The following is a 57,671-nucleotide window of genomic DNA, read 5'->3' as shown; positions in this document are numbered from 1 at the left end:
TACTTCTCGTGGAACTGCTTGAGATAAGCGGAGGGCATGGCGAGAACCAGCGGCTGCGGCGCCGCCAGCTTCTGCAGGAAGTCCGGATTTGGCATCGGCCAGGAGTAGCGCAGCGTGCGCTCGTCGAGGATTTCGAACTTCGCCGCCTCGCCATCCATGACCATCGCCGTCGGCAGGCCCGCAGGCGACAGGTCCTCGTTGAGCAGCACGTCCTCGAAGCAGTAGCGGAAGTCCTCGGTCGTCAGCGGAGTGCCGTCCGACCACTTGTGCCCTTCGCGCAGATGAAAGGTGAAGATCCGGTCCTCGACGGTCTCATAGCGCTCGAGAACGTCCGGGTGGAGGTTGAGCGCCGCATCGTAGCCGACCAGCCGCGCATAGCCGTAGATCGTCATCAGGCGAATGTCCTTGGCGCTGCCGATGAGGCTGCGAATCGTCCCGCCATGCCGGCCGGGTTGTCTCCCCATCGCCGCGACGTTGATCACGCGGGGCGTTTTCGGCAGTCGTTCGCTGAGCGGCGGAAGCTTGCCTTCTGCGACAAGCGGCGCCAGGGCGTCGGCTCCGCCGGCTGCGGCGAGCAGGACCCTCGGCAGGGCGGTTGAAGCGAGAATGGCGAGTGCTGTTCTTCGGGTAATCACGAGCGTAACTCCCTTGCATCTGCCGATTTCCTGGCGAGCACATAGTGACCGCCGCCAAGATCGGCCGGAAAGAGCGCGTTCTCCTCGCCGCCGTCCCAGAATTGCGCTCCCCATTGACTCTGGTCGGAGCACCCGCTCGCCTGGAGCGCGTCGAAATCGAGTTTCCGATCCAGATCGGGATAGGGCACGGCTGCCAGCAGCGATTTCGTATAGGGATGTACCGGATTGCGCATCAGCACCTCGCGCGGTGCGAGCTCGACGATCCGCCCCGAACACATGACGGCGATCCGGTCCGCCATGTAGTCGACCACCGCGAGGTTGTGGGAGATGAACAACATCGTCAGGCCGAGTTCCTTCTGCAGATCCTTGAGGAGGTTGAGGATCTGGGCCTGAACGGAGACATCGAGAGCCGAAACGGGCTCGTCGCAGATCAGCAGCTGCGGCACGAGCGCAAGTGCCCGGGCGATGCCGATGCGCTGCCGCTGACCGCCGGAGAAGCTGTGCGGGTAACGATTGATGAAACGCTGGTCGAGGCCGACCGCCTGCAACAGGGAACGGACGGTTTCGACTCGTGACTTCGGGTTGCCTCGCCCGTGGATCTCGAGCGGTTCGCTGAGGATGTTCTTCACCGTCATGCGCGGCGAAAGCGACGAGACCGGATCCTGGAAGACCATCTGGATCTTGGCGCGCAGAGCCTTGAGCTCGGCGCCATCGAGCTTCAGGACGTCGACGGCGCCCTCCCCGTCGTCGAAGGTGACCGAACCCTGGTCCGGCGTCACCGCGCGCATCAGGATCTTGCTGACGGTCGTCTTGCCGCAGCCGCTCTCGCCGACCAGCCCCAGGCATTCGCCGCGGCGGATGTCGAAGCTCACATCGTCGACGGCGCGGTGACGCGACGTGCTGCCGTTGCCGAACCAGCCCGACGAACGCGTCGAGAACGTCTTGCACAAATTGCGGACCGAGACGAGGACGTCCGGTCCGGCGGCCCTTCTGACTTCCTGGCTTCCGAGAAGCGTCCCTGCCTTGACCGGCACTTCGCGAAGCGCCTTCAGCCTTTCGCCCGGCTTCATGTCGAAATGCGGTACGGCCGCCATCAGCCCCTTGAGATAGGGATGCTGCGGATTGCGGAAGATCGCGTCGACCGGCCCCGCCTCGACGATATCGCCGTGATAGATGACGACGACCTCGTCGGCCATGTTGGCGACGACGCCAAGGTCATGCGTGATCAGCAGCATGGCCATGTTGAGCTTGGACTGGAGTTCGCGGAGCAACTGCAGAATTTGCGCCTGCACCGTCACGTCGAGCGCCGTTGTCGGCTCGTCGGCGATCAGCAGTGCCGGGCGGCAGATCAGCGCCATGGCTATCATCGCCCTTTGCCGCATTCCGCCGGAAAGCTCGAAGGGGTACATGTCATAGGCCCGCTTCGGATTGGCGAAGCCGACATAACCCAGAAGCTCCTCGGTTCGCGCCCGCCGCTCGGCCGCGTCCGCCTCGGTGTGGATCTTCAACACTTCGGAAATCTGGTTGCCGATCGTGTGGAGCGGCGACAGCGAGGTCATCGGCTCCTGGAAGATCTTGCTGATCCTTGCGCCGCGGATGTCCTGAATCTCGCGCCCGTCGGTCTCGAGCGAAAGCAGGTCGACAGGCTTTGCGCCAGCCGCCGGATCGTTGAACAGAACTCGGCCGCTCACGCTCGCGACGGTCGGCAGGATGCCCATGACCGCCTGGCTGATAGCCGACTTGCCCGAACCGGACTCGCCGACGAGCGCCGTGACCTTCCCCGGCAAAATCCTGAAATTGGCTCCCCGGACGGCCTCCACTTCGCCGCCAAGCACGGAAAATGTGATCCGCAGACCCTCAACCCTTAACAGGTCCGCTCCTGATGTCATTGCAACACACTACCCTCATTCCCCTCCTGCATGACCCCCGCCTTCGGCGGAGTACTATGCAAGCAATTTCAAGTGTCACAGCGACCTTGACGAGCCCCGCGGCGCTGTAGCGTCCGCCATTCGAAACAGTAGCTTAGCTTCCGCAGGCTGTCCAGCACGCCACCGGACGGCTGCGAGGAGGGGTTCGGAAGTCGCGGCCGCACCTCAGGGAAAGGGACAAACGCCGTTTGTCAGGACATCGGCGCAGCGCGGTGAGCGGCGGAAGTCGTCGTAGTAGAGCGTCCAGTCGGTGGTGTCGGCGGCGCGATAGGGGCCGAACTTGAAATACTGATTCTCTCCGAGCCCCTTGTCGGCATGGCCGATATGGCCCTTGACCGTTATGACCGGCTTACCGTTGGCAAACAGCTCGATGTGCCCCGTACCGTCCGGCCCGGGCTTGGTGAAGATCGCGAAATCGATCCAGCCGGAATTCGGCTCGGGGAGCGGGTTGCCGTGATCGGTGACCGTCACCGCCTTCGTGCAGGAGTTGAAAAGGCTACTGTCCTGCGGCGTCCAGTTTGGATCCGTGGCAACCAGGATGCGCACCTGATTGACGTCGGGCCTGGCCCAGGCCGGTACCTCACCCGGCCCGCAGCGGGCCGGTGTACCCTCCGGCGCCGTGGAAACCGGCGGCTGGTAATTGGTCTCGATCGTGGCGAAGAGCTTTCCGAGGTCCATGCGCAGCGCCAGAAAGGGGCTGAAATCCCCGTCGGCGCCGGGATCGATCTCGCGCTTCCACTGCGCGATAAGATAACGGTGGTCACCGCTCGGAATGGGGTCTTCGAATTTGACGGCGAAGCCGTACCAGACGCCCCGGTCATAGGGGACGCGGAGCGCCGTCTTTTCCCAGATTTCCGCCCGCTCGCTGCAGCCGTCATTCGAGGTCGGGCAATGCGGCACCACGCTGAGCTTCAGCCCGCCATTGCCCGTCCGTTTGACCGCCCCCTGAAACTCGACGGTGCCGGCGCTCTGCTCGAAGTTCTCGCGGTAATAGAGGCCGCCCTCGGGGGCAAAGTCCTTGCCTTCGAAACCGTCGACCAGCTTCTGCTCCAGAGGCGGTTGTTGCTGCAGTGCTTGAGCATTTGCGATGCTCGGTACGAGAAGAGTGGCGGCCAGCAAAGCTACGCGAAACATTTATCCCTCATTGGAGCATCTTGTCGATCAGGCCGCGCGGCCCCGGCGGCCCGATCTTGTTGCGATAGAGCAGCATGACATGCTCCGCTTCGGAAAGTCCATCCTCTGTCTGATCGTCGGCGCGTTCCTGCGCAATGGCGGTGAGGGCCGCGTCCTTGGGATAGAGAACCGTGAATTTCTGGCGCACGCCGCGCAACCTCTCCTGCCCGAGCGTCAGCCAATCGCCGCCGCAATAATTGACGAAGGCTTCGCTCGCGACGACGTTGTGGCCATACTTCTTCGTCAGGTTCTGCAGCCGCTGCACCTCGTTGACGGCCGAGCCGAAAACCGAAAAGGTGAGCCGGTCCCGCAGTCCGACATTGCCAAACATGACGTTGCCGACGTGAAGGCCGACGCCGTAGCCGATCGGTTCGCGGCCCTGCCTTTTCCGATCAGCGTTGAGTGCGGCGACGCGGGCGCGCGCCATGCCGACCGCGGCGAAGGCTTCGCGGCTGGCAAGTTCCGAGGGTTCCTTGTGCCGGCCGCAGGGATAGACGGCGATGAACCCATCGCCGACGAAGCTCAGGATCTGACCGCCATGGCGGTTGAACGGCGTCGCGATCGCGTCGAAGAAACCGTTCAGCGTTTCGATGTAGGCCTGCCGCCCCTCCTTTTCCGCAAGAACGGTCGAGTCGCGCATGTCGGCCATGACCAGGACGGCGCGAACCGTCTCGCCATCACCCCGGCGGACCTGACCGCTCAGCACCCGTCGCCCGGCATTCGCGCCGAGATAGGTGGTCAACATGTTGTCGGCGAGCTTGCCGAGCACGGCGACCTTGGCAGCGATCGCCAGATGGTTCTGCAGCCGAAGCAAGGCGGCAATGACGTCGTCGCTGAAGCCGCCGTGGCGATCAGTCGTCCAGGAGCCGACCATGCCGTGCTCGGAGACGGCGCCGAGCGGCTGCATGAAAGCGATATAGTCGGTCGCTCCCTGTTCCTTGAGTTCATCGAAGATCGGGAACTCGGAAGGCAGGGCCGGGTCGATCCGTCGCCGCACGTGGTCAAGGTTGTTGCTGAGCAGATAGTAATAGGGACTGCGGAGGAACCGATCGGGATTGAGCGCCAGTTCCTCGTGGCGAAGACCGCTGACCTCTACGCCCCGGCCGCGCCACCAGGTGAAGCCGAGCGCGTCATAAAGCGGATGAAGCATCGAAAAGGACAGGTGGACGCGCATGAGAGGCAGGCCGGCCGCCGCCAGTCGCTCGCAGAAGCCGCGCACGATCGTCTCGAGCGATTCGTCACTGAGCGACGTCCGCATCAACCAATCCGCGACCTTGTCCAGGAGGATTTCGGAAACATTGTCGTTGATCGCACTCATTCCCACGTCCTCATTGTCGCGACGGCGAATGCCGCCCGCACGCCCTGTAGAACTGGCGAACGAGATCGCCTGCCCCGGCAGCATTGGCTGTGGCACCGTCAGTAAAGAAAGGCTCCGGCCGCATCCGGCGGCGGCGGCGCGCAGCGATCCGATCGCCACGACTCTGCCTTGCAGATATTCACCGCCGGGCCAGATTTCCAGTGAGATTCACAATTTTTAATCGTAGGTGAATCCTACACGGAACCGGCTATCCGTTTACACCCTCTAATTGTCGGGGTTGTCGATGGAACGACGCTGCACCTATTCCCTAAATCGTCGCCGGTTTAAAGATAAAACATGCAGCAATTCAAAGTGCTGCAGCGTCCTTTGTGCAAGATGCACGGCGCCGCAGGCCCGCGCTTGACTTGGCGCGGCTTTCTCGCCAACAAAACCGAACCAACTCGCGCGGCCACCCGTCCCCAGAACGGCTTGTTCGCCCACCAAATTGGAAACGACCTTGACCTCCCTTCATCACGACAGGCTTCTCGAATCGATCTCCGCCCGCACGGCCAAGATCGGCATCATTGGCCTCGGCTATGTCGGCCTGCCTCTTGCCATCGCGGTCGCGCGCTCAGGTTTCTCGGTCACCGGCTTCGACATCGACCCGGAAAAAATCATCGCGCTCGACGGCGGACACTCCTATATCGAGGCCGTCTCGGACGAGGCGCTCAGCGGGGAGGCCGCCGCCGGGCGGTTTCGCTCGACGACCGACTTTGCCGAACTCGGCGGTTGCGACGTGATCGTCATCTGCGTGCCGACGCCGCTTACCAGGCATCGCGACCCCGATCTTTCCTTCGTGGAGAGGACGTCGCGCTCGATCGCGGCCTGCCTGCGGCCGGGCCAGCTCGTCGTTCTCGAATCGACCACCTATCCCGGTACGACCGATGGGATCGTCCGGTCGATCTTGGAAGAGACCGGCCTGAAATCGGGCGAGGACTTCTTCCTGGGCTTCTCGCCTGAACGGGAGGACCCCGGCAACCGGAACTTCGAGACGGCGAGCATCCCGAAGGTCGTGGCCGGCGACGGGCCGCTCGCGGCAGCGCTGATGGAGCGCTTCTACGCCGCCGTAGTCGAGACCGTCGTGCCGGTCTCGTCCAATGCGACGGCCGAGGCGGTGAAGCTTACGGAAAACATCTTCCGGGCGGTCAATATCGCGCTCGTCAACGAACTCAAGGTCGTCTACGAGGCAATGGGCATCGATATCTGGGAAGTCATCGAAGCAGCGAAGACGAAACCGTTCGGTTACATGCCCTTCTATCCCGGTCCCGGGCTTGGCGGACATTGCATTCCAATCGACCCCTTCTACCTGACCTGGAAGTCGCGCGAATACGAACTGCCGACGCGCTTCATCGAACTGGCGGGGGAGATCAACTCTGCCATGCCGCGCCACGTGGTAACGCGGCTTGCCGAGGCGCTCGACCTGAGGCAGGGCAAGGCGCTCAGCCGTTCGAACGTGCTGATCATCGGCCTCGCCTACAAGAAGAACGTGCCGGACATTCGCGAAAGCCCCTCGCTTCGGCTAATCGAACTCATCGAGGAACGCGGCGGCAAGGCGGCCTTCTACGATCCGCATGTCGAGGAAATTCCCTCGACCCGGGAGCACATTGCGCTCAAGGGCCGCCGGTCGATCGCATTCGACGAGAAGAACGTGCGCAATTTCGACGCCGTGCTCGTTGCAACGGACCATGACGCCATCGATTACGGCGCTCTTCTCGATTGGGCGCCGCTGATCGTCGATACCCGCAACGTCTTTGCGCGGCGTGGCCTGGCAGCCGATCACATCGTCAAGGCTTGAATACGCGGGCTTGCGGCCCGTGTCCTGCAAGGGCTGCCTTGAGGTTGCGTGCGGCCATGGCGTAACCGCCGGCCGCGCCGTCGATGAAGTGCATGTGATCGCGGCTCATCGGGGACGGCACGATGCAGGTCATCAAAGCGGAATCCTGCCGATGCAGCCCGTAGCGGGAAACGCCCTCCTCCGCGCCCCGCTTCAACCGCTCCTCGATCTGGTTCAGCCGGCCGGCGCTGACATCGATCGTCATCTTCAGGCCGTCGTCGAATTTGCGGAAGTCGGAATTGTTGGCGAGATCGTGCTTGTACTGGGCGACATCAAACCTGCCGATATTGAGCCCGATCCTGAAGCACACGAAAAGAAGGGCGCTCTGCAGCGCTATCCATGGCCAGACCAAAAGGCGCTTGCCCGGTGAGGCGAGGGCGCGCGATTCCATGGCGATCCCAGGCATCGAAAGGCGCGGCTCGGGACCGTTCTCCGGGACGGGATGGCCGCCGCGCTCTTCGCCCTCGGCCAAGGCGACGATGTCGGCGATCAATGCGTGAAATTCGGGACCGTTGCCTCGTTCGCCGGGCACGGCAATGATCGACACAATGAAGCCGTGGTGGGCGACGATCGGATTCCAGCGGCAGGAGAGCCCCGTCAAGTCCGGTCTGGTCCCCGGCGCCGCAGCGTCGATCCGGTAGCGTCCCGCCTTCATCTCCGCTTCCGCCCAGCTTGCGCCACCGCCCGAGAACATCGCGTAGGAAACCTCCTCGCTCGCCTTGAAGCGGGCGACGCGCATGTCGAGACCTTCGGCGCGAATGTCGGCGACCGGGACGAGCGCCGCCCTGAGTTCAAGGCCGAGCTCTTCCGCTACCCACGTCCTGACGGCCGCAAGTGCCGTGCGTGCCTTGGCGGCCAAGGCTGCGGGTATGACGGCGAGCGCCCCGTCGCCACCGAAGACGAAAGGCAGGTTTCTTTCGTCCAGTGCGTTCATGAGGGCCGAGATCACGCTGGCGCCAGCCATGTTGACGCTCTTGTATCGCCCGTCGGCGATCGCCCCGGTCGAATCGACGATGTCGGCAACCGCCAGCGACCACCCCTCAGGCAGAGGCCTGTAATTCGCCTCGTCGGCGACGCCCTCGAACTCTTCGAAAAGAGGCAGGCTCTCGTAAAACTGCATGTCGGCCGGCTGCGCCATGAATGCTGCCCCCTTAACCTTGCGAATGATTGGTTCCGATTCTCAGGGCTCGGGCGGAACTTCTCAATTTTGAACCGGTTAAGACAATACTTAAATCAGGTTAAGCCCGACGACGATAAGCTTTCAAGAAGCCGGCCGGCAAGCATTCCGCGTTCTGGAGTGCCAATGGCATTGCAGGACCCTCATGATTTGTGCTTGTCTAATCAGCGCGCCCGGGCAAAGTGCCCGAGCGAGCAGGATGAAACCGAAACGGAATGCAGGACGACACCTTTCGAGTGAAGTTTTGGGGCGTAAGGGGCAGTTTGCCGGTATCCGGTGAGCAGTTCCTACGCTATGGAGGCAATACGCCCTGCATCGAAGTCCGTTGCGGCGCCGAGGTGCTGATCTTCGACGCCGGCTCGGGATTGCGCGAAGCCGGCCTGTCGCTGATGTCCGAGGGCGTCTCGGAATTCGACGTCTTTTTCACCCACACCCATTACGACCACATTATCGGCCTGCCCTACTTCAAGCCGATCTACCGCTGCAGTTCGGCGGTACGTTTCTGGTCCGGCCATCTGCACGGCAAGATGTCCACGGCGGAAATGATCAACGAGTTCATGCGGCCACCGTGGTTCCCGGTTGGCCCGGGCATCTGTCAGGCAAGCCTCGACACCGTCGATTTCCGTCCGGGCGAGACGCTTTCGCCGCGAAAGGACGTATCGATCCGCACGATGAGCCTCGTCCATCCAGGCGGCTGCGTCGGTTATAGGGTCGACTGGCGCGGCCGCGCCGTCGTTCTCATCTACGACACGGAGCATGAACCGGGAATCCTCGATCCGGAACTTCTCGAGTTCATCGCGGGCGCCGACCTGCTGGTCTACGATTGCACCTATCTGGAATCGGAGATGGCAGCCTACCGCGGCTACGGGCATTCGACCGGGATGCACGGCTCGCGCCTGGCGATGGCCGCCAGCATTCCGCGCCTTGCCATGTTCCACCACGACCCGTCGCGCACCGATGCGGCGCTTGCGGCAATGGAACAGGAAGTACAGGCATTCTTCGGGGGGGCCTTTGCGGCCCGCGACCATCAGGTCATCGACCTATAAGGTCGGATACGTTCCGCCAGCGGCAGGCCGGGTGGGTGGCAGTGGTCTCGAACAGCTTCGACAGAAACACCCACACATTCTCGTCATGGACGAGGTGATGCGTGAGAATGCCGACCGTGCCTCCGCCCTTGGCAACCTGCTCCACTCTCGTGAGAATATCCCGAACGATCTGCACATGATCGCGGCAGCCGCGCGTTCCGTGCCAATCGATGACGTCCACATGGGTGTTGATGATCTGCAGTCCCGGACGAAGAAGAGCGGCGGCTTTGCCGCTCGCCTCCGGCCCGAAGACGGACAGCGCCCGAAACCCGATGCCGCCCAGTCCAGCGGCGATGTCCGTATCGATCCTGTTCCACGGAGGGACGAGCAACGGCACGAAGGAAGCGGGAAAGAGCGCCTTGAGACGGGCATATCCGGCGCGCAGTTCTTCGGAAACCGTGCCGCCGGGACGATGGCCGCCGAGTTCCTGGCGCTTCTCTCCCGGCGGCGCATGGTTTTCGTGCGACCAGCCATGAACCGCGATGCTGATGTCACGGCGGCCGGCGAGGCAGCGCTCGAGGCGCGCGTCGGTATGCGCCGGGATCACCGCCAGGGTCAGCGGCACCGAAAACCGGTCCGTCAAGTCGAGCAATCGATGAAGCGCCGCCGTCGGTTCGATCGCATCGTCGTCGCGCAGCCAGAAATCGGCGCGTTGACCGGCTTCCTGCATTTGGTCGAGCCGGTCGACAAGCGCTTGCCAGATGGGCCCCGTCTTCATTCCGTCTTCCTCACGAAAGCGCCGAAAATAGTCTCAAGCCGCGCGGCCGCGGCAGTCAAGGAGCGCTCCCCGAGTACAAAGCGCCGCGCCCTGGTCCCGAGTTCGGCGCGCAGCCCCTGATCCATGAGTAAGCGCCGGATCGCGCCGGCGAAAAGTTCGACGTCACCTGTCTCCGTCAACAGCCCGGTCTCCCCATTTCTGACGACCTCGGGTACGCCGGCGGTCGCCTGCGCCACAACCGGCAGGCCGGCCGCCTGCGCCTCCAGATAGGAAAGGCCGTAGGCCTCGCCGCATCCAGGCCAGACATAGAGATCGCTACCGAAGAGGAGGCCCGCCACCGTTTCGGGCGCATTCTCGCCGGCCCAGTCCAGCCGCTCCGCCGGCAATCCGGCGAACGCCGACTGCACCTCCGCACGCGATGGGCCATCGCCGACGATCGTCAGCGTCCAGGGAATGTCGACGACCAGTCGCAGAGCAGCCGCGAGCATGTGGTAGCTGTCCATCTTGTCGCCCGGGCGCATCATCGCGACGGCGATCAGGCGGGCCTCGTCCGGTTTCCTCCTCGGCGTTGCCTGAAAACGTCGCACGTCGATGAAAGGCGCCAGCATGGCATAGCGCCCCTCCGGCACGGCCTCTTCGAGCCCTTCGCGATCGCGCTTCGTAAAGCAGATGTTCACCGCCGCCTGCCTTGCGCCAGCCGCGACCGCATCCTGGGCAAGCCTTCTCGCCCCTTCGTTGCGCCGTGACGAATAGGAACTTTCCGCCGTGACGTAGGACATGGCGAATTCGGCGGCCAAGGCGGGACCGACAAGGTCAGGGGCCTTGTAATAGGGATGATAGCAGAACCATGCGTCCGGGGCCCCGTTATCTGCCCAGGTCCGGCGAAGGCGCGCGCTTTCCTCATCTGCTTGCCTGCGCAAATTCAGGTAGGCCGCGTCCGACGCTTCGCGCGAGAAAGCTCGCAGCTGCGATGCGATTTCGACCTCGTGTCCGGCAAGCCTGAGCGCTTCGATCAGCATGCGCGCCATCTGCCTGTCGCCAGAGGGGACGGGATGATCCGGGGACTTCAATGGCGCGTAGAAGGCGATCTTCATGCGCCGCGAGCTATCCCGCCTTCCCCTTGCGATGTCAACATCGAGGCGGAGCGCGTGGCAGGCGATTTTCCTGCTTCCCTACTCCGCGGCGGCCTCCCCTCCTTGCGGGGCAGCCAAGGCGGCGTTCTTCTTGGCGATCGCATCGCGGGTCGCGGCGGCGGCGGCGCTCGCTTGCGCATCGTCGCCTGCAACCTGCACGGTCGGCGAGGCAAAATTGATACCATTGGCGTCAAAGGCCTCCTTGATCATCGCCTGGGCCCGCCGCCTGATCTGGGTCTGGTGACCCGGCTTGGCGGTCATGGCGAAGCTCAAGGTGATACCGTAGTCGCCGAACTGCTCGACGCCCTTCATCTTGACGGTCTCGATGATCAGCGGCCCGAGCTCCTCATCCTCGAGCAGTTTGGCCCCGACCCCCTTCACCACCTTCTTCACCTTGGCGACATCGGTGTCGTAGGAGACGTTGATCTTGAACTTGTCGATGACCCAGTCTCGGCTCATGTTCTGGACCGCGCCGAGCGAGCCGAAAGGCACGGTGAACACCGGCCCCCGGTGGTGGCGCAGCTTGACGGAGCGAATGCTGAAGGATTCGACCGTCCCCATATAGCTGCCGCTCTGGATGTACTCGCCGACTCGGAAGGCATCGTCCATCATGTAGAAGATGCCGCTGATGATGTCCTTGACCAGCGTCTGCGAGCCGAAGCCGATGGCGACGCCAAAGACGCCGGCGCCGGCGATCAGCGGGCCGATCTCGACGCCGAGGCCGGAGAGCACCATCATGCCGGCGACGACGGCGATGAAGGCGGCTAGGAAGTTGCGCAGGATCGGCAGCAGTGTGCGCAGCCGCATGCCGCGGGCGAGCTGAACCGGGTCGGCGACGTCGACGCTGGCCCGCTTGACATGCAGATTGATAAACTCCTTCGTCAGTTGCCAGATCAGATCCGCAGCGAGCAGGATGACGATCCCGGAAAGTACGCCCCGGAAGACGCGGTTGAAGACATCATCCTGCATCATAGCGCTGCCGTTGAAGCGGAAGACGATGGCGAGCCAGGCGGCCGCGAGCGCGATGATGGCGAACCGCGCGCCTCGGTCGATCAGCACATTGCGCATCACCCGGACATTGTCGGCCGCCTGTGCATCCAACATCGTCCGCGTCGCAGCACTGACGGTGCGCAACAGCGGCGGCAGGCCGAGAGCATAGATGCCGATCCAGAATCCGACCCTCATTCCAGCGACCCAGAGGAGCCACAGCAGGATGAGGAAAGCAACGAGCAGCGCGTTGCGCAAGATCCGCCGCCCGACAGCAATGTCCGGAGCTGGCCGGTGGAGCACCGTGGCGATGCCGATGCCGAGCAAGACGAGGCCAAGAGCGGCGCCGGTCAGGTCCCGAACGTCGGCCGGGAACGAGAGGGCCTGCATCATATCCATGACGGCCCACAGGGCGGCGGCGGCGCAAACGATCAGCACGAAACGCCTGTACCAGAACTGTACCACATCCGGCGCGGGCGACGTGTCTGCCGCAGGGGCCTCGACCCCATCCGCATTCTCTTCTGCCGGTTTCGCCATTGCAGCAGCGACTGCAATCAGCAGACGGGCGACGATCCAGGCGATCAAGAGCGGCGCGACCGCCGCCTCCAGCCGGCTCGGCCAGTCGGCAAGTACGAAAGCGGCGATCGCCGCGATTGCGAAGACGACGAGCGGCGCAATGCGAACAAAGGCGGAAAGGCCGTGTCCGGCCTGTACTGCGCTCCCTTTGGCGCTCCGCCGCAGGAGATAGCGCAGCAGAAACTCGGCGCCGTAGCCGACAAGGAGCACCAAGCCGAAACCGCGCAGGATCGGCATGCTCCCCTGGTGCATCTCCGCCGTTATGCGCTCTCTTGCCGCCATCCATTCGGGGACCAACCGCGGCGCGGCTTCGCGCATGCCACCGAGATGTCCCCTGATTTGCGCGACCCATTGCGAGGCAACCCCCTTCGGCGGCACGGCAGACGCCGGCGGCGGCACGGTCTGCTTGGCTGCCAGCCATTGCCGCACCTCCGGATCGTCCAGCAGCTCGATCAACTGCTGGACCTTGGGCGGCGGCGCGGCCGCCGCAGCCTCCTGAGCTGCCGAAGGAGCGGCGAGGCCGAGAAGCAGCTGGAGAATGAGTACGAACAGAACCAGGACTGCGCCTTGCCCACCAAGCCTCAATGCCGGAATCATGCAAGCGCCCCCGTCAACGCGCTGGATAGTTGCAACGCCAACTATATCAAACGTTTGCTGCGTGCGTCAGGTCGGAAATCGCTCGCCGGTTCAAGCCTTCTGCATGCTTCCTAAATCCTAGCCGGTTTAAGGATGAAAACATGCAGCGATTCAAAGTGCTGCGACGTCCTTGGTGCGCCTGAAACGCGCGCGGCGCTGTAGATTGCCGGGGACGGACCGGGAGTCACGACCGCCAGAATTCTCTACGTCCCCTGCGGCCAGACGTCTAAAGCTCTCCTTTAGTTTCTTCGGAAGCGACCGCAGCGCGCGGCGCGGCGAAGTCTCACGGGCCACGGCGAAGTTGAGGATGCTGCCGGCGATCGGTGCGCGGTTGACGCTGAGCCGTTCGATCGCTTCCGTCAGGTCCTGTTGCCTGGTTCTCTCGGCCGCCACCACCAGGAGTACGGCATCGACGTGGGAGCATACCCATATAGCGTCGTCATCGCGGTCGAGGCTTGGCGCGTCGACGATGATCATATCAAATCGGCGGCGAAGCTCCTCGAAAAGCCTGTCGTGATCATGAAGCCCGAGGCGGGAATCGATCACGCGCAGGAACGGATACTCGGGAGCGACCGCGATCAGCGCGTCGAGGTCCACAGTGCCCTCGAGCACCATCCCCAGCGACAGGTTCCTGTTCGGAATGTCCAGGACCGCTGCGGCGCCGTCCGGCTTCGGATCGATGTCCAGTATGACGGCGCGCAGGCCGCTGGTCGTGGCCATCGCCGCCATCCCCAAGGCGCACGTCGTCTTTCCGTCGCCTGCCGAGGCGGAGCAGAACATGACGACCTTCGGCTCCGTGCCGGGCCTAAGGGACCGCCAGGCAAGGCAGAGGGAACGCATCGCCCTGGCAAAGGCCGAATGGGGATTGGCCAGCATGTGATGATATGGGGTCTCGCCCGGCTTCAGCGCCCATTGCACGCTCGGGACCGACACCAGGTTCGGGCGCTTGACGATCGCCTCGGCCGCGTTGGCGTTTCGGACTCTCTTGTCCAGCACATCCAGGGTGATGGCTATCATCACGGCAGCCAACAGGGATGCGATCGCCCCCACCGGTATGGTGAGCTCGGGCTTGGGAAACGAAGGCTCCGACGGAACTTCCGCAAAGGAAGCCATACGCGCGGTTGCCTTCACCTCTTCCTGTTCCGGGTCAAACGAGCCGAGCCGCAAGACGAGCTCATCATAGCGCTTCTGCGCCGCCAGCAGATCGCGCTCCAATTCTCTTCGGCGGATCTCGTCGAGATTTCGGTTCTGCATCTCTTTCTGGATCTTGCCGACTTCCTGCTGGAACTTCTGGACCCGAACCGTCGTAACCTTGGCATCGTTCTCCAGCTCCTGAACGATGCGCCTGGCCTCCTCGTCGATCAAACGGCGGTTGGAAACGATCTCCGCGTCCGCATCCATGACCAGGGGGTGGTTGCGTCCGAACTTCGCCGTGAGCTGAGCCTTGGTGCGCAGCAGGCGACCTTCCTCCGTTCTCAAAGTGCTCAGCAAATCCGAGGTCAGGACTCGGCCAACCTCGTCCACGCCCTTGGTGAGCAGCTGCCTTGCCTCATTGTATTTGGCCCACGCGCCGGCCTCGTCGACGCGCGCCAAAGTGAACTGTTCGTTCAACTGCTCCATACGAGCGCGCAGCACGTCGTCTCTCGGATCGAATGTAAGATCGCTGCGGCTTGTGAACTCGGCCATCTCGCGTTCTTTCCTGGCGATCGATTCGGTCAAGGCCGTTGCTTGCGTTCGCAGGTAATTCAGCGTGTTCTTCGCGGCATGCTCCTTGAGCGTCGATGTCCAGACGACATAGTTCGAGGCAACGCCATTGGCGATTTCCGCTGCCTGTTGTGGAAATTCGTGCTCGACATAGATCGTCATCGCCAGGCTTTCGCCCCGACGGGCGGCCGATACGGAGTCGTAAAGGCGCGTAATCGCCCGGTCTCGCTGGAAGCCGCCGGCCAGGAGGCGCTCGCGCAAATCGGCGCGGCCCTTCGCAATGTCACTGCCGGGCGCCGCGGCAAACGGAAGCCAATTCGGGAGCCATGCCGACTCTCCGGCCGATTGGGTTGCTGCGGCGTTCGGGTTGAAATAGGGATCATCCATAAGCTTCAGGTCATCGACAACGAAACCCAAGAACTCGCGCGACGTGACCAAGTCCATTTCGGTGTCCATCGCCGACTTGTCGCGTTCGAGCTGCTGCAGTTCGAGCACCGATTCATAAGGCCGTGTGTCGTTGCGATCGAACACCAGAGTAGAATGGGCGGTATAGGTCTTCGTCATGGTGAATGTCACGACAGCCGACAGAAGCGTGCCGAAAAGTGTAATTCCGACGATGACTTTGGCATAGCGTCGCAGCAGTTCCAGGATATCGGAGAGCGTATAGCTCGAGTCTTCGCGCTCCGTCACGCCGGTGCTTGTCCCAACGCGTTGCCGTGCCTGTTCGCGAGCTTCGAAATCCCGATCGAAAATCAGCATAACGCCCACTCCCAACTTATCGGATACCAGAACATCCCGCTTTCCGACTGGGATCACTGAAAGCGGGTCAAATACCTGGACTTATGTGAGCGTCCTTTGCGCGTCACCGATACGCTCGGCGCTCCAGTCTTTCGAAGCTGCTTGACGCTCCTAAAGTCAAACTAGCCGCTGCGCTGCAAAAATACTTGCGCAGAGAATGAGAGCAATTTCAGAACGATTTTCTTCTTTCGATCGTCGCCTCAAGAGCAACAATACTTCGCATCCAAATCGTCTACCGGGCCGAGCACGATATGACTCCGCCGCCGGGCGCGCGCCCAGGGCCCGTAGCACCTGACGACTGGCGCCAGTCGATAGTACAGCAAAACCACGTATGAAAAAGAAAAGCTTGACGCCAATCTTGCCGAGATTCCAGGGCTGCGACACCAAGGAACATGGCATGCCGTGGGAACAGGCGGATTGGAATGCACGGTCTGCACAGACTCAGCCATGGCAAAATCCAGTCACAATCACTAGTCGACGACGTCATCAAGTATCAATATAAAGAAATTGGAGTGTCCTGTTTATCACGCGCGCCTAGCGGGAACAATGAAAAACCTCCAACAGGCCGCCCGCCTGTTCAGAGTCGCGAAGCTTAAGTCTTTGAATGATCTTTGATTTGACGAGTCGCGATGGCGCTCCCTTTGCCATGCATTCGCAGCCAACCTGGTCATGGCCTACCGGTTTGCCCCGTCGGTCGCCTTGACCGGGCGAATTCGAGCAACAGCGGGTACATCACCAGCAGCAGTATCGTATACCGATAACGCTGGTAGATATGCGCGTTGGTGCTGGCCATTGCCGCAAAGACCAGGAAACTTGCGAAAACCGCGCTCCCGCTTTGACGAGCGATGCCTTTGCGCCAGGCGAGCAGCCAGAGGATCATGCCGAGCGAGCAAAGCAACAACCACCCGGCAAACGACAGCAATCCCCCTTCCACCCACAGAAGCAGGAAAGTGTTGTGAACGGGCGCTTCCTGCACGCTCTGCAGCCGGAACTGGTCGGCTCCAATGCCAAGCAGGGCGATGTCCTTGTCCCCGATCAGGTTCAGGGCCTCGGCCATCAGGTCGGTTCTATCGGCGAAGGTGCCCGCCTCGGAAAAATCTCCTGAGACGACCGCCGGCAGAACGCGCTTCTGGAAGGTTGTAGGCAGATATTCGATGCCGCCGAACTGAATGAACAGGGCCGCGCAGACGGCAAGCGGCAGCATCTTCATCAACAGACCCACCCGGAATGTCAGTGCCGTATATACGAGGATGCCGACGGAGGCCGCGATAAGGCCGCTATTGGAACTCGTGAGCACAAGAGCGAGGACCATCACGGCGGAGAACACGGTGAACGGCACAACGGCCAGCCGCTTGATCGAGCGCAACCAGAGAGCAATGACGATTGCCATCGCATTCAGGCACGCTGCCGCGTTGGCATCCCCGACCAGGGTCGCAAGCCGTCTGCCTCCGGTCACGGTCACCGCACCCGGTACATAGCCGACGGTGTAGAATGTGATGATGCCGTGAAGGTCCAGGACGACGACCCCCAGGAGGAACACCAGGATGCGTCGATAGGCCGCCCGCTCGTCCCCCAGCATGAGAATATAGGGCAGGATCATGAAACAGAAGAAATACTGCATTAGCAATATCAGCCCTCGCACGGGGTCGCCGACGAAAAGACTGCTGACGAGGAGTCCGCTCACGGTCAGAACGAAAGCCGTAATCCAAAACAGCGACGCCGCGCCAAGAGGAGCGCGCGGCAATCGGCCCCGAAAGAGCAGGAAGCCGAGCGCCAGGCTGTAAAGCCCGTCGCTGATCGTGAAGAAAACGATATCCGTCCTGAGAGCCAGAAAAGGCGAAAGGAACACCGCGAGATAGATGATGTAATCCTCGATGCCCGACTGCGCTGACGACCGCGGCCGCGACACGGAAATCGGAGCGCCTGCAAGACGATCACTGGCCCATTCGACAGTCCCGCGTGCCATGATTCCTCCCGATCGACGTTTCTCCAGCCCTTCCCGGCAGAACCGATCACGCTTCACGGTTTGGCGACCCAATTCGCCTCACCTCGGTCATGCAACCGGGCGCTCCAGGGTTGATGCGGCAACCGAATCCCACTCCGCAAGAATTCGCTCCGGCAGATATTTTTTCGCACTTGAGGCAGCATTGACGGCAAGCCGGTCCCGCAAGGCCGCATCGCCTATGATGTTGGAAAGCGCTTCGGAAAGGGCCTCGACGTCGTTGCCTGGAACGAGAATTCCGTCCTCGCCGTGCTTCACCATGTCGCACGGACCCCACTCGCACGCGAAGGACACGACGGGCAGCCCTGCCGCCATGGCCTCCAACAGGACGATGCCCCATCCCTCGTAGCGCGACGACAGGACGAAGATGTCGGCGGTCTCGACCCATTGTCCCGGCCGGTCGGTGACCCCCGGCATCTCGACTCTGTCCTCAAGGCCAAGCTCGTCCCTGAGGGCTTCCAGCGATTTCCTATCCTCGCCTTCGCCCCAAATGACGAGCTTCCATCCGGCATGCTTGGCGGCAATTCTGGCGAAGGCCTCGAGCAGGAGATCGAAGCCTTTTTGACGCGTCAGGCGGCCAACTGCGGTCAGCACATTGTTGCCGCGCCGTTTCTGCCAGCCAGCCGGCAAATCGACGGCATTGGCGATCACCCATCCCCTTCGACGCATCGTCTGCGGGAAGTAGTCAAGCGCCCCTCTGGTCATCGTCACGAGGCCGAAGGCCCGCGGATACAGGCTGCGCTGGAGCCATTTCCAGGCAGGACCGAAGGGCTGCAGCGCCGGATTGTTGCGCTCCGAAACGATTACCGGAACCGCCAGCCCGATGGTGGCGAGCAGCGTCAGCACATTTGTTCGCGTCAGGAAGCTCAGGACGAAGTCGGGTCGGGAGCGCCGGATGGCGGAGCGCAAGCCCTGTATCCGCTGGAGCACGAGCGCACCGGAGCGTAGCTTCGAGGTTTTCTGCGGAGGCAGGCCCAGGCGCTCGATGGAGATCCTGGCATCGAAGTCGTAGTAGGGCTTCGCATCTCCCCGCTCCAGCGTGATGAGTGTCACCGCGCAGCCGATGGAGGTCCAATGGTTCGCGATCAGATTCACTACGTGTTCGGTGCCGCCCGCACCGAGCGCGGGAGCGACGATCGTGATCCGCGCGCCGGACAGCCTCGACACAGCAAACGCCCAGGAATTCGGACCATCGTTCATCTCGAATTGTCCTCCTCGGCCGTTGAGCGATCCGAGCGAAGTGTCACACTTTCGTCCGGATTTCGCCGGTCCCCCTAGTTGCAGCACGTCCCGCACAGGCACGGCTTCCGCTCGGCTCCTCGTTTGATCCCAGGCACGCCATTGACAGAATGCGTGTTTTTCATTTCATATTCAACTTGCTAAAATTTCTTCCAGAAGGCCTAATACAAAATAGGCGTAATCCAATTGAGTTCTCCAGGAAAACACTTAGAGAACTGATTTGGACGTGCGCTGATGATTTTCGGAGCCCGGAAGCACTTCCCCAATAAAGCGTGATGATAAGCGGCGGCAGCGGCGTCTATTTCAATTATTATACTCTTGTAATATCCTCTGCATGACCGACAAAATCTAGTAATCCAAAAGACCTCCGAATACGCATTCACCTATATTTGATCAAATCAAATGGCGGCTCGAGGAAGAGGCGATGGCTAGCATTCTCGGTCGTGCATGGCTCCGGATGAAAAAACAGGCGCCGTTGACCGCATCCGCTCCCCAGGCCGACGGTTTTCTGATCTCCTATCCGAAATCAGGCCGCACTGGTTTCGCTAGGTTCTCGATCGACGCTGCAAGCGGTGGCTGACGACGAAAGGGCAGCTGCCAAGCACGCTTTTGCATGGGCCGACATTGCTCCAAATTCGATTCTCCTATAGAGATACTTGGCATCAATTCCCACCAGATAGTAGCACCTGAAAGCCGCGGGACTTCTCTTCGGGGGCAGTTTTCAATTTTATGCATATGCGATCCTGTTCTTATGCCCTTGTTGGCAATTCATCGGGTCAGCAGCAATGGCAATTGTTACGCGTGCGGGACAAGAAACGGCATCCGAATTCGATGTCTGCATTGTCGGGGCCGGTGCGAGCGGGCTGACAATTGCTTCGGTACTTGCCGGCAAACCTATCAGAGTATGTGTGCTTGAAAGCGGCGGCGACCGGAACGCCCTCGGCCCGTCGGAGCTCGCCACTGGCGAATGCTCCGGATTGCCCTATGCCCCGCTCGACACCAGCCGCCTGCGCGGATTTGGCGGCAGCACGCGCGCCGGTGGATGGGGTGGCCTGTGCAAACCTTTCGATGAGCAGGATTTTGCCTATCGTCCCTGGGTCAAGGACAGCGGATGGCCATTCGGCTTCGAACACCTGAGACCCTACTATGAAAGAGCCGGGGAAACGCTCGGTACCGCGAGTATCGACCTGTTGCGCCTCCGCGACCCTGTTTTTGCGAATCGTTCCGACAGGCTGGCGAGCGACAACGTGGCGCTCTGCCGGAACTTGAGACTCGGCGAACGCCTGCGGTCGACCATCGAGCAATCCGCATCGACCACCGTTTTTCTTCAGTCGACGGCTCTCTATCTCGAATTCGACAATTCCAGGCAGAACGTGACCTCGGTTGTCTTCGATGCGGGGGGCGACCGAACGCTGCGCATTACGGCGCGCGCCTATGTCCTGGCGGCTGGCGGGCTGGAGAATGCCCGGTTGTTGCTTCTCAGTGAAGGGCCCACAGGCCGACAACGGGACTTGATCGGCCGATATTTCATGGACCATCCGCGTTTTTCGGTGGGAACGCTGGTACCGTTGAAAAAGGAAGCCTTTGCAAAGCTGCTGAGCTTCGACCGCATCCGCATTGCCCGGCGCCAGCGAGTGGAAAGACTGATCTGGCCGAACTCGCGGCGCCACTATACCGTCAAAGGCTTGGCGCTGTCGTTCGACGCGCAGCGAGAGGAGCAACTCCTCAATCACCGCGCCTGGGTGGAACCGGTCTTTCCGGGTCTCGGAAGCGAGGCACTCGAAGCGCTCAAGTCGGAACTTCTGTTCCGTCGCGACCTCGGCCTTCGGGGTTCGAGAAAAACCATGGTCTCCCGAACCCTTGACGATTTTCGGGCCCTCAACTGGGCCAAGATCATGCATATGGCCCGCCCGGCCGGGTTGGCGCGTTCATTTCGGTTGCAACATATCGTCGAGCCCGAGCCCTGCGCCGACAGCGCCGTCAAGCTCTCGCAGGTCAAGGACCGTTTCGGCCTGAACAAGATCGACTTGCACTGGCGGATCTCGGACGCGACTCTGAGGTCGCTGCGCCGAACCTTTCAGATCCTGCAGGCGGAGTTTCTTGCGGCTGGTGCGGCCCGGCTGGTCGCAACAGATGACGAATGGGAACAGCTCGAGCGGCCGATGTGGACATGGCATCACATCGGCACGACGCGCATGCATGAGGACCCACACAAGGGAGTGGTGGACGCCCAGTGCAAGGCTCATAGCGTCAACAACCTTTTCGTGGCCGGCAGCTCGGTCTTCCCGACCGCCGGCAACGACACGCCGACATTCACCGCCGTGGCACTTTCCCACCGGCTTGCCGACCTGCTTCTGCATGTCGTCTGCGGCGCACGAAGGTCGCTGTAGCACTTGGAATCGCTGCGCGTCCTTGCCATTGCCCGGTGGCGCTTGCGAGCACACCCCGCAGAGCATGCGCCGCCTTTTCCATCGCCGCCGTGTCGAGGGCCGGATCGACCAGGAAAGCGAGGCTCGTCTCGCCGAGTTCGCGCGCGTTCGGCAGCCTCTGCTCCGGCACCATGCCAATGTCGGCGAATGCCTTTTCGAGGTAAATTTCCGAGCAGCTGCCGCTGAAGCAGGCGACGCCGGCGCTATTCATCTCGGCGACGATCCGGTCCCTGCTCCACCGCGGCTTCAAGAACTCAGGCCGAACGAAGGTGTAGAAGCGGTACCAGGCGTGCTGATACCGGCTCTGTGGCTGCGGCGTGCGCAGCGCTTCTATTTCCTCTGCGGCCCTCGCGAGGATGGCGGCATTATGCGCCCTTATGCTGCGCCATTGCTCAAGGCGCTGCAATTGCCGCAGTCCGAGCACGGCCTGGATGGACATCATGCGCCAGTTGGTGCCGATCGTTTCGTGCAGCCAGCGGAAGCCGGGACGATGCCGTTTGTGATAAACGGCATCAAAGGACTTGCCGTGGTCTTTGCGGCTCCAGGCCTTCTTCCAAAGATCCTCGTCGTTGACGGCGACAAGCCCCCCCTCGCCCCCGGTCGTGAGGATCTTGTCCTGGCAGAAGGAGAAGCAGGCGATGTCGCCGAAGCTGCCTACCGGCCGGCCATCGATCTCGGCGCCATGAGCCTGCGCGCAGTCCTCGACGACCCAGAGTCCCTTCTCGCGGGCAAGCGCCATGATCGCCGGCATGTCGCACGGCCAACCGGCGAGATGCACGGCGATGATGCCCCTGGTTCTCGGTGTCAGCTTCGCCCTGATGGTCTCTGCGGTGATGTTCTGACTGTCGCGATCGACATCGGCGAAGACGGCCCGGCCGCCGGCCATCGGCACGGTGGAGGCCGAAGCGATGAAGCTCCTCGGCGTCACGATGACCTCGTCGCCCGGCCGAAGCCCGAGCGCAAAAAGCGCAAGATCAAGCGCCACCGTTCCGTTCGCCACGGCGATTGCGTGCTCCACGCCGAGAAAGCGCTCATAGGCCGCTTCGAAGTTTCGCACGTGCGGCCCGGTCCAGGCATTCACCTCGCCGGATCGAAGCACGGACACCACATCCTGGATCTGCTCCTCATCATAAACCGGCCAGCGCCCCATTGGTCTCTCCACTTCCGCGTTCGTGACGTCGTGCCCGACAGGACGCCGCAGTGTTGCGTCAGATGGGGCGCCGCACGAGCCCTCCGGCGCGATCTCGCCCGGCTTCGACTTCTTCACACCACCTCGCGCACCAGCACGAAGGCTTCGGCCGCCGGCCGCATGACTGTCGCCCCGCGCAGCGTCGCAAGCGCGCGCAAGGTCGCGGTGGAACGTTCATGCGGCGGCTGGCGCAGCTGCGATGCGAATAGCTGCATGGCTTCCAGCTTCGCCTCGATATGATCGGAGATGTCGACGAAGACATTCGGTGCGAATGCCGGCGACAAATAGGGTGCGTTCCAGTTCGTCTCCGAAAGCGTTTCGTAGGCGAGAATGCGCTTGGGGAAATCCGCCTGATGCGGCCGGCAGGCGACCAACGCCGACGCGAAGGTCAACTGATGGTCGATGTGCATGTCGCCGACAAAGGGCGTCAGGACGGTTTGCGGCGACAGGCGCCGCATCAGGTCGACCAGCGCGGCATTGAGGGCTGAATGTGCCGTCTCCGCCAATTGCGCCGCCGGCAGCCGGAGCCAGAAGGTCTCCTTCACACCTAGCGCTTCATGCGCCCGGCAGGCCTCGGCCTGTATCCTCGCGACGTCCTCCGGATCAAATTCGGGAGGTTTCCCCTCGGTCACCACCGCGACGAAAACCTCCTCGCCCTCCGACACAAGCCTGGAGATCGTCCCTCCCGCGCCGAGCACCTCGTCATCGGGATGCGGGGCCACGACCAGCGTTCGACCGAAAGACATGCACGGGTCACGCATGAGACCTCCTGAGAAGAATTCCCCCGCCGTTTCGGCGCAATGAGCAGACTTGCTGCCAGACAGATCAAAATTCCCGGGCCGCGTCGCCAGCCCAGGCGAAATCCCGCTTCCTGAATGTCTTCGGGGTCGCGAGCCACGTCCCACTAGGTGGGATAGCCCTCAGCGGCCTCCGGCTTTCGAACGCAGCACGCCAATCCGACTGTCGAGAAATTCCTCGGCCACTCTCAGGTGATCCGCGTTGATGCGTTCACCGGCAAGGAGCGTCTTCAAGGTCAGGAACAGGATGCGCGAGTCGAGCCACAGATTGGTATGAGCGACGTACCAGAGATCGAGCGCGATCTTCTGCTCGTCTGACAGCCGCGTGTTGCCGTTCACCTGGGCCCAGCCGGTCATGCCCGGCGCCACCAGGCAGCGCATGCGGCCGAGTTCGCCAAACGCCGCGACGGTGGCGATCGGGAGGGGACGCGGCCCCACCATGGACATATCGCCGGCAAGAATGGCAAGGAGTTGCGGCAGCTCGTCGAAGCGCAACCGCCGCAACAGCGCCGTCGCCTTCGTCTGACGCAACGCGTCCGGCAGGAGGGTGCCATCGGGGGCACACGCCTCGGTCATCGTGCGAAACTTGGCAACCGTGAAAACGCGCATCTGCAAGCCGGCGCGCGCCTGGATGAAGAACAGCGGAGGACCGAGGCTGAACCAGACGATCGCCGCCGTCAGCGCCATCAGCGGCAGGCAGAGCACGAAGGCCGTCGCTGCGAGAATGCATTCGACGCCGCGCTTGAGACGTTGGGCACCCGAGGAGATCGGCAAGCCAAAGCTGGTGAGGGCATGCTCGCGATTGACCTTCAACTCAATGTCTCCCTGGCGCCTGGAGCTCGTCGAGCGCTCGTCTCAAATGGCGATCGAAATGGTCCTTACATGCCGGCAATACCCACGACCAACACGTCGCCGGGCAACATTTCCGTCAGGGTGGATGCCTTTATGCTGGTGGGCGTGCCACCAACCGGGTTGCGGCGAATTTCATAAGTGTAGGAAATTTGGTTGTCCTTGGCTTCGTCAGCTTCCACTGCGGCCATCAGGAGTATCTGTTCTTCCGCGGTGTGCTTCTGCGAGATCAGCTTCTTGATGGCGATTTCGCGCTCCTGGAGCTTCGTGAGGATATCCTTTTCCCTGTCCGCCTCGAGTTGCGCCAATTGCAGCTTCAGTTCGCTGAGTTCCTGCCTTGAACGTGAAAGCGTCGCAAAGATTTCAAGGAGCTGAGCCTTCTCGGTCGAGGCTGTGTTCTTGGCTCGGGAAAGTTCGCTCTCCGTGTTCAGTTCGCGCTTGCGAAGCGAATTGATGCGCTCCAGGTCCTGCTCCGTGTTCTTGATGACCTCTTTCTGTTGCTGGACGAGCTCGTTCAAAATCTCGATCCCGGCCTCGGATTGGGCGATACCTTCCGCAAGAATCTGGGCCTGAGACCTGCTGGCGGCGAGGTCCGCCTTGAGGATCTTCTCTTCGAGCTCGACGACTCCCCCAAGCGGCACGCCCTTCACATATTCGCGTGCAATTTCCGGAACGTCGTTCAGATCGATCTTGGCACGGTGCGTCAACTGCGCCGTCAACCTCGCGGCGTAGACCGCTTCATGGATCACTTCGGCAGTCGCGCCCTCGATCTCCCCACGCAGCCGAGCCCGTGCGATGATGCGGTCGGATGCGTTGGCGGCGACGATCAGGGTGCCCCCCGCGAGACCTATGCCCTGTTCGACCGTCAGGCCGTTATAGAACGGAAACGAACCCGGATTCTTGACCTCACCGAGAACGAAGATCGGCCGGAAGGTCGAGATGTTGAGGGACAGTTTCGGATCGACCAGAATCTCGCGACTGCGGTATTCGTTCCGAAGCTTCTCCAGAGCCTCCGGTATCGTCAGCCCGACGACGCCTACCGCCCCGATCAGGGGAAACTGGGCCTCTCCGTCACCAGCGACGGTCGCCGTAACGGGAAGCTCCGCGTCGTCGAGGAAATCGAAGGTCAGCACATCGCCCGTCGATAGCCTGTACTCGCCGGCATGAACGGCCGTCGTTCCGCCTATCAGCAAGAACCCCCACAGCACAATTGCCAGCAGGCCGGTCGCAAAAGGCCCCCAGGGGACGCGCGTTCCGGTTGCTGCTCGTGAAAGTCCCATCGCACAGCACTCCAAAAAGCATCAATAAGGAAAGCTCTATAAAAATACTCGGCGACTATATTCTTCGGGATGCTGCCCCGTCAAAGGAATAAACTGTTTCTGCGCTCCCTGCGCTGCGATCGGATCCGGTTCAGGAAAGAAATCGCCGCCACTTCAAAGTGTTGCAGAAAAGCTTTGCGCGTCCCGCAGGCAGCGGCATTGCAGGCAAATGCTTATACTGACATGATCAAGCGTTTCCTCTGCGGAGAAGCCGGCGGGCAAATTCGACCGCCGGCTGCAGGCTTGGAAACAATTTCCGGGACTTTCCGCCGCCTATACTTTTTTCAAATCATGGTGACAGGCGAGAAAGCCGCGCGATGCTCAGGGGGCGGGAAAGCAGGGGCGGCGATCGAGGGCTGAGGTCCATTCCCGTGTTTCCTTGATATCCGTAGGAAGGTTCCTGTGTTGTTTCAAAGAAAATTTTCATATGAACTTAAGCGGCTCCGACAACTTCTCGATCGTGAACAGAGCTTGAAGGAACGCCTGCAGCATATTGCGCACCTGCTCTCGGGGAATGTGCTGAGCTCGATTGTGGGTCTCATCGGCTTCGCGCTTACCGCCCGGGCACTGGGCCCGGCGGGCTACGGCATACTCGCATTGTGCTTCTCCTACACGCGGGCAATCGAAAGGCTCGTCAGCTTCCAGTCCTGGCAGCCGCTGATCAAATACGGAGCACAGGTGCAGGAGCGAGATGACCAGGGAGCGAACGAATTGCGCTCGCTGCTCAAGTTCGGCCTGCTGCTGGACATTTCCGCGGCACTCGCCGGCTGGCTGATTGCTGTCGTGCTCGTGCTGACGTTCGCACCGTGGCTCGGCATATCGGAGGACATGTCGGGCCTCGTCATACTCTATTGTTCCGTTCTCCCGTTTCAGCTCTCGGGGACGCCGACGGCGGTGTTGCGGCTCTATGGCAAGTTCATGGGGCTCGCCTATGGCCAAGTCGCAACCAGCCTCATTCGCGTCTCTCTCTGCGCGATCGGTGCGCTCGCCGGCGGCGGGCTGTTCGAATTCGCGCTGATCTGGATGGCTGCGCAGATCATTGGCGCATCGGTCCTCGTCGCGCTCGCCGTCGTCGAACTGCGCCGGCAGGAAATGCTGGCGGGTCTCGTGACTGCACCCGTTCGCGGCATCACCGCGCTTTTCCCCGGCCTCTGGAGATTTTCGATCTCGACGAACCTGTCGCTGACTATTCGCACGAGCGCCAATGAATTCGATACATTGCTCGTCGGCTATCTTGCCGATCCGACATCCGCCGGGTTCTATCACATCGCCAAGCGGGTCGGCCGGATCGCCCAGCAGGCCGGCGTCCAAGTCCAAGCGGTGCTCTATCCGGAGCTTGCCCGTGCCTGGGCGGCGCGGGCGACTGTTACGTTCCACCGGGCCGTCGCACAAATGCAGGGGCTTCTGCTGGGATTCGGCCTGCTGCTGATCGGAGGCCTTTACCTCCTCATCGACCCGGTACTGAAATGGGCCGTTGGCCCAGCCTTCCTGGCAGCCGGTCCGCTCGTTGTCGTACAATCGATTGCGGTAACCATGACCTTGTGCGGCGCGGTGATCCGCTCGGCCCTCCTGGCGATGGGTCGTGAAGATCAGGTGCTTCACAGCGTGCTCATCTCCACGGCCGCCTTTCATGCGACCGCGCTTACACTCATTCCGGCGATCGGCGCCATGGGGGCGAATGTCGCCCACATCGTCATGGCCTCGCTCTGGCTGTCGACAATGATGGTGAGTTACCGCCGCACTCCGACACCATGAGAGGAACGCGCCCTGCTGCCGCCGCTCATGGAAACATGTTGAACCGCCAAACCGAGCGGGGTATCTTGCTGCGTATTGTTGTAAGAATTCCCCAAAAGAGTTTAGCATTTCAACTATTGCCGGGCTTAACATTTAAGTGAGGTCTCTTTCTCGGAGAGTTATCTCGCAGCCTCGCTACAGAACATACTCGACCGACGCTTTTACAGGTCGGAACGGGAACGCGGGCGCATCATTTTGTACTGCATGTTCAAAAGCACGATTCAACGCCCGAGTTGTTCGCCCTGAATGAAAGTCCTGACGGGCACGAAAGCCAGGAACTGATGTCAAACGCAGCCTGTAGAAGGAAACACTTGCGTGAGTCTCAGGAAGATCGTCATCGCGTTTCCTTTCGTCGGGGATGACCTGGGCGGAAGCCACATTTCGGCGGCCGGTTTGATTGCCGGCCTCGACAGAGAGCGGTTCGAGCCGATCGTCGTCCTTCATAAGGGCGGGCTGGTGCTGGAGGACTACTTCAAGGCGCGCGGGCTTCCGCTGACACTTGCGCCGGAAGTCGCGTTTATCTCTCGAGGCGAGCGTCGCGACCGGGCGGGTCGCATGGCCGCAGGACTGCGCTTCCTGCGGATGACGGCAAAGCTTGCGCGGTTCCTGCGCGATCACAAAGTCGATCTCGTGCATACCAACGACGGCCAGATGCACGCGACCTGGGCGCTGGCCGCGCGGCTGTCGGGCGCGAAGCTGCTGTGGCATCATCGAGGCGATCCGAGAGCCTGGGGCGTCAACGTGCTCGCGCCCTTGCTCGCCAATCACATCGTCACAGTGTCGAAATTCGTCGAACCGGCAAAACCGATCGTCCCGGTCAGGCACAAGACGACCGTGTTGCACAGCCCCTTCGATCATCCTCCGGCGCTGCCGGATCGCGATGCCTGTCGAAGGCACTACGTTGACGAGCTGCAGCTCCGCGCCGACACGCGCTTCGTCGGGTATGTCGGCACGCTGACCGAGCGCAAGAGACCCCTCAGATTCGTCGAAGCCGTGCATGCCTTTCTCCAGCATCACCCCGATTTTCCGATCGCCGGCCTGATCTTCGGGAGATCTGCGACAAACGTGCCGTCGCTCGAAGGCGTTGTCGGCAAGCGTGCGGATGAACTCGGCATCTCTGACAGGATCCACCTCATGGGTTTTCGCTCCCCTGTCGCCCCCTGCATGGGCGCCCTGGACGCCCTCCTCGTCACGGCCGTCAACGAACCTTTCGGACGCACCCTCATCGAAGCCATGCTTCTCGAAACGCCGGTAATCGCCACCAACCATGGCGGCAACCCGGAGGCGATCGACGACGGGGCGACTGGTTACCTTGTGGAAGCGGACCGGCCGGAAGCCTTCGTAGCACCGCTCGAAAGATTACTGTTCGATCCAAACGAATGGGCGCGGATCAGCACGGCCGCACGGCAGAACGCCCTCCGGAAATACGGCAGCAGGGCACATATCGACGGGATCAGCCGACTTTACGAGAAACTCCTGGGCAGACGGGCAAAGCACCATGATCGCCTCGACCGAATGGCTCTGCCCGGCAATCGATGAAAGGGGCCGAAGTTGGAATACGGGACACCGACTTTCTGATCATCGGCGCGACGAAAAAGAGCGAGGACCTCGCTCCAGCAAACGCTGCAGTCCTGACCGGCTCGCTAAGGCAAGGAACCAGGGGGCTTGAGAAATGAGCATCACGACCGTCATCGGCAATCGAAAGACTCATTCCTGACCTGAGGCGATCTCGGCATCTCCAGCCATCAAATGGAGAAACTCCTCGAGGTTTGTCCATCCATCGCCATCCATGTCCTGTTGGCCATCGTCAGCGTTCGTCGGGTCTATGCCGTTCCTGGCTTCCCAGTCATCTGAAATGCCGTCTTTGTCGCCGTCCTTGTACGGCATCCCGCCGGCAAGCTCCGGCCACCCGCCGACGTCCTGCGGATCCGTCTTGAGCAGCTTCCCGCCGCGATCCTCGATTTTTTTGATCATGCGCCTATCGACGGCGTCGCGCTCAGGCTTCGTTGCGCCGGCACCCGCGAGGACGTCTTCATAGGCGCGCATCGGTTGGGAGGTGCGGATGGGGGGCGCGTCAAATGGCTTCGCGGAAACAAAGTGCCTCTGTTCCCCGGCTATGATCAGGCCATCATCTTGGCCCGCCTCAGTACGGTAGGGTTCGTCGTAGTTGTCCTTCACATAAATCTGGTGCCCAAGCCCGCTTTCCTCGAAAAGATGGACCATGTGATCGTCGTGCAGCTTCTCTCCCTTGATCTTGTAGTTGCCGACAACATTGGCCTGGATACGCGTCCATTCATCGCCGAAACTGACGACATAATCCCATTGAGGCGAGTAAAAGACATTGTTCACGACATCCGCTATTGCGCCGGGATGCTTCATCTTGATTTGAGGATTTCTGAACCTGCCAAAAGCAAAGAGGGAGTGGTGCACAGAGATATTGCCACCCTTGGTGAACAGCATGTTGCGCGCGCGGTTCCTTTTCCCCGGCCCGCCGTGCAGGAGCGGCTCGCTCGTAATGCCCCACTGCCAGGTGAAGTGACTCGCATCCTCAGAATCGATTGTTTCGTCGGACCCCCAACTGGCCGAGATATGATCCAGCATAATATTTTTCGCCGCTTCGGAGTACAATCCGAGAGCCCCGGAACAACAAGCCTTGACTGCATGCGGTCCAGGGCGAAGACGAATGTGTCTTATGACGACATCATTGGTCCAGATTTCAATTGAAGGACGGATTTGCGTCTTGCCGTTCCGGATAGCGATTCCGCCGCCCGGCGCCGTCTCCCCGGCGATGGTCAGGAACGGATTGCGAATAACCAGCGATTTCTCGCGAAGAACAATGGTTCCGCCCGTGCGGAAGATACAGACGCGCGGCCCGGACGCTTCGATGCATGCCCGCAAGGAACCGGGGCCGGACTCGTCCGTGTTGAGGACATAGATCACCTTTCCGCCCCGCCCTCCCTGAGAAGCGGCGCCGAAGCCTTCGGCCGTGGGGAAGGCGCGCTGTCGACCGTCTTGAAGCTTGGGTGAGAGAGGCTCGTCGGGCGCGGTTGCAGACTGGGCAATGGCCCCCGGCGGTTGGCCGATCAGTGATCCGCAGAGTAGCCCTGCCAGGATCAGCGAGCGTGCGACCGTGAAACGAAATGCGCCTACTTCACGTGACTGGATCATATTTGTCATGCCTCGCGCCACCAAGTTGAAGCCGAATTCGTCCTTCCCCGAGCGTATTCATAAGATGACAGGCTCGCGAACGTTGCACCGTTTGCGAGCGACAAAACATTGCAGCAGCGCCAGCATGCCGTTCGATGCCCCCGCGAATTCGCTCACGAGGCAACCGGCATGCTGCCAACCGGTCAAAGATAGCCATAGCGCCTGAGCATCCACCCGCCCAGGCGCTGAAAGGAAAGCTGCTGAGCGGCCGGCATCCCTGTCCGCCACGTCTCGTCTTTGGTGAGTGCGATCGATGGTCTCATGCGCAATCGACTCCCTGCAACCTGGTGCCCCGGCTCGATCGACGCGCCGCTTTGCAGAGATGAACCGACTTGACTTAAGTCGAGTTCGAGAAACGCCCCGATCTGCTGCATGGCCGCCGCCGGGTTGGACGCGAAATCCTCATATCTTACCCGCATCACCTTTTGCGGACCCAATTTCCGCGAGAGATATTCGACGGCAAGATTGACAATGTTCCATCGCAACGCCGTCCTGAATACCGGCTTTGGCTTGATTTCCTTCTGCAATCCGGATTTTACGTCGCGGTCATAGGCTTTCAGCAACGACCAGGCAACTCCGCGCCCATCGCGCACCACATGGATGATGCGCATGTCGACGCCCGGAATCTGCGCAAGCGCCAGGGCTCTTCCCGGCAGCTTTGAAGAATCGACGATGATTTGCCTTCCGGAGCACGACGCCATTGCATCGAATAGACGTTTTGTGTGAAGCGCATATGCTGGAAATAGCTTTCCGAGACCCATTCCGGAAAGTACGCTTAGGAACACGGGCAATCCTTCAAACTTTTCTTGAAGAGCGCCATACTCCGACACAAGGTTCGAATCCCCGCCTTCCGACCATTCTTGGATAACCTTACTCCAGAAGGCACAGTCGCGAATGGGATTGCCGCATGCACAATATTCGTTATGGCGCCAGACATGTCTCGTAAGCGCCGTTATCTCGCCGGCCCCCAGCACACCTGCATGTTGCCCCAATGCAATGTCGAGGACGGTCGTCCCGCTGCGTCCGTAACCTGCAATATAAGCAATGCGAACCGGTTGCGAGGGCATCATGTGAGCCTTCCATTGGCTGATGCTTCCAGGGTCAGAACCCTACTGCATGTTTCCTGAAGCGTAGCCGATTAAGGACAAGAACATGCAGCAATTCAAAGTGCTACAGCGACCTATGCGCGTCTGATCACAGTACACGGCAGCAGCCGACTGGGCTTCGTCGGTTGCGTACGGCAGGGCCTCTCCTCCGTCCTCATTCCTGTGCTCGTCACAGGAATCCAGCCAGCCCAAGTCCTTGGGCTGAAAAGTCTCTTTCGCACCGCGAACGCGGCGCTGCTGGATCCCTGTGACAAGCACAGGGATGAGGGCGAAAAAGCATCCGCCAACGCTACTGTCGCGTACTGTGGCGTCTGAAAGACGCACGGCGCTGTAGTGGAAATGAGACGTCACAGCCATCGGCAAGCTGATCGGCAGACCGCGCCTAAGACCGGTCATCTCCATTTTGCCCTGCATGACTGCCCGGGCATCTCCCCAACAACAAAATCAAATTGCTTTCAACGGTGAATGCTCTATCGCCGGCCTAAACAGGCCCCCATTACTGCGATATGCGTGAACGTACTTCATTCTCGCCTTTTCGCCAACATTGCATATTCGGCGATCGAGATTTTTGACCGACTTGCAGGACCGAATCTACAAGTCTGCGTCAGGTGCGCCGCTTTACCCTGGACGCCGTGGCCGCTATTGTGTTCGATGAGCCGACGCTCACTCTGGATCGCATTACTCATTGTCCGACAGGTGAGTAGAGCACCCGCTGATTTCATACATTTGGATTTCTTGGTGGGACCATGCGTATCGTTTTCGTCGGCGCCGTCGAAAGCTCCAGGATCGCTCTGGAGGCGCTCATAAAGGCCAAGCGCATCCCGGTCTTGGTCGTAACACTCCCGCCCGAAGCGGCGGAACGTCATTCCGATTTTGCGGATATAGCCGACCTGGCGCGGGCAACCGGGAGCGCGGTCTGCTACGCGACGGACGTCAATGCTGCCGCGACGCTCGAAGCCATGGCATTGGTCCGACCGGACCTCACGTTTGTCATCGGCTGGTCGCAAATCTGTCGGCGGCCATTCCGAGACATAGCGCGCAAGGGCACCGTCGGGTTCCATCCGGCAGCCTTGCCGCATTTTCGCGGTCGTGGCGTCATCCCATGGACAATCCTCCAGGGCGAGGAGGAAACCGGCTCGACCTTGTTCTGGCTGGACGACGGGATCGATTCCGGGCCTGTTCTGCTCCAGCGACTGTTCCCAGTGGAGGCCGACGAAACCGCGAGGAGCCTATATGCCAAGCAAACGGCAAATCTTGCCGAAATGGTCGTAGAGGCCGCCGCGCTCGTGGAATCGGACAGCGCGCCTCGGACGCAACAGGATCATGACCAGGCAAGCTATTGCGCGAAGCGGAGTCCGGAGGACGGCCTGATCGACTGGCACCGACCGGCAGCCGCCGTGTTGCGCCTGATCCGGGCGGTCGGCGATCCCTATCCCGGGGCCTTCACATGGCGGACCGGCGAGAAGATCCGCATCGACAGCGCGGTCGCGGTCGCGAATTCCGGCCGGTTCATCGGGCTCGACGGTCAGGTCCAGGCGCATACCGAGACAGGCTTCGTCGTACGGTGCGGAGACGGCGAATGCATCGAGGTCGTTGCCTGGGAAACGCCCTTTGGCAAGCGGCCGCCGATTCACAGCAAACTCCACTGACTGCGTTGCCCTCGGCAGGCCGCGGACGGCTCACCGGGGGCGAGAATTGCTTTCTCGGCCTCACGCACCGCGGCGAGATCGCAACCTGAGGTTCTCTGATAAATACATATTTTTAATATATAATCATTCTTGCAGCGTTACTAGGAACGACTATTTACAACCCCGTAGTAACGTGTTTTTATTACTAACTTCGAATATGCCGGAAAATTTTGGTGCCGCGATCTATCCAGTCGCGAGCACTCGTCTTTGTTGTTTTAAGTTACTCTAGCCTTCAGGCCGGTCGACGAGGCAACACTAAAGATACCCAACTCTTGAACCGCCAGCAGGACTTGGCGGTGATGGCGTTGTCATTCGGCAGGACGGCAAGGCTTTTGATGTTAGGGAAGGGCCGTCATGCAGCGTTTACACGCCGCCGCGAAGGCAATTCGTGACAATTTTCTAATGTGGCCAGGCTTGGGACAAGGGGCAGCAAACCGGACGACTAAAGGAAGACTATGGGCCGTGGGCGAAGCGGCCGTGGACATCGGGCTAAGGCGCATACGAGGTGCTGCACGCAGCATCCAAAAATGCTCCTTGCTCTACCTTGCCGATCTCGGCTCCGCCGGCATTGCCCTCGCGGTGGCGCTGCTCTTGCGCTATGGCATAACAGAGCTGAAGGCGAGACCGGAAACTGCGTCCGTCCTGTTTTGGTCCGGGGCTCAATATCTTGCCATTTGCGCTTTCGTTTTTCCGTTCTCCGGGCTCTACAGCCGCAACTGGAGGTATGGGTCGATCTCCGACCTGTTCATCATCCTGCGCGCCGTGCTGCTGACGTCCTTGCTGCTCGTCTCGTTGCTCTTTTTCTCGACCCGGCTGAGCGAGATTCCGAGAACGGTCGTTCCTATGCAGTCTCTCCTTCTGATCGCGTTCCTCGCGGCATCGCGACTGAGCTTCCGCGCCGAAGAAATCCCGCTCGCGCGGCCGGTCTTCAAGAAGGCCAATGAGCAACATTACGTTCCACTGCTGCTTGTTGGCGCCGGCGACGCCGCAGATCTCTATCTCCGCGCGCTCGCCCGGGATCCAAATGCGACCCACATACCGGTCGCCTGCCTGGACAAACATGGCGACCAGGTCGGCATGAGCCTGCGCGGTGTGCCGATTGCCGGCAGCATCGCGGATTTCGAGCGGGTCGTGGCAGAACTGCAGCTGGTCAACAAGCAGCCGCGTCACGTGGTGTTCACGGAGGCCCCAGCCGCCTTCGGCGAAAAGGCCTCGGAAGAGCTTGTGCACTCCGCTGAGCGGCTCGGGATCGCGGTCTCGCGATTGTCACAGCTCACCGAACTCAAACGCGCCAAGAACGACAACCCCTATGAATTGCGGTCGATCGAGCTGACCGATCTTCTCGAGCGGCCGCAGGCAGCACTCGACACGGCAGCGATTGCTCGCCTCATTTGCGGCAGGCGCATCCTCGTTACCGGCGCGGGCGGATCGATCGGCAGCGAGTTGACCGCTCAGGTCGCTGCCTGCGGACCCGCGGAGATCGTTCTGATCGACAATACGGAATACAACCTCTACTCCATCGACATGAAGTTGAACGAGAACTTCCCGGACGTCCCGCGGTCTTGCTACCTCTGCAGCGTTCGCCGCTGCCAGAGGGTGGAGGAGATTTTCGAGCGCCATAGACCGGAGCTCGTCTTTCACGCCGCCGCCCTGAAGCATGTGCCCATGGTTCAGATGAACCCGTGCGAGGGCGTGCTCACCAATGTCATCGGCACCATGAACGTCGCCAATGCTGCCAAGAAATGCGGCACGCTTGCTATGGTCCAGGTCTCCACCGACAAGGTGGTGAACTCGACGAGCGTCATGGGCGCGTCGAAACGCCTGGCGGAACTCTACTGCCAGGCGCTGGACCTGGATGGCATCGAGACAGGCCAGGCGCCGCGGTTCATGACCGTTCGTTTTGGGAACGTGCTGGGATCGAGCGGTTCCTTGATACCGCTGTTTGAACGGCAGCTCGCAAGGGGCGGCCCGCTCACGGTGACCGACGCCAACATGACACGCTTCTTCATGACCATCCGCGAGGCCGTGGAACTGACGCTGCAGGCCTCCGCCTACGGTTTCGAGCAGCAGCTCGGGCAGGGAGAGATCTTCGTCCTCGACATGGGCGAGCCGATCAAGATCATCGACATCGCCAGGCGCATGATCCGGCTGGCGGGTTTCACGCCGGACGAGGAGATCGAGATCAAGATTATCGGCTGCAGGCCGGGCGAGAAGCTCTTCGAGGAGCTTTTCGACGAGACCGACAAGCGCATAAGCCTGCCGGTTCCAGGTGTGCTCGGCGCGGTTCCGGATCCGATCCCGCTGCCGAAGTTGAAGGACGCGTTCATGCGCCTGCAGCGCCATGCGGAGCGCGGCAATGAACGGGCGGTGGTGAGCGTGATGCATGAACTGCTCCCGCATTACCAACACGGGGCGGAGGGAGCAAAGCGACCATCGTCGGGCAAGCGGGCCGTGCCGCCGCGGCGGCGCGTCGAGGGTCCGCGACGCCGTTCCGGGGTTCAGGGCCGCAAGCGCGGCGAACTCAACCTGCCGGGAAATTAGAACCTTTCCTGGTTGAATGGGAGGCTCTAGCGGGAGGACAGGTCCGTGCGGCTCGCCACCTGGGAGCCGCACGACCCGCCGCGGCTCTAAAGAGATAGGCTCACTGTGAGTGACATCCGCGTCCTCAATTGCATCACCGGGTTGAATGTAGGCGGAGCGGAATACATGCTCGCCCGCTTCGCCAGGGGATTGTCCGGGAACCGGTACCGCCCTTCGGTGCTCTCGCTGATGACGCCGGGTCCCGTCGCCGAAAGCATGGCGCTTTCGGAAGTCGACATACAGACGATCGGAATGCCTCAGGCGAGGCCAAGGCTGAACTCGCTGTGGCGGTTGAGGCAGGCGATCCGAACAACGGAGCCGGCGCTCCTCCATGGCTGGATGTACCACGGAAACATTGCCGCCTCCGTGGGTGCGCTGATGCACCGGCGGCAACCGGTGATCTGGAGCATCCATCACTCCGTTGCAAATATCGACGCCGAGAAGCGCATGACGCGGCGGCTGATCACGCTTGGGGCACGCTTGTCGCCCTGGACGGCCGCCATCTCCTATTGCTCGAGAGTGGCGGCCGACCAGCACGAAGCCCTCGGCTTCGACGCCTTGAAAAGGCATGTCATTCCGAACGGCATCGATTGTTCAGAGTTCCAGCCGCTGAACGGAGCCAAGGACAGGCTGCACCAGCTATTCAACATCCCGCCGACGCGATCGATCATAGGCAATGTGGCGCGCGCGCATCCTATGAAGGATCACGCCGCTTTCGTGAAGGCGCTCGCCGTTCTTCGGGACCGTGGATACGACGTGCATGGGCTGATCATCGGCGACGGCCACGAATCGGGTGCTGCCCGCCAGACTGCCCGCGACCTCGGCATGGACGGCCGGCTGACGACGTCGGGCGCCCGCTCCGACATCAACGCGTTGCTGCCGGGCCTGGACGTCTTCATGCTTTCATCCTCATGGGGCGAGGCTTTTCCGCTCTGCGTCGCGGAAGCGATGGCCTGTGGCGTCCCGGCGGCGGCAACCGATGTTGGCGACTGTGCCTGGCTGGTCGGCGATCTGGAGCTGATCTCTGAGCCCAACAATGCGGTGGCGCAGGCGGAAGTCGTTGCCAGGCTGCTCTCGCTTTGCCCGGCCGACCGGCGGCAACTGGGCATGGCGGCGCGCCGACGTGTCATCGAGAACTTCTCGCTCGCGACCTATGTCGCCCGACATCTGAAGCTTTACGAGATGGCGCTTCACCGAAGCGCATCGTACAGGAGGGATCCGTGGAACCGGTAGGTCAGACTTTACGGGCTGGAGCCGAGGCTGCGGCGCCGGGCTTGCCTCGTGCCGAAAGCTCGTCCGCACCGCAAATCCGCCACGGCAGTCGGCGCGTCATCGCGGTCGTCGCGAGTTTTACCCCCTCCTTGACGATTTTCCGGCTGGACCTGCTGAAGAGGCTGGTTGCGGCAGGGCACCGCGTCGTCGCCCTTGCTCCGGAACAGGACGCGAAGGTCGAGCACCAGCTTGCGGAGATCGGCGTCGAGTTCCGCCGCGTTCCGATGGCGCGTACGGGTCTCAATCCGATCGAGGACCTGAGAACCCTCTGGTCCCTGCGGGAGAGCTTCCGGCATCTGCGGCCTGACCTGATTCTGCCCTATACGATGAAGCCGATCATCTATGGCGGCATCGCGGCGCGCATGCTGGGGATCAGAGAGCGCTGCTTTCTCGTGACCGGTCTCGGGCACATGTTCTCCGAGCAAGCAAGCGCCTCCGTGAAGTCCAGGCTCGTACGGCATCTCTGCGTCTGGCTCTATCGGATGGCCTTCCGCGGCGCCAAAGTCGTGTTCGCCTATAACGACGCGGATGTCGCGGACATCCGTAACCACCGGATGCTGCGGGACAGCTCGCTGATCACCATCGTCCCGGGGTCCGGAGTCGATCCCGACCACTTCATCTTCTCGAGGCCGCCGCAAGGCGCACCGGTCTTCCTCATGGTCGCCCGGCTCCTGCGCGACAAGGGCATCGTGGAATATGTCGAGGCGGCGCGGGTCGTCCGTCGGTCGTCTCCCGAAGCCCGGTTCCAGCTCCTCGGCCCCTTCGACGGCAACCCGACCGCCGTTTCCCGGGCGGAGATCGACGGCTGGGTTCGCGAGGGGATATTGGACTACCTCGGCAGTACCGACGATGTCCGGCCCTATCTCGCCGCCTGCTCCGTCTTCGTGCTGCCTTCCTACTATCGCGAAGGCATTCCCCGCAGCATACTGGAGGCTCTGGCGACCGGTCGGCCGATCATCACCACGGACCTCCCCGGCTGCCGCGACACCGTGCAGCCGGGCGTCAACGGCTTCGCTGTCAAGGCGCGTGACGCGGTCAGTCTGGCGGACGCGATGATCGCGCTGGCTCGAGATCCGGAGCTGGTTGCGAGGATGGGCGAGAAGTCGCGCGAGATAGCGAAGAGCAAGTTCGACGTTCACGCCGTCAACCGGCTGCTGCTGGAGCGCATGCAACTTGAATAGGCGAGATCGACACGCGCAGGCGCTGGCCCCCGGGCACTTCGCGGCAAGCATCAGTCTTGCCCGCTCGCGTTCAGGACGTCCGCAAACCCGGTTTCTGCTTTCCATGCCTCGATGCCTTGGCGGAACGCGCGCGGCGTGTAAGCCAGTTGTTCGACGGCCTTGGCGACATCCAGCGCCGCAAATCCCCCCGCCGCTGCGCCTCCGCCTTCACCCTCCACTTTGATCAGGGAGGGGTCCGCTCCAATCACCTCGGCAATGATATGGGCCGCCTCGAGTGAGGTGCAGGCGTGCCCGCTTCCGGCGTTGAAGACGCCCTCGCTTTCGCCCGCGACCGTCCCGAGAGCCATGGAGGCCACGTCGTCGACATAGACAAGATCCGCGCGATAGGCGCCCCCATCACGAATAATCACGGAATGCCCGCGCGCAAGCGCACCGATGAACGCCGTCACCATGCCGTTGCCGTGCATGCCTGGACCGTAGACCGAGGCGAGGCGAAAGACCGTCACGGGCATCGCCTTCACCTTTCCGAAGGCGAGCAGGCAAATCTCTGCGGAGAGTTTGCTCGCCAGATAGTAGCTTGCGCGACTGACGGGAAAGGTGGGACTTGTTTCCGAGGCAGGCTCCGGGGCGGGCGTATACACCTGCCCCGATCCAAAATAGATGAACCGCCGCACGCCTTGCGAGGCGGCGTCGATCGCGACGTCTAGCGCGCCGTTCGTGTTGATTTCGAAGCATCTGGCGGCCTGACGGGGGTCGCTGAGGTCGGCGGGAATATAGGCCGCGAGATGAAGAAGGGCATCCGCTTGGCTTAACGACGGCAGCGGCGCGCCAATCGACCACTCCTCAATGCGCAAGCGAGCATCATTCCGCGCTGCGATCCGATCCGGGTGGCGTGCAAGCGCCGTCACGGCGTAGCCTCTCGCCAGCGCCTGTTCGATCAGTCTCGTACCTATAAAGCCCGTCGCACCGGTTACAACCAGTTCCCTGAAGGTCACGGCCGATCTTCCGCCTCACACTTCTTCTTCCAGGGGAGCCGAAACTGTAACCAGGTCGCCGGGTTTCACCACGGTCTCCGACCAGTGCCGCAATATCGTGACCGGCGTGATGTCCGGTTGGACGACCGGCTCTCCGAAGAGGATATGCCGAATGCACATTTCAACCTCATTGAACCCCGCGTGGATTCTTACCGCCGTGGTCCCCGAAAACCGCGCGTTGATCTCGAAAATCCGGGGAACACCTTCGTCAAGGCGAAACTGGAAGTTCGCCGGACCGTCGGCAGCGAGGGCGTCGGCGGCCTCCGCCATTGCTCTATTGAGGGCGGGAAAGGGCTCGGCGAAGGCGCGGTAGGTGTTGCCGTCGCGAAGATCCCTGCGCATGACGATCGTCGCACGGCATTTCCCATTGAAGGTCACCGTGCCCGCAGTGAATTCGCTTGTTTCCGAACCGACATACTTCTGTATGACGATGCCGGGCTGCTCGGCAATCGCCCGATCCAGCTGCTCGCGGTTGCCAACGACACTGAAGCCAATCGATCTGGCGCCTACCCTCGGCTTAACGACAAGCGGAAATCCGCATTGTTCGATCAGGGCTGCCTCCTCGCCCGGCAGACATGAAGGAACGAAGCCCAAGCCGTGCTCGCGCAGGAACTCCGAGGTGAGCCACTTGTCGTTGGCGATCGACACGACACGAGGCGAACTGACGATCACCCTGGTGCCGTAGGCTTTTTCGATCGCCTCGCGATTTGCCGAGAGGATCGGGAGTTCCACGTCGGTTCCGGGGATCAACACGTCCGGCCGTTCCGCTCCGAGAAGTTCGCCCAGCCTGTCCAGATAATGGGGATCCTTCGCCATCGGCAACAGGTAGGCGGCGTCTCCCCAATAGAGACCGGCGGAGAGCGGACTCGGGTCGGCGACGATTATCCTCGCGTCCAAGGTGGAACGCCGCAAGGCCCGGATAATGCCTTGTCCGAGCAAGGCGCCTGCCCCCGTGACAAAGACCTTCATGACCGCCCCACCCCCAATTCCAGCAAGCGGTCCCTGCAGTGACCCAATTGTTCCAGCCGATGCGCGTCGGAGCCGACGGAAACGAGCGGGTTGACTTCTTCGCACAGGGCCAGAAATGCCGGCATGTCGGCCAGGTACGAGGAGTTAATCTCGATCGCGATCTGCCGTTCGAGCGTCGCCATCATCATCGCGCGAAAATACTCTTCCGGGAAACGGCCGTGTCGCCTCAGGCTCATGCCGCCCGGATGTCCCAGCACATCGATGGGCGCATTCCTGACCATGCCGATCGAAAGCTGAAATTCGATGTCGGCGGTCTGCTCGAACGAAAGCTGTCCGAAGTCCAGGTAGCCGCCCCGCCCATCCTGAAGCCGGTGGACGACGCCGAGAACGATGTCACACGCATCGAGCACCCGTTGCGACACATCCAGCCTGCCATCGGCATCCATCGCCTTGGTTTCACAGCCGACAAAGACCTGAAGGTCGTCGAAATCACGGGCGGCGGAAAGGACTTCCTCCCTGAAGTCGCCAAACCAGGCGGTGTCCTCGCGAACGTGTTCCGTGAAAGCCAGCGCACCGAGCCCGCGTTCGCGAGCCGTCTGCAGGACTTGCAGCACGGTTGCCTGGCCGTCGGTCCAGGTCGTATGAACCTGGAGGTCCACATTCACTTCCGCCTGGCCAAGGTCCCGAAACCGGTGGAACACGGGCTTGCTGGTGCTCTTTCTCTCCTGCGGGTCCATGCTGGATGTGCCCTCGATCAGGCCTTTGGGCGAATGTCTGGAACTGACTCCGCAACAAGCGACGACGAGAGGGCGGACTCCGAAGACATGTCCGCCCAGGCGACAAAATGCGGGTTTGCGAAGTCGCTGTCGTCCGCCTGCCTCATCTTGCCGTAGAGGAGCCGCGAACCGTCCAGCCGCACGACCGAGCCGCCGGCGGCGTTGAGCACCGCATTGCCCGCCGCCGTGTCCCATTCCATCGTTCGGCCGAAACGCGGATAGACATCCGCCCGGCCTTCGGCGAGCAGGCAGAACTTGAGCGACGAACCGACGGAGGTGTAGTCCGTGACGCCGTGAACGGCGAGAAATGCCTCGGTCTCGGAGCTGTTGTGCGAACGGCTTGCGACGGCGGTCAGCGCCGGGCCGCGGGCGCGCGCCCGGATCGCCTGGCGATGACCCACGTGGGCGCCGCTGCCGAACGCGAGCTTCTCCGCCCTCCCCTTGTCGGCGACGTAGGCACAGCGCAGCGCCGGCGCGTAGACGATGCCGGCAACCGGGACGTTGCCTTCGATCAGCGCGATATTGACGGTGAAGTCGTCGCGCCGGTTGATGAATTCCTTCGTGCCGTCGAGCGGATCGACCAGGAAGAATGTGCCGCAACTGATATCAGGGACACAGCCGGAAGCGACGGCCTCTTCGGCAACGACGGGAATATGCGGGAACGCCGCCGCCAGCCTGCCGAGAATGATCGCTTCGGCCCGCTCATCCGCCTCGGTCACGGGCGAACGATCCTCCTTGTAGCAGACGGTCGGTCCAGCGTCGTAGACAGCAAGGATCGACGCGCCGGCCTCGAGCGCGATGCGTTCGAAGAGTTCGCAGAGCGGCGTCATTTCGTCTCCATTTGTCCATCGAGGAACGCCTCGATCTTCAGCGCAAGGGCGATCGGATCGTCCTCGATCGTCTTGAGATGCAGTTCCGGGTTCTCAGGCGCCTCGTAGGGCGAGGAGACGCCGGTGAAATTGGCGATCTTGCCTGCGAGAGCCTTCTCGTAGAGCCCCTTCGGATCACGGCGCGCGCATTCCTCAAGCGGCGTGTCGACGAAGATTTCGATGAACTCGCCCTCCTCCATCAGCTCGCGCGCCATGCGCCGTTCGTCGCGGAACGGCGAGATGAAGGACACCAGCACGATCAGCCCGGCATCGGCCATCAGCTTGGCGACCTCTGCGACCCGGCGGATGTTCTCGACGCGATCGGCTTCGGTGAAGCCAAGGTCCCGGTTGAGCCCGTGGCGCACATTGTCGCCGTCGAGCATGTAGGTGTGTTTGCCGCGGGCATGCAGGAGCCGGTCGAGCGCGTTGGCGATCGTCGACTTGCCCGAGCCGGAAAGCCCGGTGAACCACAGGACGGCGGGGCGCTGGCTCTTCATTGCCGCACGCGCGCCCTTGTTCACGTCGGTCGCCTGCCAATGCACGTTGTCGGCTCGCCTGAGCGGGAAATCGATCAGGCCGGCGCCGACCGTTGCGTTGGTAACCCGGTCGACGAAGATGAAATTGCCGGTCGCCCGGTTCTCCTTGTAGGCGTCGAAGGCGATCGGGGCCTGCGTCGAGATGTTGCAGACGCCCACTTCGTTCATCTGCAAGGATTTCGCTGCCTCGCGGACAAAGCTGTTGATGTTCACCTGATGCTTGAGCGCCGTGACCGTTGCGCTGACGCTGTCGGTCTCCGTTCGGAGGATATAGCTTCGCCCTGGAAGCATCGGATTGGCGTCGAACCAGATGACATGCGCCTGGAACTGGTCCGCCACGAAGGGCCTCGAGGCCGGCGCCACCACCATGTTGCCGCGCGAGGCGTCGACCTCATCGGCAAGGACGAGTGTCACGGCCTCACCTTCGGCCGCTGTCGCCAAATTCCCGTCATATGTGACGATTGCCTTGACCGACGATCGCTGTCCGGATTTCGCGACAACGACCGGATCGCCGACCGAGATCCTGCCGGAAGCGATCTGCCCGGCATAGCCGCGGAAATCTGCATTGGGACGCATGACCAGTTGAACCGGGAAGCGGAAGGGCCGCTCCGCCTCGGGCGGGTCGAGTTGCACCGTCTCCAGGTATTCAAGCAGCGCCGGCCCCTTGTACCAGGGCGTGTTCGGCGATGCCGAAATCACGTTGTCGCCGAACCGCGCGGAGATGGGGATCGTCTGGATGCTGGCAAAGCCGAGCTTCTTCGCAAAAGCCCCGTAGTCGCGGGCGATCTCGTCGAAGACGGATTGACGAAATTCGACGAGGTCGACCTTGTTGACCGCCAGCACGACGTGGCGGATGCCGAGCAGCGAAACGATGTAGGAATGACGCCGGGTCTGCTGGAGAATGCCCTGGCGGCTGTCGATGAGGATGACGGCCAGGTCGGCCGTCGACGCGCCGGTCACCATATTGCGCGTATATTCCTCGTGGCCAGGCGTGTCGGCGACGATGAATTTGCGCTTCGATGTGGCGAAATAGCGGTAGGCGACGTCGATGGTGATGCCCTGCTCGCGCTCCGCCTCGAGCCCGTCGAGCAGCAAAGCCAGGTCGATCTCCTCGCCATTGGCGGCCCCCGGGGAACCGACGCGACCAAGATTCATCAGCTGGTCCTCGAAGATCAGCTTGGCGTCGAAGAGCAACCGTCCGATCAGCGTCGACTTGCCGTCGTCGACGGAGCCGCAGGTGATGAACCGGAGCACCGACTTGCTGTCGTGATCGGCCAGATGCGCTTCCAGGTCGTGCGGCGGCACCGATTGAAGATACGACATCAGAAGTACCCCTCGCGCTTCTTCTTCTCCATGGCGCCCGCCTCGTCCATGTCGATCAGCCGACTCTGCCGTTCGGAGGTGCGCACCGTCAGCATCTCCCGCAATATGTCCAGGACCGTGGCAGCCTCGGATTCGATCGCGCCGGTCAGTGGATAACAGCCGAGCGTACGGAAGCGAACTATCCGTTCCATCACCTCTTCGCCCGGCTCGAGCGGCATGCGGTCGTCGTCAACCATGATCAGCATGCCGTCGCGATTCACGACCGGCCGGCGCCCCGCAAAATAGAGCGGCACGATCGGGATGTTTTCCTGCAGGATGTATTGCCAGATGTCGAATTCGGTCCAGTTGGAGAGCGGAAACACCCGCATCGTCTCGCCCGCACCGACGCGCGTATTATAGGTCTTCCACATCTCGGGACGCTGGCGCTTCGGGTCCCATCCGTGCTGGGCGCTACGGATCGAAAACATGCGCTCCTTGGCCCGAGATTTTTCCTCATCCCGCCGCGCTCCCGCGAGCGCCGCGTCGAAGCCGTATTTCTCCAGGGCTTGCCTGAGAGCCATCGTCTTCATGACATGCGTATGCACGTTGGACCCATGCGTGAAGGGACCGATGCCCTGCTCGACGCCATCCTGGTTGATATGGACGAGAAGATTGAAGCCGAGCTCCCGCGCCATCCGGTCGCGAAAAGCGATCATCTCCCGGAACTTCCACCTTGTGTCCACATGCAGGAAAGGAAACGGCGGCTTTGCCGGGAAGAACGCCTTCATCGCCAGATGCAATAGAACAGACGAGTCCTTTCCGATCGAGTAAAGTACAACCGGATTAGAAAACGTCGCGACTACTTCTCGAAAGACATGAATGGCTTCAGCTTCAAGTCGCCGAAGGTTGGCAAGATACATGCCGCAACCCCTCTGACTTTTGAAAAAAGAGACTTTTCTCTATGCCTTTATCGAATGCGCGCCACCCAGTAAGGATTGGGTGTGTATCAGCAATCGCATGGCGGCTGAAATTGCTCCGCCGAAAGGCGGCATTTAACCGCTATATCGCTACTATTTCAAGTAACAAGACGATTGCGGGCGCCAATGAGTGCCGGTGGGCGGTCCGCCGGATCAGGAGGAGCGAGCCAACCCTGGTCTTCAGAATGGCCGACAACACAGCTTCGGGTTGAAATCGGGGACATCTCGGTTAGGGCCTTTCCTGGTTAAATGGAACCATTCTGCCGGAGCAGGTTTGCGACAGGGCAGAAGGCGATTGCCGAGCGTCGTACCCGGACGTACGGCCGAGGCGATCGCCTCTGATCCTACAGCGCCGCGCGTATGGTCAGACGCGCAAAGGTCGCTGTAGCACTTAGAATGCTGCATGATTTTCTCCTTAAATCGATTCCGATTTTAAGGAACCATGCAGTGCGGAAAGATGCCCGGCCCTTCGGGTTGCTGAAGCGGGCGGCCTGTTTGCTCGGCTGCCTTCGTCGTAGCTTTGGCTACGCCGCGCGCCAGCCGAGCAAACATTGCGCTCCGCTTGAGCCAACAGGATGGTTCCATTTAACCAGGAAAGGCTCTAAGCTGTCTGCGGCACCGAGGAAATACACGGATCCGACTGGTTTCGGAGATGGTGTATGCTGTCGATCAAATGGGATCAGCGGTGCTCTATGCCCTCATGCTATTCATCCCGGCTCTTCTTGCGGCTTCCGGCGTCTCCAGCGCCGCTGCGCAGGAGTCCTCCCCGGCGGCGAACGAGACGACGGCTCAAGCCGAACAGGTTTCGGAGATCAAGCTAGGTTACCTTCGCGCCTACGCGCCTGAGCTCGCCCTTTCGGTACTGGACGTGCCGCCGCGCGACGAAGGCGTTGCGGGAGCGACAGTGGCGATTGCAGACAACAACACGACCGGTAGCTTCCTCGGACAGAGATTCACGCTCGATATCTCCGAGGTGAAACCGGACGCCGACGTCGTGCCGGCCTTCAATGAGATGGTCTCAAAGGGGGCCCGATACATCCTGGCGGATCTCTCCGCTACGCAGCTTCTGTCGATTGCCGATCTCGCTCGCGACAAGGGTCTGCTGATCTTCAACGTTGGCGCCGCTGACGATCGGCTGCGGGAGGAGGAGTGCCGGGCGAACGTCTTCCATACCGTGCCGACACGCACCATGCTGGCCGACGGCCTGGCGCAGTATCTGATATGGAAGCAGTGGCGGCGATGGGTGCTGGTCTACGGTTCCCATGAGCCCGACAAGCTATTCGCCGATGCGCTCCGCCGTGCCGCCACGCGCTTTGGCGGCGAAATCGTCGCGGAAAAGGAGTTCACCGACACGGGCACTGCGCGGCGTACCGACACCGGCGTGGTCCAGATCCAGCGGCAGATGCCTGTCTTCACGCAAGGGTTCCCCGATCACGATGTGCTGCTCGTGGCAGACGAAAGCGAGGTTTTCGGAACTTACGTGCCGTTCCGGACCTGGATTCCGCGCCCGGTGGCGGGCACGGCCGGCCTGATACCTTCCGCTTGGCACCCGGCCAGCGAGCAATGGGGCGGCACGCAGATACAGAACCGTTTCGCCAAGGCCAATGGGCGACGAATGTTGTCCAAGGACATGGCCGCCTGGACGGCGGCGAGGATAATCGGCGAGGCTGCCACGCGCACGCAAAGCGCGGATCCCGAAAAGCTCGCAGCCTACATTCGCACCGATGATTTCTCGATCGCCGCCTTCAAAGGGCAGAAGCTGACCTTCCGCAAATGGAACTGGCAGTTGCGCCAGCCAATCTTCCTGGGCGATGGCCGTTCCGTCGTATCGACCTCGCCCCAGGAAGGGTTCCTGCATCAGTTCTCCGAACTCGACACGCTCGGGATCGATCAGCCGGAGACCGAATGTGCGCTGAGGTAGCCTGAAATGGGAGAGAGCCAGATGCTGCGAAGACTGACCTATCTTTCGGCCGGACTTGCTGTTGCGAGCATGGCTTCGCCGGCGTCCGCCTACATGGTCTATGTCTCCAACGAGAAGGACAACACGTTATCCGTGGTCGACTCGAACACGAAGGAAGTGGTTCGCACGATCGATGTCGGCCAGCGGCCGCGCGGTATTACGATTTCTCACGACGGCAGGTTCATTTATCTGTGCGCAAGCGACGACGACACGATCGAGATCATCGAAACGGCCACCTACGAGATCGTCGGATCGCTGCCCTCCGGACCGGACCCCGAGCTGTTCGTCCTCTCTCCCGACGGCAAGACGCTCTACGTCGCCAATGAGGACGACAATCTGGTCACAGTCATCGACCTTGATCGCAAGAGAGTGGTGGCGGAGGTGCCGGTTGGCGTCGAACCGGAGGGAATGGGCATCAGCCCGGACGGGAAGACATTGGTCAACACCTCGGAAACGACCAACATGGCGCACTTCATCGACACGGAAACCAACGAGATCACCGGCAATGTCCTCGTCGATGCCCGGCCACGCTTCGCCGAGTTCAAGGCTGACAATTCCGAGGTCTGGGTTAGCTCCGAAATCGGAGGTACCGTCTCGGTTATCGACAATGCGAGCCGTGAAGTAAAACACAGGATCACCTTCGAAATCCCCGGCCTGCGCTCGGAATCGATCCAGCCGGTCGGCGTGCGCATCACTGCCGACGGCACGAAGGCCTATGTGGCGCTCGGCCCCGCCAATCGCGTGGCCGTGGTCGACGCGAAGACCTACGAGGTCGAAAAATATGTGCTCGTCGGACAGCGGGTCTGGCAACTCGCCTTCACGCCCGACCAGAAGACGATCATCAGCACCAACGGAGTGTCGAACGACATCACCTTCATCGACGTTGCGACCGATGAAGCAATTCAATCCGTGACCGTCGGGTCGCTGCCCTGGGGTGTGGTCGTGCATCCGAACTGACGGAGATGTTTCTGTCCTTAAATCGGCTACGATCTAAGGAAACATGCAGCAAGAGAAGTCGGTACCATGCAGCATGTGAAGGCGAACGATGAACTGAGCTTGCCGGCCGCACTTGACGTGTCGGCGGTCAGTCATTTCTACGGCCGGAAGCAGGTTCTTTCCGAGATTTCCTTTTCGATTGTGCCAGGGCGCTTTACCGTCCTGCTCGGCCTGAACGGGGCCGGCAAGACAACGCTGTTCTCCCTGATCAGCCATCTCTTCGCGACGCGCCACGGAACGATCCGCATCTTCGGCCACGACGTCAGCCGCGAACCGGGTGAAGCGCTGCGGCGGCTCGGCATCGTCTTCCAGTCACGCACGCTCGATCTCGATCTCAGCGTCTACCAAAATCTCTCCTACCACGCGTCGCTGCACGGCATCGGGCAGAGAGAGGCTCTCGCCCGGATCGGGGCGCTGCTTGCCCAGATCGGCATGAGTGACCGCTTGCACGACAAGGCGCGCAGCCTTTCAGGCGGCCAGATGCGTCGCATCGAAATTGCGAGGGCTTTGTTGCACCGGCCGCCGCTGCTGCTGCTCGACGAGGCGACCGTGGGACTGGACATACAGTCGCGTGCCGAGATCCTCGCCACCATCCGTAAGCTTGTGTTTACCGACGGTATCAGCGTCTTCTGGGCGACCCACCTCATCGACGAAGTCGAAGAGGGCGATCACGTCGTCATACTCCACAAGGGCCAGGTGCTTGCGGATGGCAAGGTCGATGACGTCGTCCGTTCCTGCGGTGCAAACAGCATTCGAGGCGCCTTCGCGACGCTGACCGGGGTCGCTTCGGTTACGGGAGGCGGAGGACCCCTATGACATTGCAGTCTGCCACCCACCGCATTCCGGCCGGCCCCACGACGGGAGGTGGATTCAGCGCCCGCCAGTATCTCGTATGCCTCAAGGGCATCCTCGTCCGCGAAGGCCTCCGCTTCCTCAATCAGCGAGAGCGCTTCGTCTCGTCGCTGGTTCGTCCGCTCCTATGGCTGTTCGTGTTCGCCGCCGGCTTCCGTCAGGTCCTCGGCGTCTCGATCATCCCACCCTACAAAACCTACGTGCTCTACGAGGTCTATATCACGCCCGGTCTGTGCGGCATGATCCTGTTGTTCAGCGGCATGCAGTCCTCGCTCTCGATGGTCTATGATCGGGAGATGGGAAACATGCGAACCCTGCTGGTCAGCCCGTTTCCGCGCTGGTTCCTGCTGGTGTCCAAGCTGCTCGCGGGCGTGACGGTATCGATCATGCAGGTCTATGCTTTTCTAGCCGTCGCCTGGTTCTGGGGCGTCAGGCCACCATGGACCGGCTATCTGCTTGTCCTGCCGGCGCTGTTCCTGTCAGGGATGATGCTTTGCTCGCTCGGGATGCTCCTGTCGTCGATGATCAAGCAACTGGAGAATTTCGCAGGGATCATGAACTTTGTGATCTTCCCGATGTATTTTGCCTCGCCCGCGCTCTATCCGCTGTGGCGCATCCAGGAATCGAGCCCGCTTCTTCACAAGATCTGTGTTGCAAACCCGTTCACTTATGCGGTCGAGCTGATCCGCTTCGCCCTTTATGGGCAGATCGACTGGGGATCACTCTTGATCGTGGTTGCGTTCACGGCGCTGTTTCTGGGCGGTGCGATCCTCGCCTATGATCCGTCGAACGGTTTGCTCAGCCGCAGGCAGGATACCGGAGGAAACGCCTGATGCGATGCTTGTTCCTGATGCGCATCATCCCGGCCGCGGCAGTCGCTGCAATCGTCGCATGGCCCGCCCTGGCCGCGCAGGGGGACGATCCGGATTGGCCGTGCATTCAGCGCAAGGTCCCGGAGCTTTCGCTGGGCCAAATTTGGACGGGTGCCGAATTGCCGCCAACGGCCGCCGACTGGTCCAAGGATGCGGCCATTTCTCAATTGGTGACGGACCTGTCGGCGCGTCGTCTTCCGCTTCCGGAGGCACAGCAAAAGATAAGGGCCTTTGCGGAAAGCCTGTCGGAGGGCGAGAGAGAACAGCGCATGACCATGCTCGTACAGGGTCTGTTCGATCATATGAACCGGGAACGCTCCGACGTTGTCGCCGGCATCGCGCGCTACGCCCACGCGCAGCGGGACATGGCGGCAGTTCTGCGGCAGGAGGCTTCAGCCGTGGATACGTTGCGGGCCAAACCCGGTGCCGACCCGCAGGAGCTTGCACGGCGAAACGACAGGCTGGTGTTTCAGACACGCGTTTTTCAGGAGCGTGCGCAATCGCTGAGCTTTGTCTGCGAGGTGCCGACGCTGATCGAGCAGCGCTTGTACGCTCTTGCCAGATCGATCGCGGAGACGCTGGGCGAACGATGAGCCCGGAGCCGTCGCCGACAACGGCGCGGCGGGCTTTCCGCGATAATTGACGCTCGTTTGTCGCACGCGTATCCTCGTTGTCGGCTTTCCATCAGGCACCTTGCGAAAGCCAGCGTCCGACTGGCCTGCGAAGCATCCCGGTCAGAATTGTTTCTGTGCGCGTTCGTGCGGGAAAGGTGCTTGAGTGAACCTCGTCGATCTCGTCCTGACCGTCTGCACGTTGGCCAACCCTACAAGTTGCCGCACCGAGCACCTCTATTTCGAGAGCCACGGGTCGCTTGTCCAATGCATGATGTTGGCCCCGGCTGAGATTGCGAAGTGGTCCGAAAGCCATCCGGCGCTGAAGATCGTGCGATGGAAGTGTGTCTTCCCGGTCAGGGACCGGGAAATTTGACGTCGCGGCAAGCAGTTGATGGGAAGGTGGCAATCATGAACATATCGCGGCGAGCGCTTTGCGGGGTGGCTTTGCTGGCTGCTGTCAATCCTCTGGGCATTCATGCACTGGCAAGCCCTTCCGCTCCGAAGATACGGGTGGGGGTCCTGAAGTTCGGCACGGTGAATTGGGAGCTCGATACCATCAAGCACAACAAGTTCGACGCAGCCAATGGCATCGAGGTGGAAGTCGTCTATTTCGCCGGCGAAGACGCCACCAACGTGGCTATGCTTGCGGGCGATCTCGACGTCATCGTTTCCGACTGGTTGTGGGTGTCGCGCCAGCGTTCTGAGGGCGAAGATCTGACGCTTGCACCTTACTCGACCGCCGTTGGCGCTATCATGGTCAAGAATGTCTCGCCAATCCGTGGCATTCCCGACCTGGTGGGGAAGAAAATCGGCGTCGCCGGTGGATCGCTCGACAAGAGCTGGCTTCTAATCCAGGGACTTGCACGGCGTGACCACGGAATAGATCTGGGCAAGGAGGGGGACGTCGTTTTCGGTGCGCCGCCCCTGCTGTCGGAAAAGGCCCTCTCTGGCGAACTCGATGCTGTCCTGAACTTTTGGCATTTCTGCGCGCGGCTGGAGGCAAACGGCTTTCGGCGTCTGATCGGTGCCGACGATGCAGCCAAGGCGCTCGGGGCATCGGGACCGGTCTCGGCGCTCGGATATGTATTTCGCGAAAAGTGGGCGGACGAAAATCCGGATGCGGCGATGAGCTTTGTCAAGGCGAGCGCACAGGCCAAGAAGCTCTTGGATGAATCGGACGCCGAGTGGCGGCGTTTGGCTCCCGTCGTGCGGGCCGAGGGCGGGGAACTCGAGGTGCTGCGCGATCGCTATCGGGAAGGCATTCCAAAACGGCCCCTCGCCGAAGAGGAACGCGATGCCGCCAAGCTCTACGAAATTCTTGCCGAACTGGGCGGGGAGAAGCTCGTCGGCGAGGCGCGGCAGATGGCTCCCGGCACGTTCTGGGCTGCATTGAAGACATGACGGCAGAATTCGGACCGGATAACGCGCGACCTTCACCCCGGCGCGCGCGCATGGTCTCTCGCGGGAGTGGCGTCGCCTTGCCTGCGGCTTCGGCCGCGGCATCGCTCCTCGCACTGTGCCTGCTCTGGGGCCTCGCCGCCGGAATGTGGCCGAGCCGCGCCTTTCCGCCACCGCTCGAGGTCTGGCGGGTGCTTCTCAAGGAGGCGGCGAGCGGCGATCTTGGTTTCCATCTGGCCATGACGCTCTGGCGGGTCGCGGCGGCCTATGTCGTCGCCATGGTTGTCGGTTCGGTCCTCGGCGTCCTGCTCGGCATGCACCGGCGCGCGGATTCCTTCTTCAATCCGTGGCTTGTGCTCTTCCTCAACCTCCCGGCACTTGTCGTTATCGTCCTCGCCTACATCTGGTTCGGCCTGACGGAGGCCGCCGCGATCGGCGCCGTTGCCGTCAACAAGATACCCAACGTCGTCGTCACCATGCGCGAGGGCGCGCGCGCGCTCGAACCCCGTTACGCGGAAATGGCCACGGTCTACCGGCTGGGGCCGCTCGACCAGATTCGCCACGTTCTGGTGCCGCAGCTACAGCCCTATTTCGCCGCCGCCTCGCGCTCCGGCATTGCGTTGATCTGGAAGATCGTGCTCGTCGTCGAGCTGCTCGGCCGCTCCAGCGGTGTCGGCTTCCAGATCTATCTCTACTTTCAGATATTCGACGTTGCCGCCATCCTTGCCTACACGCTTGCCTTCGTGGCTATCATGCTGGCGATCGAACTCCTTCTGGTGCAGCCACTTGAACGACATGCAACCCGCTGGCGCCGCCGCTCCGCTTAAAGTCGACATTGACGAGAAGACGTTCCGATCGGCGGAGGGCGTTACGATTGTCGCATTGCGCGGACTTTCCTTCGAGGTGAGGCAGGGTGAATTTGCCTGCCTGCTCGGCCCGTCCGGCTGCGGCAAGACCACGACCTTGCGCATTCTGCTGGGTCTCGACCGGCAATTTTCGGGCAGTTACCAGTTGCCCGAAGGCGGCTCCAAGCGCATCGCTGCGGTCTTCCAGGAGCCCGTGCTTCTCCCCTGGCGGACGGTGGAGCAGAACATCCGTCTTGCCCTGCCTCCGCGCCTCAGGGACAAGGACCTGGACTGGCTGTTCGACATTCTGGGTCTCTCCGCCATGAGGTCGCTTTACCCTTCGGAGCTTTCGCTCGGCCTTGCGCGCCGCGCCGCCCTGGCACGGGCCTTCGCCACGGAGCCCGCCATTCTCTTTCTGGACGAGCCGTTCGCCTCGCTCGACGAACGAACTGCCGACAAATTACGCCGCCTTTTGATGACGGTGTGGGCGGCCAGGCCCACCACTGCCCTGATGGTGACGCACAATCTGCGCGAGGCCCTTCTGCTTGCCGATCGCATCGTCGTGCTGTCACCGCGTCCGGCCCATGTGCTGGGTATCTTTGACGTGGGTCTGCCGCGCCATTTGCGTGAGGCGCCGTCGCTGGACCATCTTGTTTCGGAGTTTCACAAGAGGTTTTCGGACACGGTTTGATCCCCCAAACCGCCGGGCCATCCGCTACTGCATGTTTCCTCGAATAGCAGCCGATTTAAGGACGGCGAGCGATCAGAAGCAGCGGACTTCCGCTTCAGCCTGTGCTCGCCTAAGCTCGGTGTCGGCGGATTTCGCGGGCGCACTCTGCCGGAACAGAACCCCTCTCTCGCCTGTCAGAAGGCCCAGGCTCCTGAACGTCGCGGCCACCTCATAGCGCTCGTATGGCATGATCGAGGCGATGACGTCGATGGAGCAAGAACAGCTCTCAAGCGCCGCCCGTGTTTCGCCATTGGCCTTCATGCAGCCATACACATAATCGACGACGGCAACCGTCGGGTAGTCTCCCGCTGCCGATGCCGTCGGAGGCAATGCAAGCGCTGCGAGGAAGGCGATCACTTCCAAGTTACCAGTACTCACCGTCATATCTCCATGGGCATCGACGCATAAGACAGCTTTCAAGTTAAGCTCAGCGTTACGACGTATAAGTATAGTAAATATGCGGACCCTGGCCAATCAAAATACGTCAAATATTAGTAATATTCGTGTTGCGAAGCAGCATTACACGTTTCGCAGCGCAACAATAAACGTATAATTAATCTTGCTTTAGTCTGCCTAATGGCCTATTATCCTGCGGTTTCCGGCTTCAAGCCTTGTCTTGGGAGTGGCGAAGTCTCGTTCATCAAGAGGTTTGGCAATAACGGTGCCCTCTGCCGATCCAAATGAGCCGTGACACGCTGACGGAAGCGCATATCCCACGACAAGCACGACAACGCTTGGGCTGGCCTTTGTGGTCGCCTGCGGATTTATGACGACGCGCCTCGGGTGACTATCGACATCGGGAGGAGTTCGCATGCGCATGCTTGGAAAATTCGCTTATCTGCCGATGGCCGCGGCTGGAGTTCTGACAGCGACTCTTGCCGGCAATGCGATGGCCAATGACGAACTGAAGGCCCTTGCGGCCGACTCGAAGAACTGGGCGATGCCCACCGGCGACTATGCCAATCACCGCTATTCCAAACTGAGCCAGATCAACAAGGACAACGCCAAGGACCTGCAGGTCAAGTGGACGTTCTCCACCGGCGTGTTGCGCGGCCATGAAGGCGGGCCGCTCGTGATCGGCGACGTGATGTACGTCCATACGCCGTTCCCGAACATCGTCTATGCGCTTGATCTCAAGAACGAGGGCAAGATCCTCTGGAAATACGAACCGAAGCAGGATCCGAACGTCATTGCGATAATGTGCTGCGACACCGTCAACCGCGGGCCGGCCTACGGTGACGGCAAGATCATCCTGTACCAGGCCGATACGACGGTCACGGCACTCGACGCCAAGACCGGCAAGGTCGCTTGGCAAGTCCAGAACGGGGAGAAAAAGGACGGAAGCCTGTCCGAATCCGGCACGTCCGCACCCATGGTGGTCAAGGACAAGGTCATCGTCGGCATATCCGGTGCCGAGTATGGTGTCCGCGGTCACCTCACGGCCTACAATCTGAGTGATGGCAAGCGCGCCTGGCGGGCATATTCGACCGGTCCCGACTCAGAAACGCTGATTGACCCGGAGAAGACGACACATCTCGGCAAACCGGTAGGCAAGGACTCCGGGATGAACACCTGGGAAGGCGAGCAGTGGAAGACCGGCGGCGGAACCACTTGGGGATGGTACGCCTATGATCCGGAGCTCAACCTGATCTACTATGGTACGGGGAATCCTTCGACCTGGAACCCCAACCAGCGACCCGGCGACAACCGTTGGTCAATGACGATCTTCGCACGCGATGCCGATACGGGTATGGCCAAGTGGGCCTATCAAATGACGCCCCATGACGAATGGGATTATGACGGCGTCAACGAAATGATCCTTGTCGACGACATGGAAATCATGGGTCAACCGCGCGACGTGCTCGTGCATTTTGACCGCAACGGCTTCGCCTACACCCTCGACCGTACATCGGGTGAGCTTCTGGTTGCCAAGAAGTACGACCCGACGGTGAACTGGGCGACCGAGGTTGTGATGGATCCGAAGAGCGACAAGTATGGGCGTCCGCAGGTTGTAGACCAGTACTCCACCGAACATAACGGCGAGGACGTCAACACCACGGGTGTCTGCCCGGCAGCGCTCGGAACAAAAGACCAGCAACCGGCAACCTATTCGCCGAAGACGAAGCTGTTCTACGTGCCGACCAACCATGTTTGCATGGACTACGAGCCGTACAGAGTGAGCTACACGGCCGGTCAGGCCTATGTGGGCGCGACCGTGAACATGTACCCGACCCCCAACAGCCACGGCGGCATGGGCAATTTCATCGCCTGGGATGCGGCCAAGGGTGAGATCGTCTGGTCGAAGCCGGAGCCTTTCTCGGTGTGGTCGGGGGCGCTCGCGACTGAAGGTGACGTCATCTTCTACGGCACGCTTGAAGGCTACATCAAGGCGGTGGATATGCAGGGAAATGAACTCTACAAGTTCAAGACTCCCTCCGGCATCATCGGCAACATCAACACCTTCGAGCACGGCGGCAAGCAATACATCGCCGTTCTGTCGGGTGTTGGCGGCTGGGCAGGCATAGGACTCGCCGGCGGCCTTCTGGGAGCCGAGGGTGCCGCAGCGTGGCAGCAAGCGGTGGCTGGTGAGAGAGCTCCGACCGAAGAAAGCCAAAGCATCGCCACAGCAGGCTTGGGCGCAGTAGGCGGCTACGCCGCGCTGGCCGAATACACGACGCTGGGCGGACAACTGACGGTATTCGGTCTTCCGGATTGATCACGGGGCAGATCCGGCTGCCGAAGCGAGAGCCCGGACCAAATCGCAGCGAACGCTGCCGGGCTCTCGGTTTCACCAGACAAGAATCTCATGCCCGTCAGCCAATGGACCATCGCGGCTGGAGAACGAGGTCACGAATGTTTGCACGCTTCATCATTTCGGCGGTTGCCGTGGTTCTGCCGCTTGCGATCGGCACTGCCCGCGCCGAGGACAGCAAGGAAAAGGCGGCCAGCGTCAAAGAGGAAGACGGGAAACATTTCGACGCCGAAGGCAATCCCACCTTCAAGATCGAGAACGGCGTTGTCGATTGGTACACGTTCAACGGATATCGCCGCTATCACGCCGATTGTCATGTCTGCCACGGACCCGATGGCGAAGGGTCGTCCTATGCGCCCGCGCTCGCCAAGACCACACGGAATATCGACTACGGGACATTCCTTTCGATCGTCGCCGAAGGACGCAAGAGCGTCGTCGGCGGCAAAGAGGTCGTCATGCCGGCCTTCGGCGAGAACAAGAATGTCTATTGCTACCTGGACGACATCTACATCTACCTGCGCGCCCGCGCTGTCGGCGCTGCGCCCCGAGGCCGTCCGCCCAAGAAGGCCGACAAGCCCGAAGCGGCTACGGCCTACGAAGCGTCCTGCATGGGGGGATGACATGGCACACCGCGCCCATCGGACCTGCAGGACCATCGTCTCTCTGGCCGCGGCCGTGCTGATCCCATTGCAAGCGCAATCCCAGAGCGCCGGGCTGGGCGCCGCTGGCGAACTGGTCGACCCGGAGACGTTGCGGGTCTGCGCCGACCCGTCCAACATGCCCTTCTCCGACAAGAGCGGCGAGGGATTCGAGGACAAGCTCGCCAAGATGGTCGCAGCCGCGACAGGCCGCAGCTCCGTCGCCTATACTTGGTTCCCCTCAATCCCTGGTTTCGTGCGCAATACTCTCGGCGCCAATCGCTGCGACATCATCATGGGATACGCGCAAGGGGACGAACTCGTCCAGAATACCAATGCTTATTACCGCTCTTCCTATGTGCTGATCTACAGGAAGGATGGCGATCTTGCCGGTGTCGAAGCGCTGAGCGATCCGAAGCTTCTCGACAAGAGGATCGGCGTGGTCCACGCAACACCACCCTCCGCGAATATGGCGGCGGCAAAGCTGATGCGCAAAGCGAAGGTCTATCCTCTCGTGGTCAACACGCAGACAGCGCCGTCTATGGCCGAGGTGATGATCCGGGACATGGTGGCAGGCGTGATTGACGCCGCCGTAGTCTGGGGGCCGATGGCAGGCTATTATGCCCGCAAGTCCGGGGCCGATCTGGCGATGGTGCCCTTGACCAGGGAGAAAGGCGGTTCGCGCATGATCTATCGGATCACGATGGGTGTGCGTCCGTCCGACCAGCAATGGAAACGCACGCTCAACGTATTCATCAAGGACCATCAGGCGGAAATCAAAAAGCTGCTGCTCTCCTATGGTGTGCCTCTGCTCGATGAACACGACGAGAGGATCACTCAGTGACGTACCGCAGCGTGGCTCGGATGGTTCGATACGTGGGATACCGGTGGGTCATCGGCATCCGCTGACCGCCGATGGTTGGGAAAAGGGCTGCATCCGTCGGGTATCATCTGACGGACCAACCCATGACGAATATGATACTCAAAGGGGGATGGAGAAATGGACGTACGCGCCGCCGTCGCCACTGAGGCCGGCAAACCTCTCGGAATCATGACCGTTCAGCTCGAGGGCCCCAAGGCCGGCGAGGTGCTGGTCGAGGTCAAGGCCACCGGCATCTGCCATACCGACGACTTCACGCTTTCCGGCGCCGACCCGGA

Annotated in this window: 46 protein-coding genes and 1 pseudogene (1 of these 47 running past the window's edge); 23 read left to right on the top strand and 24 right to left on the bottom strand. The window is 61.4% G+C overall.

What is annotated here, in order from left to right; genetic code table 11:
* From AU381_RS11730 to AU381_RS11715, 4 genes are all read right to left on the bottom strand, one after another.
* Nucleotides 1-635: the 5' end (the start) of an ABC transporter substrate-binding protein gene (locus AU381_RS11730; RefSeq protein ID WP_064241955.1), read on the bottom strand. 1,267 nt of this gene lie to the left of the window's left edge; the window shows 635 of its 1,902 coding nt (coding positions 1-635); its start codon is at nt 633-635; the stop codon falls past the left edge of the window.
* Nucleotides 632-2,524, bottom strand: coding sequence for an ABC transporter ATP-binding protein (locus AU381_RS11725; RefSeq protein ID WP_064241954.1), 1,893 nt, complete (start codon nt 2,522-2,524; stop codon nt 632-634). The genes AU381_RS11730 and AU381_RS11725 overlap by 4 nt, the downstream gene beginning before the upstream one ends.
* A gap of 204 nt (nt 2,525-2,728) precedes the next feature.
* Nucleotides 2,729-3,697 (bottom strand): polysaccharide lyase family 20 protein, encoded by a 969-nt coding sequence (locus AU381_RS11720; protein WP_064241953.1) that lies wholly within the window; start codon nt 3,695-3,697, stop codon nt 2,729-2,731.
* A 7-nt stretch (nt 3,698-3,704) separates the two neighbouring features.
* Nucleotides 3,705-5,054: an adenylate/guanylate cyclase domain-containing protein gene (locus AU381_RS11715; RefSeq protein WP_064241952.1), complete on the bottom strand. Its 1,350-nt coding sequence runs from the start codon at nt 5,052-5,054 to the stop codon at nt 3,705-3,707.
* 496 nt (nt 5,055-5,550) lie between these two features.
* Here AU381_RS11715 and AU381_RS11710 point away from each other — a divergent pair, with 496 nt between their 5' ends.
* Nucleotides 5,551-6,888 (top strand): nucleotide sugar dehydrogenase, encoded by a 1,338-nt coding sequence (locus AU381_RS11710; RefSeq protein WP_064241951.1) that lies wholly within the window; start codon nt 5,551-5,553, stop codon nt 6,886-6,888.
* Here the strand turns inward: AU381_RS11710 and AU381_RS11705 are convergent.
* Nucleotides 6,878-8,065, bottom strand: a complete 1,188-nt coding sequence (locus AU381_RS11705; RefSeq protein ID WP_064241950.1) for a DUF3095 domain-containing protein — start codon at nt 8,063-8,065, stop codon at nt 6,878-6,880. The genes AU381_RS11710 and AU381_RS11705 overlap by 11 nt on opposite strands.
* A gap of 254 nt (nt 8,066-8,319) precedes the next feature.
* On the opposite strand from AU381_RS11705, the gene AU381_RS11700 reads away from it, so the two are divergent.
* Nucleotides 8,320-9,150, top strand: a complete 831-nt coding sequence (locus AU381_RS11700; RefSeq protein ID WP_064241949.1) for an MBL fold metallo-hydrolase — start codon at nt 8,320-8,322, stop codon at nt 9,148-9,150.
* Here the strand turns inward: AU381_RS11700 and AU381_RS11695 are convergent.
* From AU381_RS11695 to AU381_RS11670, 6 genes are all read right to left on the bottom strand, one after another.
* Nucleotides 9,137-9,907, bottom strand: a complete 771-nt coding sequence (locus AU381_RS11695; protein WP_064241948.1) for a polysaccharide deacetylase family protein — start codon at nt 9,905-9,907, stop codon at nt 9,137-9,139. The two genes, AU381_RS11700 and AU381_RS11695, sit on opposite strands and share 14 nt — an antisense overlap.
* Nucleotides 9,904-11,001 carry a glycosyltransferase family 4 protein gene (locus AU381_RS11690; RefSeq protein WP_064241947.1) on the bottom strand — a complete coding sequence of 366 codons (1,098 nt, stop codon included), beginning with the start codon at nt 10,999-11,001 and terminating at the stop codon, nt 9,904-9,906. Before AU381_RS11690 ends, AU381_RS11695 begins: the two co-directional genes overlap by 4 nt.
* A gap of 78 nt (nt 11,002-11,079) precedes the next feature.
* Nucleotides 11,080-13,200, bottom strand: coding sequence for a mechanosensitive ion channel family protein (locus AU381_RS11685; RefSeq protein WP_064241946.1), 2,121 nt, complete (start codon nt 13,198-13,200; stop codon nt 11,080-11,082).
* Between the two features lie 150 nt (nt 13,201-13,350).
* A complete protein-coding gene (locus tag AU381_RS11680) occupies nt 13,351-15,702 on the bottom strand; it encodes a GumC family protein (RefSeq protein WP_064241945.1) in 2,352 nt (783 codons plus the stop codon).
* A 706-nt stretch (nt 15,703-16,408) separates the two neighbouring features.
* Nucleotides 16,409-17,707: an O-antigen ligase family protein gene (locus AU381_RS11675; RefSeq protein WP_064241944.1), complete on the bottom strand. Its 1,299-nt coding sequence runs from the start codon at nt 17,705-17,707 to the stop codon at nt 16,409-16,411.
* Nucleotides 17,708-17,794: 87 nt separating this feature from the next.
* Nucleotides 17,795-18,943: a glycosyltransferase family 4 protein gene (locus tag AU381_RS11670; RefSeq protein ID WP_064241943.1), complete on the bottom strand. Its 1,149-nt coding sequence runs from the start codon at nt 18,941-18,943 to the stop codon at nt 17,795-17,797.
* 463 nt (nt 18,944-19,406) lie between these two features.
* Between AU381_RS11670 and AU381_RS29675 the strand changes: the two genes are divergently transcribed.
* Together AU381_RS29675 and AU381_RS11665 are read left to right on the top strand one after the other, a co-directional pair.
* Complete coding sequence (locus tag AU381_RS29675; protein ID WP_156528584.1) at nt 19,407-19,562, top strand: hypothetical protein; 156 nt, start codon at nt 19,407-19,409, stop codon at nt 19,560-19,562.
* A 205-nt stretch (nt 19,563-19,767) separates the two neighbouring features.
* A complete protein-coding gene (locus AU381_RS11665; RefSeq protein WP_064241942.1) occupies nt 19,768-21,372 on the top strand; it encodes a GMC oxidoreductase in 1,605 nt (534 codons plus the stop codon).
* Here AU381_RS11665 and AU381_RS11660 read toward each other — a convergent pair.
* The 4 genes from AU381_RS11660 to AU381_RS11645 form a co-directional block, all read right to left on the bottom strand.
* Nucleotides 21,296-22,561, bottom strand: a complete 1,266-nt coding sequence (locus AU381_RS11660; RefSeq protein ID WP_082909888.1) for a DegT/DnrJ/EryC1/StrS aminotransferase family protein — start codon at nt 22,559-22,561, stop codon at nt 21,296-21,298. The genes AU381_RS11665 and AU381_RS11660 overlap by 77 nt on opposite strands.
* 113 nt (nt 22,562-22,674) lie before the next feature.
* Nucleotides 22,675-23,346: a PIG-L deacetylase family protein gene (locus tag AU381_RS11655; protein WP_064241941.1), complete on the bottom strand. Its 672-nt coding sequence runs from the start codon at nt 23,344-23,346 to the stop codon at nt 22,675-22,677.
* Nucleotides 23,347-23,520: 174 nt separating this feature from the next.
* Nucleotides 23,521-24,210: a sugar transferase gene (locus AU381_RS11650; protein ID WP_064241940.1), complete on the bottom strand. Its 690-nt coding sequence runs from the start codon at nt 24,208-24,210 to the stop codon at nt 23,521-23,523.
* A gap of 65 nt (nt 24,211-24,275) precedes the next feature.
* Nucleotides 24,276-25,526: a polysaccharide biosynthesis/export family protein gene (locus AU381_RS11645; protein WP_064241939.1), complete on the bottom strand. Its 1,251-nt coding sequence runs from the start codon at nt 25,524-25,526 to the stop codon at nt 24,276-24,278.
* Between the two features lie 441 nt (nt 25,527-25,967).
* Between AU381_RS11645 and AU381_RS11640 the strand changes: the two genes are divergently transcribed.
* The gene (locus tag AU381_RS11640) at nt 25,968-27,320 is read left to right on the top strand and encodes a lipopolysaccharide biosynthesis protein (protein ID WP_064241938.1); all 1,353 of its coding nucleotides are present in this window, start codon (nt 25,968-25,970) and stop codon (nt 27,318-27,320) included.
* A gap of 354 nt (nt 27,321-27,674) precedes the next feature.
* Nucleotides 27,675-28,898 carry a glycosyltransferase family 4 protein gene (locus AU381_RS11635; protein ID WP_064241937.1) on the top strand — a complete coding sequence of 408 codons (1,224 nt, stop codon included), beginning with the start codon at nt 27,675-27,677 and terminating at the stop codon, nt 28,896-28,898.
* Nucleotides 28,899-29,066: 168 nt separating this feature from the next.
* On the opposite strand, the gene AU381_RS11630 is transcribed toward AU381_RS11635, so the two are convergent.
* Together AU381_RS11630 and AU381_RS11625 are read right to left on the bottom strand one after the other, a co-directional pair.
* Nucleotides 29,067-30,536 carry a hypothetical protein gene (locus AU381_RS11630; RefSeq protein WP_064241936.1) on the bottom strand — a complete coding sequence of 490 codons (1,470 nt, stop codon included), beginning with the start codon at nt 30,534-30,536 and terminating at the stop codon, nt 29,067-29,069.
* A 173-nt stretch (nt 30,537-30,709) separates the two neighbouring features.
* On the bottom strand, nt 30,710-31,636 hold the full coding sequence (locus AU381_RS11625; RefSeq protein WP_064241935.1) for a sulfotransferase family protein: 927 nt from the start codon (nt 31,634-31,636) through the stop codon (nt 30,710-30,712).
* A gap of 782 nt (nt 31,637-32,418) precedes the next feature.
* Here AU381_RS11625 and AU381_RS11615 point away from each other — a divergent pair.
* From AU381_RS11615 to AU381_RS11600, 4 genes are all read left to right on the top strand, one after another.
* Nucleotides 32,419-33,321 (top strand): methionyl-tRNA formyltransferase, encoded by a 903-nt coding sequence (locus AU381_RS11615; RefSeq protein ID WP_064241933.1) that lies wholly within the window; start codon nt 32,419-32,421, stop codon nt 33,319-33,321.
* 441 nt (nt 33,322-33,762) lie between these two features.
* A complete protein-coding gene (locus tag AU381_RS11610) occupies nt 33,763-35,901 on the top strand; it encodes a polysaccharide biosynthesis protein (protein WP_244520062.1) in 2,139 nt (712 codons plus the stop codon).
* A 105-nt stretch (nt 35,902-36,006) separates the two neighbouring features.
* Complete coding sequence (locus AU381_RS11605; RefSeq protein WP_156528582.1) at nt 36,007-37,173, top strand: glycosyltransferase; 1,167 nt, start codon at nt 36,007-36,009, stop codon at nt 37,171-37,173.
* A 41-nt stretch (nt 37,174-37,214) separates the two neighbouring features.
* Nucleotides 37,215-38,393: a glycosyltransferase family 4 protein gene (locus tag AU381_RS11600; RefSeq protein WP_064241930.1), complete on the top strand. Its 1,179-nt coding sequence runs from the start codon at nt 37,215-37,217 to the stop codon at nt 38,391-38,393.
* Between the two features lie 50 nt (nt 38,394-38,443).
* On the opposite strand, the gene AU381_RS11595 is transcribed toward AU381_RS11600, so the two are convergent.
* The 6 genes from AU381_RS11595 to cysD are packed head-to-tail and all read right to left on the bottom strand — an operon-like array spanning nt 38,444 to nt 44,799.
* Nucleotides 38,444-39,388, bottom strand: coding sequence for an NAD-dependent epimerase/dehydratase family protein (locus AU381_RS11595; protein WP_064241929.1), 945 nt, complete (start codon nt 39,386-39,388; stop codon nt 38,444-38,446).
* Between the two features lie 15 nt (nt 39,389-39,403).
* Entirely contained in the window at nt 39,404-40,396 is a 993-nt protein-coding gene (locus AU381_RS11590) for an ATP-grasp domain-containing protein (protein ID WP_064241928.1), read from the bottom strand.
* Entirely contained in the window at nt 40,393-41,133 is a 741-nt protein-coding gene (locus tag AU381_RS11585; protein ID WP_064241927.1) for a PHP domain-containing protein, read from the bottom strand. Before AU381_RS11585 ends, AU381_RS11590 begins: the two co-directional genes overlap by 4 nt.
* Before the next feature lie 17 nt (nt 41,134-41,150).
* Nucleotides 41,151-42,002 (bottom strand): 3'(2'),5'-bisphosphate nucleotidase CysQ, encoded by an 852-nt coding sequence (gene cysQ, locus AU381_RS11580; protein ID WP_199275323.1) that lies wholly within the window; start codon nt 42,000-42,002, stop codon nt 41,151-41,153.
* Nucleotides 41,999-43,900: a bifunctional sulfate adenylyltransferase/adenylyl-sulfate kinase NodQ gene (gene nodQ, locus AU381_RS11575; RefSeq protein ID WP_064241926.1), complete on the bottom strand. Its 1,902-nt coding sequence runs from the start codon at nt 43,898-43,900 to the stop codon at nt 41,999-42,001. The genes cysQ and nodQ overlap by 4 nt, the downstream gene beginning before the upstream one ends.
* Complete coding sequence (gene cysD / locus AU381_RS11570) at nt 43,900-44,799, bottom strand: sulfate adenylyltransferase subunit CysD (RefSeq protein ID WP_064241925.1); 900 nt, start codon at nt 44,797-44,799, stop codon at nt 43,900-43,902. Before cysD ends, nodQ begins: the two co-directional genes overlap by 1 nt.
* Before the next feature lie 730 nt (nt 44,800-45,529).
* Between cysD and AU381_RS11565 the strand changes: the two genes are divergently transcribed.
* The 9 genes from AU381_RS11565 to AU381_RS11525 all read left to right on the top strand — a co-directional run bounded on the left by AU381_RS11565 (nt 45,530) and on the right by AU381_RS11525 (nt 53,084).
* Entirely contained in the window at nt 45,530-46,777 is a 1,248-nt protein-coding gene (locus AU381_RS11565; RefSeq protein ID WP_064242263.1) for an ABC transporter substrate-binding protein, read from the top strand.
* Nucleotides 46,778-46,798: 21 nt separating this feature from the next.
* Nucleotides 46,799-47,773 carry a YVTN family beta-propeller repeat protein gene (locus AU381_RS11560; RefSeq protein WP_064241924.1) on the top strand — a complete coding sequence of 325 codons (975 nt, stop codon included), beginning with the start codon at nt 46,799-46,801 and terminating at the stop codon, nt 47,771-47,773.
* Between the two features lie 66 nt (nt 47,774-47,839).
* Nucleotides 47,840-48,628: an ABC transporter ATP-binding protein gene (locus AU381_RS11555; protein WP_064241923.1), complete on the top strand. Its 789-nt coding sequence runs from the start codon at nt 47,840-47,842 to the stop codon at nt 48,626-48,628.
* On the top strand, nt 48,625-49,497 hold the full coding sequence (locus AU381_RS11550; RefSeq protein ID WP_064241922.1) for an ABC transporter permease: 873 nt from the start codon (nt 48,625-48,627) through the stop codon (nt 49,495-49,497). Before AU381_RS11555 ends, AU381_RS11550 begins: the two co-directional genes overlap by 4 nt.
* The gene (locus AU381_RS11545; RefSeq protein ID WP_082909885.1) at nt 49,497-50,129 is read left to right on the top strand and encodes a hypothetical protein; all 633 of its coding nucleotides are present in this window, start codon (nt 49,497-49,499) and stop codon (nt 50,127-50,129) included. The genes AU381_RS11550 and AU381_RS11545 overlap by 1 nt, the downstream gene beginning before the upstream one ends.
* A gap of 184 nt (nt 50,130-50,313) precedes the next feature.
* Nucleotides 50,314-50,523, top strand: a complete 210-nt coding sequence (locus AU381_RS11540; protein WP_064241921.1) for a hypothetical protein — start codon at nt 50,314-50,316, stop codon at nt 50,521-50,523.
* Between the two features lie 35 nt (nt 50,524-50,558).
* The gene (locus AU381_RS11535; protein ID WP_064241920.1) at nt 50,559-51,551 is read left to right on the top strand and encodes an ABC transporter substrate-binding protein; all 993 of its coding nucleotides are present in this window, start codon (nt 50,559-50,561) and stop codon (nt 51,549-51,551) included.
* 50 nt (nt 51,552-51,601) lie between these two features.
* Nucleotides 51,602-52,375, top strand: a complete 774-nt coding sequence (locus AU381_RS11530) for an ABC transporter permease (RefSeq protein ID WP_064241919.1) — start codon at nt 51,602-51,604, stop codon at nt 52,373-52,375.
* Nucleotides 52,344-53,084 carry an ABC transporter ATP-binding protein gene (locus AU381_RS11525; RefSeq protein ID WP_064241918.1) on the top strand — a complete coding sequence of 247 codons (741 nt, stop codon included), beginning with the start codon at nt 52,344-52,346 and terminating at the stop codon, nt 53,082-53,084. The genes AU381_RS11530 and AU381_RS11525 overlap by 32 nt, the downstream gene beginning before the upstream one ends.
* Before the next feature lie 72 nt (nt 53,085-53,156).
* On the opposite strand, the gene AU381_RS30285 is transcribed toward AU381_RS11525, so the two are convergent.
* Nucleotides 53,157-53,501, bottom strand: coding sequence for a hypothetical protein (locus AU381_RS30285; RefSeq protein WP_425288618.1), 345 nt, complete (start codon nt 53,499-53,501; stop codon nt 53,157-53,159).
* Nucleotides 53,502-53,967: 466 nt separating this feature from the next.
* On the opposite strand from AU381_RS30285, the gene AU381_RS11515 reads away from it, so the two are divergent.
* From AU381_RS11515 to AU381_RS29665, 4 genes and pseudogenes are all read left to right on the top strand, one after another.
* Nucleotides 53,968-55,839 carry a methanol/ethanol family PQQ-dependent dehydrogenase gene (locus tag AU381_RS11515; RefSeq protein WP_064242261.1) on the top strand — a complete coding sequence of 624 codons (1,872 nt, stop codon included), beginning with the start codon at nt 53,968-53,970 and terminating at the stop codon, nt 55,837-55,839.
* A gap of 137 nt (nt 55,840-55,976) precedes the next feature.
* The gene (locus tag AU381_RS11510) at nt 55,977-56,495 is read left to right on the top strand and encodes a c-type cytochrome, methanol metabolism-related (RefSeq protein WP_064241916.1); all 519 of its coding nucleotides are present in this window, start codon (nt 55,977-55,979) and stop codon (nt 56,493-56,495) included.
* A gap of 1 nt (nt 56,496) precedes the next feature.
* Entirely contained in the window at nt 56,497-57,357 is an 861-nt protein-coding gene (locus AU381_RS11505) for a quinoprotein dehydrogenase-associated putative ABC transporter substrate-binding protein (protein WP_064241915.1), read from the top strand.
* A 156-nt stretch (nt 57,358-57,513) separates the two neighbouring features.
* Nucleotides 57,514-57,671, top strand: a pseudogene (locus tag AU381_RS29665) (S-(hydroxymethyl)glutathione dehydrogenase); the annotation flags it as partial.

It is taken from the genome of Sinorhizobium glycinis, assembly GCF_001651865.1.
GTDB lineage: Bacteria > Pseudomonadota > Alphaproteobacteria > Rhizobiales > Rhizobiaceae > Sinorhizobium > Sinorhizobium glycinis.
Note: the sequence above shows the minus strand (reverse complement) of the source record. Positions and strands in the feature narration are given on the sequence as shown.

Excerpts from the sequence above, each read along its gene's own strand:
- AU381_RS11545 (WP_082909885.1), top strand. The coding sequence starts at position 49,497 with ATGCGATGCTTGTTCCTGATGCGCATCATCCCGGCCGCGGCAGTCGCT.
- AU381_RS11685 (WP_064241946.1), bottom strand. The coding sequence starts at position 13,200 with ATGATTCCGGCATTGAGGCTTGGTGGGCAAGGCGCAGTCCTGGTTCTG.
- AU381_RS11660 (WP_082909888.1), bottom strand. The coding sequence starts at position 22,561 with ATGGGGCGCTGGCCGGTTTATGATGAGGAGCAGATCCAGGATGTGGTG.
- AU381_RS11590 (WP_064241928.1), bottom strand. The coding sequence starts at position 40,396 with ATGAAGGTCTTTGTCACGGGGGCAGGCGCCTTGCTCGGACAAGGCATT.
- AU381_RS11715 (WP_064241952.1), bottom strand. The coding sequence starts at position 5,054 with ATGAGTGCGATCAACGACAATGTTTCCGAAATCCTCCTGGACAAGGTC.
- AU381_RS11695 (WP_064241948.1), bottom strand. The coding sequence starts at position 9,907 with ATGAAGACGGGGCCCATCTGGCAAGCGCTTGTCGACCGGCTCGACCAA.
- AU381_RS11680 (WP_064241945.1), bottom strand. The coding sequence starts at position 15,702 with ATGCTGATTTTCGATCGGGATTTCGAAGCTCGCGAACAGGCACGGCAA.
- AU381_RS11625 (WP_064241935.1), bottom strand. The coding sequence starts at position 31,636 with ATGATGCCCTCGCAACCGGTTCGCATTGCTTATATTGCAGGTTACGGA.
- AU381_RS11515 (WP_064242261.1), top strand. The coding sequence starts at position 53,968 with ATGGCCGCGGCTGGAGTTCTGACAGCGACTCTTGCCGGCAATGCGATG.
- AU381_RS11725 (WP_064241954.1), bottom strand. The coding sequence starts at position 2,524 with ATGACATCAGGAGCGGACCTGTTAAGGGTTGAGGGTCTGCGGATCACA.
- AU381_RS11700 (WP_064241949.1), top strand. The coding sequence starts at position 8,320 with ATGCAGGACGACACCTTTCGAGTGAAGTTTTGGGGCGTAAGGGGCAGT.
- AU381_RS11565 (WP_064242263.1), top strand. The coding sequence starts at position 45,530 with ATGGGATCAGCGGTGCTCTATGCCCTCATGCTATTCATCCCGGCTCTT.
- AU381_RS11610 (WP_244520062.1), top strand. The coding sequence starts at position 33,763 with ATGTGGCCAGGCTTGGGACAAGGGGCAGCAAACCGGACGACTAAAGGA.
- AU381_RS11690 (WP_064241947.1), bottom strand. The coding sequence starts at position 11,001 with ATGAAGATCGCCTTCTACGCGCCATTGAAGTCCCCGGATCATCCCGTC.
- AU381_RS11675 (WP_064241944.1), bottom strand. The coding sequence starts at position 17,707 with ATGGCACGCGGGACTGTCGAATGGGCCAGTGATCGTCTTGCAGGCGCT.
- AU381_RS11630 (WP_064241936.1), bottom strand. The coding sequence starts at position 30,536 with ATGACAAATATGATCCAGTCACGTGAAGTAGGCGCATTTCGTTTCACG.
- AU381_RS11670 (WP_064241943.1), bottom strand. The coding sequence starts at position 18,943 with ATGAACGATGGTCCGAATTCCTGGGCGTTTGCTGTGTCGAGGCTGTCC.
- AU381_RS11535 (WP_064241920.1), top strand. The coding sequence starts at position 50,559 with ATGAACATATCGCGGCGAGCGCTTTGCGGGGTGGCTTTGCTGGCTGCT.
- cysQ (WP_199275323.1), bottom strand. The coding sequence starts at position 42,002 with ATGACGCCGCTCTGCGAACTCTTCGAACGCATCGCGCTCGAGGCCGGC.
- AU381_RS29675 (WP_156528584.1), top strand. The coding sequence starts at position 19,407 with ATGGCTAGCATTCTCGGTCGTGCATGGCTCCGGATGAAAAAACAGGCG.
- AU381_RS11550 (WP_064241922.1), top strand. The coding sequence starts at position 48,625 with ATGACATTGCAGTCTGCCACCCACCGCATTCCGGCCGGCCCCACGACG.
- nodQ (WP_064241926.1), bottom strand. The coding sequence starts at position 43,900 with ATGTCGTATCTTCAATCGGTGCCGCCGCACGACCTGGAAGCGCATCTG.
- AU381_RS11555 (WP_064241923.1), top strand. The coding sequence starts at position 47,840 with ATGCAGCATGTGAAGGCGAACGATGAACTGAGCTTGCCGGCCGCACTT.
- AU381_RS11720 (WP_064241953.1), bottom strand. The coding sequence starts at position 3,697 with ATGTTTCGCGTAGCTTTGCTGGCCGCCACTCTTCTCGTACCGAGCATC.
- AU381_RS11645 (WP_064241939.1), bottom strand. The coding sequence starts at position 25,526 with ATGGGACTTTCACGAGCAGCAACCGGAACGCGCGTCCCCTGGGGGCCT.
- cysD (WP_064241925.1), bottom strand. The coding sequence starts at position 44,799 with ATGTATCTTGCCAACCTTCGGCGACTTGAAGCTGAAGCCATTCATGTC.
- AU381_RS11560 (WP_064241924.1), top strand. The coding sequence starts at position 46,799 with ATGCTGCGAAGACTGACCTATCTTTCGGCCGGACTTGCTGTTGCGAGC.
- AU381_RS11505 (WP_064241915.1), top strand. The coding sequence starts at position 56,497 with ATGGCACACCGCGCCCATCGGACCTGCAGGACCATCGTCTCTCTGGCC.
- AU381_RS11525 (WP_064241918.1), top strand. The coding sequence starts at position 52,344 with ATGCAACCCGCTGGCGCCGCCGCTCCGCTTAAAGTCGACATTGACGAG.
- AU381_RS11510 (WP_064241916.1), top strand. The coding sequence starts at position 55,977 with ATGTTTGCACGCTTCATCATTTCGGCGGTTGCCGTGGTTCTGCCGCTT.
- AU381_RS11705 (WP_064241950.1), bottom strand. The coding sequence starts at position 8,065 with ATGGCGCAGCCGGCCGACATGCAGTTTTACGAGAGCCTGCCTCTTTTC.
- AU381_RS11665 (WP_064241942.1), top strand. The coding sequence starts at position 19,768 with ATGGCAATTGTTACGCGTGCGGGACAAGAAACGGCATCCGAATTCGAT.
- AU381_RS11530 (WP_064241919.1), top strand. The coding sequence starts at position 51,602 with ATGGTCTCTCGCGGGAGTGGCGTCGCCTTGCCTGCGGCTTCGGCCGCG.
- AU381_RS11585 (WP_064241927.1), bottom strand. The coding sequence starts at position 41,133 with ATGGACCCGCAGGAGAGAAAGAGCACCAGCAAGCCCGTGTTCCACCGG.
- AU381_RS11655 (WP_064241941.1), bottom strand. The coding sequence starts at position 23,346 with ATGTCTTTCGGTCGAACGCTGGTCGTGGCCCCGCATCCCGATGACGAG.
- AU381_RS11615 (WP_064241933.1), top strand. The coding sequence starts at position 32,419 with ATGCGTATCGTTTTCGTCGGCGCCGTCGAAAGCTCCAGGATCGCTCTG.